Source organism: Streptomyces mutomycini (assembly GCF_001700505.1).
In the GTDB taxonomy this organism is placed as follows: Bacteria; Actinomycetota; Actinomycetes; order Streptomycetales; family Streptomycetaceae; genus Streptomyces; species Streptomyces mutomycini.
Genome location: NZ_MAPV01000033.1, coordinates 1 through 44,307, shown reverse-complemented (window position 1 = coordinate 44,307; position 44,307 = coordinate 1). Strand labels below are relative to the sequence as shown.

At 70.8% G+C, this 44,307-nt stretch carries 40 protein-coding genes; 23 read left to right on the top strand and 17 right to left on the bottom strand.

The window, feature by feature from the left end:
- Positions 1–72 precede the first annotated feature (72 nt).
- Both BFF76_RS32860 and BFF76_RS05265 read right to left on the bottom strand, forming a co-directional pair.
- Positions 73–231, bottom strand: a complete 159-nt coding sequence (locus BFF76_RS32860; RefSeq protein ID WP_167359471.1) for a hypothetical protein — start codon at positions 229–231, stop codon at positions 73–75.
- 39 nt (positions 232–270) lie between these two features.
- On the bottom strand, positions 271–1,374 hold the full coding sequence (locus BFF76_RS05265; RefSeq protein WP_065847421.1) for a hypothetical protein: 1,104 nt from the start codon (positions 1,372–1,374) through the stop codon (positions 271–273).
- A 79-nt stretch (positions 1,375–1,453) separates the two neighbouring features.
- Here BFF76_RS05265 and BFF76_RS05260 point away from each other — a divergent pair, with 79 nt between their 5' ends.
- A complete protein-coding gene (locus tag BFF76_RS05260; protein WP_053930355.1) occupies positions 1,454–2,602 on the top strand; it encodes a cystathionine gamma-synthase in 1,149 nt (382 codons plus the stop codon).
- 72 nt (positions 2,603–2,674) lie between these two features.
- On the opposite strand, the gene BFF76_RS05255 is transcribed toward BFF76_RS05260, so the two are convergent.
- Both BFF76_RS05255 and BFF76_RS05250 read right to left on the bottom strand, forming a co-directional pair.
- Positions 2,675–2,866, bottom strand: a complete 192-nt coding sequence (locus BFF76_RS05255; RefSeq protein WP_031092876.1) for a DUF1059 domain-containing protein — start codon at positions 2,864–2,866, stop codon at positions 2,675–2,677.
- Between the two features lie 80 nt (positions 2,867–2,946).
- Positions 2,947–3,477, bottom strand: coding sequence for a MarR family winged helix-turn-helix transcriptional regulator (locus BFF76_RS05250; protein ID WP_031092878.1), 531 nt, complete (start codon positions 3,475–3,477; stop codon positions 2,947–2,949).
- A gap of 157 nt (positions 3,478–3,634) precedes the next feature.
- Between BFF76_RS05250 and ilvA the strand changes: the two genes are divergently transcribed.
- From ilvA to BFF76_RS05235, 3 genes are all read left to right on the top strand, one after another.
- On the top strand, positions 3,635–4,864 hold the full coding sequence (gene ilvA / locus BFF76_RS05245; protein ID WP_031092880.1) for a threonine ammonia-lyase: 1,230 nt from the start codon (positions 3,635–3,637) through the stop codon (positions 4,862–4,864).
- A gap of 145 nt (positions 4,865–5,009) precedes the next feature.
- Positions 5,010–6,014, top strand: coding sequence for a daunorubicin resistance protein DrrA family ABC transporter ATP-binding protein (locus tag BFF76_RS05240; protein ID WP_031092881.1), 1,005 nt, complete (start codon positions 5,010–5,012; stop codon positions 6,012–6,014).
- Complete coding sequence (locus BFF76_RS05235; RefSeq protein ID WP_031092882.1) at positions 6,011–6,868, top strand: ABC transporter permease; 858 nt, start codon at positions 6,011–6,013, stop codon at positions 6,866–6,868. The genes BFF76_RS05240 and BFF76_RS05235 overlap by 4 nt, the downstream gene beginning before the upstream one ends.
- A gap of 63 nt (positions 6,869–6,931) precedes the next feature.
- Here the strand turns inward: BFF76_RS05235 and greA are convergent, their stop codons facing one another.
- Together greA and BFF76_RS05225 are read right to left on the bottom strand one after the other, a co-directional pair.
- Positions 6,932–7,429, bottom strand: coding sequence for a transcription elongation factor GreA (gene greA, locus BFF76_RS05230; RefSeq protein ID WP_031092885.1), 498 nt, complete (start codon positions 7,427–7,429; stop codon positions 6,932–6,934).
- Between the two features lie 191 nt (positions 7,430–7,620).
- Positions 7,621–8,025 (bottom strand): DUF4307 domain-containing protein, encoded by a 405-nt coding sequence (locus BFF76_RS05225; protein WP_031092887.1) that lies wholly within the window; start codon positions 8,023–8,025, stop codon positions 7,621–7,623.
- A 97-nt stretch (positions 8,026–8,122) separates the two neighbouring features.
- On the opposite strand from BFF76_RS05225, the gene mca reads away from it, so the two are divergent.
- On the top strand, positions 8,123–9,004 hold the full coding sequence (mca, locus tag BFF76_RS05220; protein WP_031092889.1) for a mycothiol conjugate amidase Mca: 882 nt from the start codon (positions 8,123–8,125) through the stop codon (positions 9,002–9,004).
- 1 nt (position 9,005) lies between these two features.
- Positions 9,006–9,284 carry a hypothetical protein gene (locus BFF76_RS05215; RefSeq protein WP_065847417.1) on the top strand — a complete coding sequence of 93 codons (279 nt, stop codon included), beginning with the start codon at positions 9,006–9,008 and terminating at the stop codon, positions 9,282–9,284.
- Between the two features lie 49 nt (positions 9,285–9,333).
- Here the strand turns inward: BFF76_RS05215 and BFF76_RS05210 are convergent, their stop codons facing one another.
- Complete coding sequence (locus BFF76_RS05210) at positions 9,334–12,561, bottom strand: ATP-binding protein (protein WP_065847415.1); 3,228 nt, start codon at positions 12,559–12,561, stop codon at positions 9,334–9,336.
- A gap of 323 nt (positions 12,562–12,884) precedes the next feature.
- On the opposite strand from BFF76_RS05210, the gene BFF76_RS05205 reads away from it, so the two are divergent.
- From BFF76_RS05205 to BFF76_RS05190, 4 genes are all read left to right on the top strand, one after another.
- Positions 12,885–14,036 (top strand): RsbRD N-terminal domain-containing protein, encoded by a 1,152-nt coding sequence (locus BFF76_RS05205; RefSeq protein ID WP_065847413.1) that lies wholly within the window; start codon positions 12,885–12,887, stop codon positions 14,034–14,036.
- Positions 14,037–14,195: 159 nt separating this feature from the next.
- Positions 14,196–15,800 carry a class I adenylate-forming enzyme family protein gene (locus tag BFF76_RS05200; RefSeq protein ID WP_199918782.1) on the top strand — a complete coding sequence of 535 codons (1,605 nt, stop codon included), beginning with the start codon at positions 14,196–14,198 and terminating at the stop codon, positions 15,798–15,800.
- A 40-nt stretch (positions 15,801–15,840) separates the two neighbouring features.
- Positions 15,841–17,205 carry an MFS transporter gene (locus BFF76_RS05195; protein WP_065847411.1) on the top strand — a complete coding sequence of 455 codons (1,365 nt, stop codon included), beginning with the start codon at positions 15,841–15,843 and terminating at the stop codon, positions 17,203–17,205.
- Positions 17,202–18,395 (top strand): thiolase domain-containing protein, encoded by a 1,194-nt coding sequence (locus BFF76_RS05190; RefSeq protein WP_065847409.1) that lies wholly within the window; start codon positions 17,202–17,204, stop codon positions 18,393–18,395. The genes BFF76_RS05195 and BFF76_RS05190 overlap by 4 nt, the downstream gene beginning before the upstream one ends.
- On the opposite strand, the gene BFF76_RS34640 is transcribed toward BFF76_RS05190, so the two are convergent.
- A complete protein-coding gene (locus tag BFF76_RS34640; RefSeq protein ID WP_381822026.1) occupies positions 18,280–18,714 on the bottom strand; it encodes a DUF7008 domain-containing protein in 435 nt (144 codons plus the stop codon). The genes BFF76_RS05190 and BFF76_RS34640 overlap by 116 nt on opposite strands.
- A gap of 40 nt (positions 18,715–18,754) precedes the next feature.
- Positions 18,755–19,321 carry a Uma2 family endonuclease gene (locus BFF76_RS05185; protein ID WP_031092910.1) on the bottom strand — a complete coding sequence of 189 codons (567 nt, stop codon included), beginning with the start codon at positions 19,319–19,321 and terminating at the stop codon, positions 18,755–18,757.
- Between the two features lie 169 nt (positions 19,322–19,490).
- On the opposite strand from BFF76_RS05185, the gene BFF76_RS05180 reads away from it, so the two are divergent.
- Entirely contained in the window at positions 19,491–21,518 is a 2,028-nt protein-coding gene (locus BFF76_RS05180) for a thioredoxin domain-containing protein (RefSeq protein WP_031092911.1), read from the top strand.
- Between the two features lie 69 nt (positions 21,519–21,587).
- On the opposite strand, the gene trhA is transcribed toward BFF76_RS05180, so the two are convergent.
- Entirely contained in the window at positions 21,588–22,271 is a 684-nt protein-coding gene (trhA, locus tag BFF76_RS05175; RefSeq protein ID WP_031092913.1) for a PAQR family membrane homeostasis protein TrhA, read from the bottom strand.
- Positions 22,272–22,478: 207 nt separating this feature from the next.
- On the opposite strand from trhA, the gene BFF76_RS05170 reads away from it, so the two are divergent.
- The gene (locus BFF76_RS05170) at positions 22,479–24,305 is read left to right on the top strand and encodes a phosphoenolpyruvate carboxykinase (GTP) (RefSeq protein ID WP_031092916.1); all 1,827 of its coding nucleotides are present in this window, start codon (positions 22,479–22,481) and stop codon (positions 24,303–24,305) included.
- A 294-nt stretch (positions 24,306–24,599) separates the two neighbouring features.
- Here the strand turns inward: BFF76_RS05170 and BFF76_RS05165 are convergent, their stop codons facing one another.
- From BFF76_RS05165 to BFF76_RS05150, 4 genes are all read right to left on the bottom strand, one after another.
- Positions 24,600–24,998, bottom strand: a complete 399-nt coding sequence (locus BFF76_RS05165) for an SCO4983 family protein (protein WP_031092918.1) — start codon at positions 24,996–24,998, stop codon at positions 24,600–24,602.
- Between the two features lie 83 nt (positions 24,999–25,081).
- Entirely contained in the window at positions 25,082–26,293 is a 1,212-nt protein-coding gene (locus tag BFF76_RS05160; RefSeq protein WP_031092920.1) for a pyridoxal phosphate-dependent aminotransferase, read from the bottom strand.
- 284 nt (positions 26,294–26,577) lie between these two features.
- Positions 26,578–27,390: an arylamine N-acetyltransferase family protein gene (locus BFF76_RS05155; protein WP_031092922.1), complete on the bottom strand. Its 813-nt coding sequence runs from the start codon at positions 27,388–27,390 to the stop codon at positions 26,578–26,580.
- Between the two features lie 117 nt (positions 27,391–27,507).
- Positions 27,508–28,404, bottom strand: a complete 897-nt coding sequence (locus BFF76_RS05150) for an NAD(P)-dependent oxidoreductase (RefSeq protein ID WP_053930415.1) — start codon at positions 28,402–28,404, stop codon at positions 27,508–27,510.
- 96 nt (positions 28,405–28,500) lie between these two features.
- Here BFF76_RS05150 and BFF76_RS05145 point away from each other — a divergent pair, with 96 nt between their 5' ends.
- Entirely contained in the window at positions 28,501–28,854 is a 354-nt protein-coding gene (locus tag BFF76_RS05145) for a winged helix-turn-helix transcriptional regulator (RefSeq protein WP_051834572.1), read from the top strand.
- Positions 28,855–29,169: 315 nt separating this feature from the next.
- A complete protein-coding gene (locus tag BFF76_RS05140; protein WP_031092928.1) occupies positions 29,170–30,009 on the top strand; it encodes a S1 family peptidase in 840 nt (279 codons plus the stop codon).
- Between the two features lie 18 nt (positions 30,010–30,027).
- Here the strand turns inward: BFF76_RS05140 and BFF76_RS05135 are convergent, their stop codons facing one another.
- Both BFF76_RS05135 and BFF76_RS05130 read right to left on the bottom strand, forming a co-directional pair.
- On the bottom strand, positions 30,028–31,650 hold the full coding sequence (locus BFF76_RS05135; protein ID WP_031092929.1) for an N-acyl-D-amino-acid deacylase family protein: 1,623 nt from the start codon (positions 31,648–31,650) through the stop codon (positions 30,028–30,030).
- Between the two features lie 49 nt (positions 31,651–31,699).
- Positions 31,700–33,025, bottom strand: a complete 1,326-nt coding sequence (locus BFF76_RS05130; RefSeq protein WP_053930363.1) for an alanine racemase — start codon at positions 33,023–33,025, stop codon at positions 31,700–31,702.
- Positions 33,026–33,163: 138 nt separating this feature from the next.
- Here BFF76_RS05130 and BFF76_RS05125 point away from each other — a divergent pair, with 138 nt between their 5' ends.
- The 5 genes from BFF76_RS05125 (at position 33,164) to BFF76_RS05105 (ending at position 38,488) form a co-directional block, all read left to right on the top strand.
- The gene (locus tag BFF76_RS05125) at positions 33,164–34,222 is read left to right on the top strand and encodes a sugar kinase (RefSeq protein WP_065847407.1); all 1,059 of its coding nucleotides are present in this window, start codon (positions 33,164–33,166) and stop codon (positions 34,220–34,222) included.
- A complete protein-coding gene (locus tag BFF76_RS05120) occupies positions 34,219–34,977 on the top strand; it encodes an IclR family transcriptional regulator (protein ID WP_031092935.1) in 759 nt (252 codons plus the stop codon). The genes BFF76_RS05125 and BFF76_RS05120 overlap by 4 nt, the downstream gene beginning before the upstream one ends.
- Positions 34,978–34,983: 6 nt before the next feature.
- Positions 34,984–35,394: a RidA family protein gene (locus tag BFF76_RS05115; RefSeq protein WP_031092937.1), complete on the top strand. Its 411-nt coding sequence runs from the start codon at positions 34,984–34,986 to the stop codon at positions 35,392–35,394.
- 160 nt (positions 35,395–35,554) lie between these two features.
- Positions 35,555–37,027 (top strand): GntP family permease, encoded by a 1,473-nt coding sequence (locus BFF76_RS05110; RefSeq protein ID WP_065847406.1) that lies wholly within the window; start codon positions 35,555–35,557, stop codon positions 37,025–37,027.
- A 120-nt stretch (positions 37,028–37,147) separates the two neighbouring features.
- Positions 37,148–38,488, top strand: a complete 1,341-nt coding sequence (locus BFF76_RS05105; RefSeq protein ID WP_065847404.1) for an Nramp family divalent metal transporter — start codon at positions 37,148–37,150, stop codon at positions 38,486–38,488.
- Between the two features lie 85 nt (positions 38,489–38,573).
- Here BFF76_RS05105 and BFF76_RS05100 read toward each other — a convergent pair whose 3' ends face one another.
- Positions 38,574–40,307 (bottom strand): chitinase, encoded by a 1,734-nt coding sequence (locus BFF76_RS05100; protein ID WP_065847402.1) that lies wholly within the window; start codon positions 40,305–40,307, stop codon positions 38,574–38,576.
- 560 nt (positions 40,308–40,867) lie between these two features.
- Here BFF76_RS05100 and BFF76_RS05095 point away from each other — a divergent pair.
- From BFF76_RS05095 to BFF76_RS05080, 4 genes are all read left to right on the top strand, one after another.
- Positions 40,868–41,734: a hypothetical protein gene (locus BFF76_RS05095; protein WP_208604816.1), complete on the top strand. Its 867-nt coding sequence runs from the start codon at positions 40,868–40,870 to the stop codon at positions 41,732–41,734.
- 84 nt (positions 41,735–41,818) lie between these two features.
- The gene (gene cpaB, locus BFF76_RS05090; RefSeq protein WP_031092945.1) at positions 41,819–42,523 is read left to right on the top strand and encodes a Flp pilus assembly protein CpaB; all 705 of its coding nucleotides are present in this window, start codon (positions 41,819–41,821) and stop codon (positions 42,521–42,523) included.
- A 7-nt stretch (positions 42,524–42,530) separates the two neighbouring features.
- A complete protein-coding gene (locus BFF76_RS05085; RefSeq protein WP_031092947.1) occupies positions 42,531–43,805 on the top strand; it encodes a CpaE/TadZ family protein in 1,275 nt (424 codons plus the stop codon).
- On the top strand, positions 43,802–44,218 hold the full coding sequence (locus BFF76_RS05080; protein WP_065847400.1) for a TadE/TadG family type IV pilus assembly protein: 417 nt from the start codon (positions 43,802–43,804) through the stop codon (positions 44,216–44,218). Before BFF76_RS05085 ends, BFF76_RS05080 begins: the two co-directional genes overlap by 4 nt.
- The last annotated feature ends 89 nt before the right edge of the window (positions 44,219–44,307 follow it).

Below are 44,307 nucleotides of genomic sequence, written 5' to 3'. Positions count from 1 at the left end.
CATGCGGGGGCTCCTCCGGGGGTCGGGGTTCGCTCCGTACAACGCCGCGGGGGCGCCGTGGATTCCGGGGTGTCAGGCCGCGGGGGCCGGGGGCTCGCGGCGCTCGTCGCCCTCACGGTCCCGGCCCGCGGGCGACTCGTAGGAGGCCATGTACGCGGCCGTCTTCCTGCGCGCCCGCAGCCAGAACCAGACCGCGAGGGCTATCAGGATCAGCGGAATCAGTCGTGCCATGGTGTGCCGGTCCAATCCGGGAGGGGCGGGTGTGCCGGTTCAGTGGAGCAGGGTCGCGGGGCTGCCGCCGTTCGACTCGTAGCCGGCGACGGCCAGTGCCCGGTACACCGTGTACTCGGCGGCCGGGTCCGGGTTCTGGGTCCAGGGCAGCGCGCCCACGTGGCCGTCGATGTGGACGAGCTGGTGCATCGCCTCCGACCAGCGTTCCATGCGGACGAGGAAGAGGACCAGCAGGTGCCTGACGTGGGCGAGCACCGGGTCGTCCGCGCGGGCCGCGTGCACCGCGAACATCGCACCCTCGACCGCCTTCGTCACGACGACGCCCCGGTAGAAGCCCTGCACCAGATTGACCTCGGGCAGGTGCTCGTACACCGCGAACAGGGGCAGCGCCGCGAGCAGCGAGCCCTGCGGGGCACGGGCAGCGGCCGTCGTCGCGAATCGCTCGGCCTCCACGCGGGAGCCGTGCCACTTCTCGCACCAGAAGTGCAGGGCCGCGATGTGCGCGCCCATGTGCGCCGGGGCACGGTCGATGATCTTCGCCCAGAGCTGGTCGAACTGCTCGTGGGAATAGCCCAGTCCACGGGCGACGGCCAGCTCCACGATGTACGGGACGGGGTCGCCCGGAGCGAGCAGGGCCGCCTCGCCGCAGACCGTGCGTGCCTCCTCCAGGATGATCCGGAAGTCGTCGGTGCCCACGGTGCCGGTCCGCCACGCCTGCTGCACCAGGAACTCCGCGTGCACCGCCGCCGCACCCGCGTCCTTCGGGGCCTCGGCCCGCCACGTCCTCAGCCACGCCCCGCCGGCACCGGGCCGCTGCGCCAGCTCCAGGGAGGCCGCACCGGCGAACGCCTGCACCCGCTGCCAGCGGATCTCGCTCTCCTTGGGCGTGCCCGCGAGCAGCTGGGAGGCGGCCTTCCAGCTCTGGGTGCCCTGGACGATGTCGAGGACGTCGAGCAGGTCCTGGTCGGGGCCCGGCATCCGGACGTCGAGCTCCTCCTGCCGCGCGAAACCGTATGTGTCCGGGTCCGCGGCGTCGGGCGAACCGGGCGCGACCTGGCGGATACCGCCACGGCGTCGCGCCATGACCGGTCCCACGACGGCGACCAGCATGCACAGGGCGAGCAGGAACCACAGAATCTCCATGCGGTCCATTGTCCCTGGACGGGTATCCGGGCGGCGAGTGGCCTGTGACACCCCTCCCGACGAACTACGCTCGGGCCCCATGAGCGACCAGCAGCACAGCTTCGAGACCCTTGCGATCCACGCCGGCAACACGGCGGATCCCCTCACCGGCGCCGTGGTCCCGCCGATCTACCAGGTGTCCACGTACAAGCAGGACGGCGTCGGCGGCCTGCGCGGCGGCTACGAGTACAGCCGAAGCGCCAACCCCACCCGCACCGCACTGGAGGAGAACCTGGCGGCACTGGAGGGCGGGCGCCGCGGACTCGCCTTCGCGTCCGGCCTCGCCGCCGAGGACTGCCTCCTGCGTACGCTGCTGACCCCCGGCGACCACGTGGTCATCCCGAACGACGCCTACGGAGGCACGTTCCGGCTGTTCGCGAAGGTCGCCTCGCGCTGGGGCGTGGAGTTCTCGGTCGCCGACACCTCGGACGTGAACGCGGTGCGGGCCGCGCTCACCCCGCGTACCAGGGCGATCTGGGTGGAGACCCCGTCGAACCCGCTGCTCGGCATCACCGACATCGCGGCCGTCGCCGGAGTGGCCCGGCAGGCGGGCGTGCGGCTGGTCGTCGACAACACCTTCGCCAGCCCCTACCTCCAGCAGCCCCTCTCCCTCGGCGCGGACGTCGTGGTGCACTCCACCACGAAGTACATGGGCGGCCACTCGGACGTCGTCGGCGGCGCGCTCGTCGTCAGCGACCCGGAACTGGCCGAGGAACTGGCGTTCCACCAGAACGCGATGGGCGCGGTGGCCGGGCCCTTCGACGCGTGGCTGGTGCTGCGCGGCATCAAGACCCTCGCGGTCCGCATGGACCGCCACGACGAGAACGCCACCAAGGTCGCCGACCTGCTGACGCGGCACCCCAAGGTGACCCAGGTCCTCTACCCGGGGCTGCCGGAGCACCCGGGCCACGAGGTCGCCGCCAAGCAGATGAAGGCGTTCGGCGGCATGGTGTCGTTCCGGGTCACGGGCGGTGAGGAGGCGGCCGTCGAGGTGTGCAACCGCGCGAAGCTCTTCACGCTCGGTGAGTCCCTCGGCGGCGTCGAGTCGCTCCTGGAGCACCCGGGCCGTATGACGCACGCCTCCGCGGCGGGCTCCCCGCTGGAGGTGCCGGCCGACCTCGTCCGGCTGTCCGTCGGCATCGAGAACGCCGACGACCTGCTGGCCGACCTGACGCAGGCACTCGGCTGACACGACGCCGCTGACACACCGCCGCCCGGCGGCCGGCTTCCGTTCCGGCCCGCCGGGCGGTGCGTGATGCGGTCAGGCAGCGACCTTCTCGTCCTCCAGTGACGCCCGGATCTGTTCACGCATCTCCGGGCTGTCGGTGTGCTCGTGGACCGAGACCGCGTGTTCGGCGGCGGCCCGGACGACTTCGTCCTCCTCACCGGAAATGGTGAGTGAGCAGTTCGAGACGCTCGGATACCTGCGGCAGTCGGCGATCTTCCGTGTCATGACGGCCTCCTCGACTGGCGAGTGCACGCCCTTCCAGGGTAGATCCGAACGCCGGGACGTACAGGCCGGGACGGACCCGGTCAGCTCTCCTGCGTCGCCTGGCCCGCCCACTGCCGGGCCGCCAGCGAGCCGTTGAACCGGGTCAGCAGGGCGCAGAAGGTGTCGCGCTCCTCCTCGGTCCACCCGTCGGTCACCCGGTGCATCAGCTCACGGCGCGAGGCGCGGACCTCATCGAGGCGGGCCTGGCCGCGCGGCGACAGCTGCAGCACGACGGCGCGCCCGTCCTCCGGGTGCGAGGTGCGCTTGACCAGACCGGTGTCGACGAGCGGCGCGACCTGCCGGGTCACCGTCGAGGAGTCGATGCCCATGCCCGCGGCCAGGGCCTTGACGCCCATGGGGCCTTCCACGTCGAGCCGGTTGAGCAGCAGATAGGCCGCCCGGTCCATCGAGTTGCGGACCTGGCCGACACCGCCGAGGCGGGTCTGCTCGGCACGGCGGGCGAAGACTGCCACCTGGTGCTGGAGTGCGTCGAGCAGGTGGTCCGTTCCCGGATGTCCGGGGGCCGTGCCCCCGGAAGGAGACGCGGCAGTCGTCATGTCCTGAGGGGGCATGGCCGGGGGCTCTCTTCGTACGGTGTCGGATAGGTGGGGGACAGAGTACGCGGCCACGGGGCAACGTGTACCAGCGCTGCACAAACCTGCGGACACCACCGCAGGCCGCCATGAGATGCGACGGCCCCGACCGCTATGAGCTGCAAGACTTGCCGACATGACCTTCCGTACGTCAGGCCCCTTTCCTCCTGTGATCCTCGACGACGTCCGGGGAGCGCAGAAGATGCTGTCCGGGGTGGCCAGAACGACCGCGATGGAGGGCAGCCGACACCTCGGCTCCCTGGTCGGTGCGCCGGTCCACTTCAAGTGCGAGAACCTCCAGCGCACCGGTTCGTTCAAACTTCGCGGCGCGTACGTACGGATCGCCGGCCTCACCCCCGTCGAACGGGCCGGAGGGGTGGTGGCCGCGAGTGCCGGAAACCATGCGCAGGGTGTCGCACTCGCGTCTTCGCTGCTCGGCGTACGTTCTACGGTCTTCATGCCCGTCGGCGCCCCCCTGCCGAAGGTCGCGGCGACCCGGGAGTACGGGGCGGAGGTCAGGCTCCAGGGACAGGTCGTCGACGAGACGCTCGCCGCCGCCCAGGAGTACGCCGAGGAGACCGGCGCCGTCTTCATCCACCCCTTCGACCACCCCGACATCATCGCGGGGCAGGGCACCGTGGGCCTGGAGATCCTCGAACAGTGCCCGGAGGTCCGCACGATCGTCGTCGGCATCGGCGGGGGCGGTCTCGCCGCGGGCATCGCCGTCGCGGTGAAGGCGCTGCGGCCCGACGTCAGGATCGTAGGAGTCCAGGCGACGGGCGCGGCCGCCTTCCCGCCCTCGCTGTCCGCAGGGCATCCCGTGGCGCTCGACCCGGTGCAGACCATGGCCGACGGGATCAAGGTGGGCCGGCCCGGCGACCTCACCTTCCCGCTGGTCCAGGAGCTGGTGGACGAGGTCCGCACGGTCTCCGAGGACGAGCTCGCCAGTGCGCTGCTGCTGTGCCTGGAGCGGGCGAAGATGGTCGTCGAGCCGGCCGGGGCGAGCCCGGTGGCGGCGCTGCTGAGCGATCCGGAGGCGTTTCGCGGGCCCGTCGTCGCCGTGCTGTCCGGCGGCAACGTGGACCCCCTGCTGATGCAGCGCGTGCTGACGCACGGCATGGTCGCGGCAGGCCGCTACCTGAGCCTGCGGCTCCGGCTCAGCGACCGGCCGGGAGCGCTGGCGGCGATGCTCGCCACCCTCTCCGTCGCCGACGCCAACGTGCTCGACATCAGCCACGTCCGGACCGACCCCCGGCTCGGCCTCACCGAGGCGGAGGTGGAACTCCAGCTGGAGACCAAGGGGCCCGCGCACTGCGAGGAGGTCGCCGCCGCACTGCGTGCCGCGGGCTACCTGGTCCGGTCCTGAGCGCCTTGGCGCGAAAACCCGTTGAGGGTCGCGATGTATCGCGTTACCGTGCATCGCCGAACACTCCGGTGTTCCCGCCCGCGAGGGCCCGGGAACCCTACGATCCGCTCAGGAACGCAACGGAAGACCACAGGGGGAAGCCCGTATGCCAGGCGCCATCTACGCCGAAGGCCTGGTGAAGACCTTCGGCGATGTACGAGCACTGGGCGGCGTCGATCTCGACGTGCCCGAAGGCACCGTCCTCGGCCTGCTGGGGCCCAACGGGGCCGGCAAGACGACAGCCGTACGTGTCCTGACCACCCTGCTCCGGCCGGACAGTGGGCGGGCCGTCGTCGCGGGCATCGACGTCCTGAGGAATCCCGACGAGGTACGCCGCTCGATCGGCCTCTCCGGCCAGTTCGCGGCCGTCGACGAATACCTCACGGGCCGCGAGAACCTCCAGATGGTCGGGCAGCTCTACCAGATGAGCTCGCGCGACGCGAAGAAGCGGGCCGTGGAGCTCCTGGAGAAGTTCAACCTCGCCGACGCGGCCGACCGCACCGCCAAGACGTACTCCGGAGGCATGCGCCGCCGCCTCGACCTGGCGGCGGCGCTCGTCGTCTCCCCGCCGGTGATGTTCATGGACGAGCCCACCACCGGGCTCGACCCGCGCAACCGGCAGCAGCTGTGGGAGGTCATCGAGGAGCTCGTCGCGGGCGGCACGACGCTCCTGCTGACCACGCAGTACCTGGAGGAGGCCGACCGCCTCGCCCACGACATCTGCGTCATCGACCACGGCAAGGTCATCGCCCGCGGCACCTCCGACGCGCTCAAGGCCCGCACCGGCGGGGAGCGCGTCGAGGTCGTCGTCCACCAGCCCGACCAGATCGAGCCCGCCCGCTCGGTGCTCGCCACGTACGGCAAGGGCGAGATCTCCGTCGCCCAGCACACCCGCAAGCTGACCGTCCCGGTCACCGGCGGGGCCAAGCTGCTCGCCGAGGTCATCCGCGACCTCGACACCCACGGCGTCGAGATCGACGACATCGGTCTGCGCCGCCCCACCCTCGACGACGTCTTCATCTCCCTCACCGGCCACGCCGCCGAGCTGGAGAAGAACGGCGGGAACGCATCGACCGAGGCCGCACAGGGCCGGAAGGAGGGCGTGCAGTGAGCGCCGTCACGGACACGCCGAAACCCGTAGCCCTCAAGTCCCGGGGGGCGATCGGCCGGTCGGTGGCCGACTCCCTGGTCGTCGCACGGCGCAACCTGATCCGCATGGCCAGGATTCCCGAGATGGTGATCTTCGGCCTTGTCCAGCCCATCATGTTCGTCGTGCTGTTCACCTATGTGTTCGGCGGCTCCATCAAGGTGGGCAGCTCCCTCTCGTCCACGGCCTACAAGGAATTCCTGATGGCCGGGATCTTCGCCCAGACAGTCACCTTCGCCACCGCGGGTGCGGGAGCGGGCATCGCGGACGACATGCACAAGGGGCTGATCGACCGCTTCAGATCACTGCCGATGGCCCGGGGCGCCGTCCTCACCGGACGCACCATCGCCGACCTCGTGCAGACCGCGCTGACCCTCGTCGTGCTCGCCGGCGTCGCCCTGATCATCGGATGGCGGACCCACGAGAACATCGGCAAGGTGCTGCTCGGCTTCCTGCTGCTGCTCCTGCTCGGCTACGCGTTCTCCTGGATCGGGGCGCTGATCGGCCTCGTCGTGCGCACCCCTGAGGCGGCCACCTCCGGCGGGCTGATCTGGCTCTTCCCCCTGACGTTCATCTCGAACGCCTTCGTGGACGCCAACCAGATGCCGACCGTCCTGCGTCACATCGCGGAGTGGAACCCCTTCAGCGCCACCGTGGCGGCCTGCCGCGAGCTGTTCGGCAATGTTCCGCCGGGCTTCGTCACCTCGGACGCCTGGCCGATGCAGCATCCGATCCTCGCCTCGGTGATCTGGTCGGTCGTGATCATCGTGGTCTTCCGCACGCTCGCGGTCCGCAGATACCGCTCGGCCACCGCCTGACCCCCACGCATACGAAGGAGCCCCGGCCGCACGTGCGGCCGGGGCTCTCTGCGTGCTGGGGGATCAGCCCTGGTACGGCTTCGCCGAGACGATCTTCACCGTGGCCTTCTTGCCGTTCGGCAGCTCGTACTCCGCCTCGTCGCCCACCCGCTTGCCGTTCACGCCCGTGCCGAGCGGGGACTGGGGGGAGTAGGTCTCGATGTCCGTGCTCGCGTACTCGCGTGAGGCGAGCAGGAAGGTGACCGTGTCGTCCGGGTCGCCGTCGAAGGCGATGGTCACGACCATGCCGGGCTCGACCACGCCGTCGTCGGCCGGGGCCTCGCCGACCTTCGCGTGCTCCAGGAGCTGGGTCAGCTGACGGACCCGGAGCTCCATCTTGCCCTGCTCCTCCTTGGCCGCGTGGTAGCCGCCGTTCTCACGGAGGTCACCCTCCTCGCGGGCCGCCGCGATCTTGACGGAGATCTCCGTGCGCGCGGGACCAGACAGGTACTCCAGCTCCGCCTTCAGCTGGTTGTACGCCTCCGGCGTGAGCCAGGTGACGTTATCGCTGGTCTGGGTCACAGGGTGCTCCTCGTCGGTGCTGGGAATACAAAGCAACGCCCTACCCCAAGCATGCGCTGCCACGGGTGGGCGAAACCACGAGCCTAACAATTCCGCGCGAAAAGGGGGAGAAGGTAAAACATCACAGGCACATTCGCGCAGGTCGGGCCAGGAGCGCGGGCATCAGCGGCGGCGCGCGCCCTGCGGTGCGGTCAGCCGCCGGCGGTGCACGCCGTCAGCTCCACAGCCGTCGCCCTGGAGGTGGTGCGCAGGGAGACGACCTCGTCGATCCGCTCGGTACGCCCGTCGAACCGGAAGTCCGCCCGGCCGACCTCCCCGCCGTCCTCGCTCAGGGCGCGGAGCGTGCAGTGCCCGTCGGCGTCCCGGTCCTTGCGGACCTCGAGGTGGGCCTCCGCGCGGCTGTCGGAGACGATTTTCGACTTGATGAGCTCGGCGCTCACGTCCTGGCCGGCCACGTAGTCGTAACCGAACCAGCCGATCATGGCGAGGAAGGCCGCTCCCAGCACCGAACCGATGATCTTCAGCTTGCGGTCCGCGCGTTGGTCCTGCGACCGGCCGTAGCGCCCCTCGGGCAAGGCCTCGCGCACCGCTGCCATGATCGTTCCTCCCGTGCCGGGGATCGAGGAATTTTCCACCCCCCGGTTCAGTCACTATAGAAGCCGACCGCCACGACCAATCACTGAGGACCGAGTCTTGACCGAGCAGCTGAGACTGATGGCCGTACACGCCCACCCCGACGACGAGTCGAGCAAGGGCGCGGCCACCATGGCCAAGTACGTGTCCGAGGGGGTGGACGTCCTGGTCGTCACCTGCACAGGGGGCGAGCGGGGATCCATTCTCAACCCGAAGCTCCAGGGCGACGCGTACATCGAGGCGAACATCCACGAGGTGCGCAAGAAGGAGATGGACGAGGCCCGGGAGATCCTGGGCGTCGAGCAGGCGTGGCTCGGCTTCGTCGACTCGGGTCTGCCCGAGGGCGACCCGCTGCCTCCGCTGCCCGAGGGCTGCTTCGCACTGGAGGACGACGAGACGGCGGCGGGGCGTCTCGTCGCGAAGATCCGTGAGTTCCGGCCGCAGGTGATCACGACCTACGACGAGAACGGCGGCTATCCGCACCCCGACCACATCAAGACCCACACGATCTCGATGATCGCGTTCGAGGGCGCCGCGGACACCGAGAGGTTCCCCGAGGCGGAGTTCGGCCCGGCATGGCAGCCGCAGAAGCTCTACTACAACCAGGGCTTCAACAAGCCGCGCACGGTCGCCCTGCACGAGGCTCTCCTCGCCCGCGGGCTGGAGTCCCCGTACGGCGAATGGCTGGAGCGCTGGAAGGAGTTCGAGCGCGCCGAACGCACGCTGACCACGCATGTCCCGTGCGACGACTTCTTCGAGATCCGCGACAAGGCGCTGATCGCGCACGCGACGCAGATCGATCCGGACGGCGGCTGGTTCCGCGTCCCGATGGACGTCCAGCGCGAGGTCTGGCCGACCGAGGAGTACGAGCTGGCCAAGTCCCTGGTCGCCACATCCCTCCCCGAGAGCGACCTCTTCGCGGGCATCCGCGACAATGCCTGATATGTACGCGACCCAGGCACTGACGCAGCTCGTCCCGTTCGCCGCCGATGAGCTCGACAAGAACAAGGTGACTCCCGGCGTCCTCGGCTTCCTCGTCTTCGCGGCGCTCGCCGTGGGGGTGTGGTTCCTGATGAAGTCGATGAACCGGCACATGGGCAGGGTCGACTTCGAGGAGGCCCCGGACCCGGCGGCGGAGCCCGCGGGCTCCGCAGGGAAGCCGGAGGCGGCCGTCTCCGGCTCCGGCGCACCGGCGAAGGCGGCGGCCCCGGAGAAGGGCTGACGCGGCGGGGCGGGGGCGGCCCGGCCGGCCCCGCCCTGCGACGCTCCCCTCAGGGCCGCACGCCCACCGGCACCCCCATGACCTCGCGGGCGTGCCGGGACGGCGTCAGTCCGAGGCGCCAGGCCTGCCAGCCGTCGTCCAGGTCCACCCCGCGGTTCAGGACCACCCGGTAGGCCTGCGCGCAGTCCTCCAGCTTCGCGTCCCGCAGCGGGTGCGCGGCCTCCAGCAGGTCCGCGAGCTCCTGCTGTGCCACCGCCGTGCCCACCTCGCTGCCGCCCGGTGAGGCGTACGGCAGCAGTGTGCACCGCAGGAACGCCGCCCAGTCGCCGCCCCTGACGTCGCCGTACGAGGCGAACAGGGTGATCGCCTCGCCGCAGAGCTCCAGCGCCTGCGCCGCGCGGTTGTTCCCGCCGTCGACCAGCGCCAGCTCCAGGCACGTCCAGGCCTCGCCGTGGGCCACCCCGATCCGCCGGAAGTCCGCCCGGGCGTCCACCAGGAGCTGCCGGGCGAAACCGGAGTTGCGCAGGTTGCCCGTCTGCGCCGCCCGCTGGTCGCGGGTGACGCGCCCCGAGTGGTGGCGGGCGCACGCCAGCCCGTACACGTCCCGCATCCGGGAGAACATCGTGCGGGCCCGCTCCAGCTCGCGTACCGCCTGATCGGTGTCGCCGTCCTCCTCCAGCGCCTGCCCCAGGTAGTAGCGCGTCCAGGCCTCGCCCCGCGCGTCCTCGTTGCCCCGGTGCCGGTCGAGGGCCCCGCGCAGCTGCTCCACCGCCGCCGTGCTGCCGCCGTCCCCGTCCATCAGCCGGGCGCGGGCCAGCTGGGTCAGGGCCCAGGCCTCCCCGCGCTCGTCCCGGGTGCGGCCGTACAGGTCCAGCGCGGTGGACAGCTCCTCCTCGGCCCTGGCGACCTCGCCGAGGCGCAGGCAGACCTGGCCGAGCTGGAAGTGCGTCCAGGCCTCGCCGTGCAGCGACTCGCCCTCCCGGTGCAGGGCCAGCGCGGTGTCCAGCAGGGTCAGGGCCTCGGCCGGGTTGGCCCGGTCGCGTTCGACGGCGGCCAGGGCGTGCAGGGACCAGGCCCGGTCCTCGGCCTGCTCCGGCGAGGCCTGCAGGCCGAGCGCCTCCCGCAGCCGTGCCGAGGCCTCCGTCAGATTGCCCTGGTGGTGGAGGGTGATGCCGAGCGAGCAGAGCGCGAGGGCGGCTCCCGCGTCGTTGTTCGCCTCGCGGTAGAGGCCGACGACGGAGGACAGCGTGGTGCGCGCCTTGTCGAGCTCGCCGAGCTGCCGGGCCGCGATACCCGTACGCCACTGGACCGACCGCTCCAGGAGCCCCTGGTCGACGGCCTGCGTCAGCTCACTGATCTCACCCAGCCGGTAGAGGTCGCCGCGCAGCAGGCAGTAGTCGCACAGGGCGCCCAGCAGATGAAGCACCGCCCGCTGGTCGACGCCCTCGGCGTGCCGCAGCGCCGAGGTGATGAAGCTCGACTCGTCGTCCAGCCAGCGCAGGGCGGCGTCCAGCGAGCTGAAGCCGTGCGAGCCGAACTGTCCGGCTCGGGTGGACATCTTGCCGTCCACCATGCGGATCACGGCGTCGGCGAGCTCCGCGTAGTTCTGGATGAGGCGTTCCTGCGCGGCCGTGCGGTCGGCCGCCGGTTCCTCGTCGGCCAGCCGGGCCAGGGCGAAGTCCCGTACGAGGTCGTGCAGCCGGTAGCGCGCGCCGCGCACATGGACCAGGAGTCCGGCCCGGGCCAGGGACTCCAGCAGGCGGGCCGCCTCCTGTTCCTCGGAGGACAGCAGCGATGCCGCCGCGGCGGCACCGAGGCTGGCGCGTCCGGCCAGCGCGAGCCGCCGCAGCAGCCGGCGGGCCGCCTCGGGCTGGTCGGTGTAGCGCAGCCACAGGGCCCGCTCGACGGGCGCGACCGGACCGTACGCCCCGAGGGCCTCGGCGAGCTCTGCCCGCGTACGCGCCCCGAGGGCGGAACCCGCGACGCGCAGGGCGAGCGGCAGCCCGCCGCACAGCTCGACGACGGTGTCGGTCGAGGGGTAGTCGTACGGACCGGCTTCCTCGTCGAGGGCCGACTCGCGCAGCAACTCCTCGGCGCCCGCCGCGTCCAGGCCGCCGACGGGCAGGTGGTGCACCCGCGCGGGGATGTCGGCGGGCAGTTCGAGGGGCTCGCGTGCGGTGACGAGGACCAGGCTGTCGGAGCGCTCGGGCAGGAGGGTCCGCACCTGGGCGGCGTCGGTGGCGTCGTCCAGGACGATCGCGACGGGTGTTCCCGTCAGATGCTGGTGGTAGAGCTCACTCAGGCGCCGTACCTGCTGGTCGGCGGAGGACCTCTCCCGGAAGAGCAGTTGTTCGCGCGGGGCCCCCAGCCGGTTCAGCAGGTGCAGCAGGGCGTCCCGGGTCGGCAGGGGTGCCTCGCCCGCCACATCCCCGCGCAGATCGACCACGCAGGCCCCGCGGAACTGGTCCTTGAGCGAGTGCGCGGCGCGTGCGGCGAGAGTGGTACGGCCGGAGCCCGGGGTGCCGTGCAGGACGACGACGGTCGGCCTGGTCTCGGTCGCGGCGCGGGCGGCGTGCACCCACTGGGCGATCTGTGCGAGTTCACCGCGGCGGCCCGCGAACGGGCCGTCCACGGCGGGCAGATGACCGAAGGACTGTTCGAGGAGTGAGCGGGTGCGTGCGGCCGCGCTGCGGTCGCCGCCGCGCAGTTGCGCCACCACGGACGCCCCGGCCTTCTTCTTCGGAGGGCGGGCCGAGGCGGTCAGCATCCGCTGCTGGTCGAGGAACGGGCGGATGCCCCGTACCTCCAGGGCCGTCAGCCACTCCAGGCGGAGCTGTTCGGGGCCGCCGGGCTGATTCCGTTCACCCGCCCTGCGATGCGCCGCCGGCCAGTGCGAGGCGGTGACCCGGGCCATCGTCGCGGTCGTGCCCGCGACGGCGACGACCGCACCCGCACCCAGGGCTAGACCGGTCGCGGTGCCGAGCGCCAGATCCGCCCCGAAGGCCGCCGCTGCGGCAACTCCCGTCACCAGCAGCGGTGTTCCCAGCGTCGCTCTGCTGAACCGCGCCGACAGCGGCTGCTGGCCCGCCCCCGCAGCGTCCAACGCCTGCGTGTAGGCGGCGTACTCGTCGGCCGCGCCCGCCGCCATGGTGTCGAACGCGCCCCGGGCGCGCGCCAGCAGTGCGCCGGAGTCGGTCCGTCCTCCCGTCCGCCGCGCCTCTTCCTCCACGGCGCGTACCAACAGCCGTTCGGCTTCCGCCCGATGGCTGTCCCGCATGCGTCCCCCTAGGTTCCGGTGCCTTCGAATCCTCCGGCCGTCACAAGCCTCCAGTGTCCTGCGTACGGGGCTTCGGCGCGAGAGGGTGCCGGACACGGCACAGCGAAGAGCACCTGCCTGCCCGGCTGTTTCGAATGCGCCACCGAAGGTCCTCCCCTGGCGCGCCGGACCCACTGAACCTTCGTCAGTAACGGATCACGACGTTGCGTGATTCGTCAAATGACGCGGTCGTACTTCATGGAGGAAGCTTTATGTGGTGGAGGGTTGAGATTGGACTTCCTCACAACGTCGCTATCCCGGGCTGCCCTGGCTAGTGTGATGTGGTGCCGAGCGACGAAACCCCTGATCTGATCGTCGAGGTCACCGAGCAGCTCAAGGCCGAACACGCTGAGCTCGGCCGGCAGGCTGCCGCGGCGATCTTTTCGACGTTGCCGAGCTACACGGGCGTCGACGAGACGTCGGTGCGCGCCTCGGTCGGGAGGAACACCGCCCGCGCCATCGCCACGCTGGTCTCGCACAGCGCCCCCGAACCGGGAACCAGCGCCGAGGCAGCGATGACGACCAGTGAGCGGCTGCAGCAGGGAGTCCCGATCGAGGACATCATCCGCGGGTACCGGATCTCCCTGCGGGTGATCCACCATCGGTTCATCGAGCTCGCCAGCGCGAAGGCGATGCCGGCAGACCGGATCCTGGAGTACTCGAACCTGCTGTGGGAGGTCGGCGACTGGTTCACCGCCGGCGCCGCTGCCGAATACCGTGACCACGAGGTCCGCTCGGCGGTTCGGGATTCGATGCGGCAGGTCGAGCTGTTCCGCGAATTGCTCGCCGGCGGGCTGAGCGAGCCGCAGATCCGGGCGGCGGCGGCCTCGCTGGCGCTCGATCCTTCGGCGCGCTACGCCGTGTTCCGGATGCACAGCCAAGCAACGACCGTCGACGCCGTTCGGGCCCGGATGGATGCGCTGACGCCGCGGCCGGAGCTCGTGACCGTGTCCGGGCGCAGTGGCTGGATCGGCCTCACGTCGGCGCCGGACACCCTGGTCGAGCTGCCGCACCTGGTGGCCGTCGGCCCCGCCGTCCCGCTGGATGAGCTGGCGTCGTCGGAGCGGATCGCCACCCGGATCCTCGACCTGGTCGTCGACGAGGCGCCCCGCGCGTACGCGCTGGAGGACGTGACCTGGCGGCTGGCCACGGTTGGCGAGCCGGCGGTCACGGCCCTTCTGGAGTCCCGGTACGTCGCGCAGGCGATGGAACTGGGCGAGTTCGGTGAGCTGATGCTCTCCACCGTCCGGGCTTTCCTCGCAGCTGATCTCAACATCATGCGGGCATCCGAGGCGCTGGCGGTGCACCCGAACACCACGCGCTACCGGCTGGCGCGCTACGAGGAGCTCGTCGGCGTGCGGCTCACCGCCACGAACACGGTCATCGAGCTCGCCTGGGTCCTGGATCCCCTGGTGCGCGGGGAGAGTGCCGGCTGATTTCGTTGGTGAATTCTCCAACGAGCGGGACGCGAGGTTAGCTGTCGGTCCGTAGGAATCACGACGTGGTGACTGCCACGCTACGGGTCATTCGCGTGACCGGTGACACATCTGGAGGTCCGGTCCCCCGCTGCCCACGACCCGTGCTGGAGATCTCCCGTGACAAGCAACACCGACGTCGCCCAGGACATCGACCTGGGGGAGGGCCGCGCCTTTGCCGACATCTGGTGCGACCGGGTGGAGGCCACCCCGGGCGCCACGTTCCTGGTCTTCCGGGACGACGCGGGCAACGTCCGCTCCTGGACCTACGAGCAGTTCGACGCCACGGTAGGGCACGCGATGCAGGTAATGCTCGCCCGCGGTGTCACACCGGGCTCACCGGTCCACCTCGTGCTGCGCAACAGCCCGGCCTTCCTGGCCTTCTGGCTGGCCTGCGCCCGGCTGGGCGCCTGGATGGTGCCGGTCGACCCGGCCTCCAGCGAGCGTGAACTGCACCGGCAGCTCGAGCGGGTCGGTCCACGCCTCGGGGTGTGCGCGAAGGCGCGGCGAAAGCCCTACGCCGCAGCAGCCGAGAGGTTCGGGCTCGACCAGGTGCTCGAACTCGACGAGACCGCAGTGGACGTCGACCTGCTCGCCTCGGAAGCCGCCGCTTTGCCGGCGCTCCCGCTGCTGGAACGCCCGAGGCCGGAGGACCGGATCGCGACGATGTTCACCTCCGGCACCACGTCCCAGCCGAAGGGCGTCGTGCTCACCCAGGCCAACTACGCGACGCTTGCACGGGTCATGTCGGCAGTGGCGAACCTGGAGGCCCGGCACCGCTGGTTCGTGACGTTGCCGCTCTTCCACGGCAACGCCCAGTACTACTGCTTCACCCCGGCGATCGCCGTCGGTGCGAGCGTGGCTCTGACCGCATCCTTCAGCGCCAGTGGATGGGTGAGCAGCGCCCACGACCTGCGGGCCACCCATGCCAGCCTCTTCGCCGCCCCGATCCGGATGATCCTCGCCCGCACCCCCGAGGACGCTCCCCGGCTCGCGCTCGAGCACGTGTGGTTCGCGCAGAGCCTGGGCCAGGAACACCACCGCCGGTTCGCCGAGATCACCGGTGTCACGCCACGTCAGCTGTACGGCATGACGGAGACGCTCGCCATCGTGACCGCAGACGTCTCCGAGCCGCCGGCGCACGATGTCATCGGCCGGCCGGTACTCGACCGACGCGTACGGCTGGTCGACCTGAGCACCGGGGACGAGGCTGAGACCGGGAAGCCCGGCATGATCCAGGTCGCCGGCCGCCGCGGCATCGACCTGTTCCGCGAGTACCTCGACGCCCCGGAGACCACCGGACGCTCTTTCAGCGAACCGATCGACGCCGACGGCACGGTCTGGTTCGCCACCGGTGATCTCGCTACTCGCGACAAGACCGGCACGCTGCGCTTCGTCGGTCGCGCCGATGACGTGATCAAGGTGTCCGGCGAAAACGTCAGCCTCACCGAGGTCGAGGCTGTCCTCGCCCAGGCGCCAGGCGTGCTCGAAGCCGCCGTCGTGGCGAAGCCGGACCCGGTCCGCGATGTCGTCCCCATCGCCTACCTGGTGCCGCGGGACGCGGCCGAGCCGCCGAGCACCGACGACCTGCACGCCTGGGCCGAGCGCGAGCTCGCACCCGCGGCGCGGCCGCGGGAGTGGCACCTGATCGACGAACTCCCACGCACCAGCGTCGGCAAGGTGCGGCGCTTCGCCGTCACCGACCAGGCCACGTCCCAGCACTGAAGCCCAACCGACCTCCACCGTCCAACCAGCGAGGACCACCATGTCCGACACCCTCATCACCGTCGATCCGCGTCGGCGCCGCCGGGCCTTCCTCGGGGCCGTCACCGGCCACCTCATCGAGTGGTACGACTACGGCGTCTACGGCTTCGTCGCCATCTACATCGGACAGCTGTTCTTCCCAGCCGACAACGAAGCGAGCCAGCTGATGAGCAGCTTCGCCGTCTTCGCGCTGAGCTTCTTCATCCGGCCACTGGGTGGGCTCTTCTTCGGCCCGATGGCTGATCGCATCGGCCGCAAACAGACACTCCTCGTCGTCATGCTGCTGATGTTCACCTCGACGTTCGCCATCGGCCTGCTGCCGACGCACGCGGCAATCGGCATCACCGCACCGTTGCTGCTGGTGCTCACCCGGTGCCTGCAGGGCTTCTCGGCCGGCGGTGAGATCGGTACGACCACCGCGTTCATCGCCGAGTACGCAGGCCCTGGACGTCGCGGCTACTCGACGAGCTGGCTGATGGTCACCGCCGTGCTCGGTCTGCTCCTCGGCGGCGTCGTGGCGAACGGCCTGATCGTGCTGCTGGGAGATGAGGCGATGCTGGCGTGGGGCTGGCGAATCCCCTTCCTGGTCGCCGGGCCGCTCGGTCTGGTCGCGCTCTACATCCGGCTGAAGCTCGAGGACAGCCCCGAGTTCCAGGCACTGGCCGAGCGCGGCGAGAAGTCCGAGGCACCTATACGGGATGCCTGGCCATGGAAGCGGGCGATCGCGTTGATCTTCTGCATCATCACCCTGCACGCCTCGTTCTTCTACCTGGTCGTCACCTACGCCTCCACCTACATGTCGACCGAGCTGGGCTTCAGCAACAACGCCAAGTTCCTGCTGGTCACGATCGCCATGGCCGTGACCGCTGCGGTGATGCCGTTCGGCGGCATGTTCACCGACCGGTTCGGTCGGAAGTACTTCCTGCTCGTGGTCGGCCTGGCCAGCACCGGCGCGGTGATCTGGCTGTTCGAGGCCGCGCCGGGCGCGACCCCGGCGAGCTTCGCCGCACCGTTGCTGACGGTGGCGATCTGCCTGGGGCTGTACGCGTCCTCGACGTACGGCACCATGTGCGACCTGTTCCCGACCCGGGTGCGATCGACTGGCATCTCGCTGGCCTACAACGTTCCGGTGGCCCTGTTCGGAGGCAGTGCGCCGCTGATCTCGGCCTGGCTCATCGGGCGGACCGGGGACATCGCGTCGCCGTGGTACTTCTACGTCGCCACCTGTGTCCTCTCGCTGGTCGCGCTGGTCGTGCTCAAGCAGTCCGACTTCGACCGGGCGAACCAGCACAGCGCGACCCCGCCGGTGCCCCGCACCGACGCGGCGCCCTCCAACACGGGTCCGGTGGGGGAGGTGACGGCGTGACCCGCGGCCACTCCACTCCCGATGTCGTCATCGCCGGGTGGGGCCACCCCCCGTTCGGCAAGCACGAGGGCACGCTCGAGACCCTGCTCGTGACCGCTGTCCGCGACGCACTGGCGCACGCCGGCATCAAGGCCTCCGACGTCGACGAGATCGTGCTCGGCAACTTCAACGCCGGGATGAACGCCCTGGCATTCCCGTCCTCGCTCGTCCTGCAGGCCGACGACGCGCTGCACGGGCTTCCGGTCACCAGGGTCGAAAACGCCTGTGCCTCCGGCTCGGCGGCGGTGCACACCGGGATCCGGTCGATCCTCGCCGGCACCTCCGAGACGGTGCTGGTCGTCGGCGCAGAGAAGATGACCGAGCGCGACAGCGCCACCGTCGGGCAGGCTCTGCTCGGAGCCGACTACGAGGCGGCGGGACAGGTCAGCACCAGCGGCTTCGCCGGGCTCTTCGCCAGGGTGGCCGACGCCTATGCCGAGCGGCACGGCGACCCGTCAGAGGCGATGGCCCGGATCGCGGCCAAGAGCCACGCCCAAGCCGCCAAGAACCCTCTCGCCCACCTGCGCAAGCCACTGGACTTCGAGTTCTGCCATACCGTCTCAGAGAAGAACCCGCTGGTGGCGGGCCGGCTCCGACGCACCGATTGTTCCCCGGTCTCAGACGGCGCGGCCGCGCTCGTCCTCACCCGGGGCGGGCGCATGTCGTCCGCAGCTGCCACCCGCGGCGTCGCCATCGCGGCGATCGCCCACGCCAACGACTACCTGCCAGGTCGCCGTCGCGACCCGCTGGAGTTCCACGGCACCGCGGCAGCTTGGCGAGCCGCCATGGACGCAGCCGACGTCGGCCTGACCGACCTGTCGTTCGTCGAGTTGCACGACTGTTTCACCATCGCCGAGCTCAACCTCTATGAAGTCCTCGGCATCGCCCCTGAGGGCAAGGGCGCGTCGGCGATCGAGAGCGGCCTGGTCATGCCGAGCGGCAACATGCCGGTCAATGTCTCGGGCGGGCTGAAGAGCAAGGGGCACCCAGTCGGTGCGACCGGCGTGTCCCAGCACGTGCTTGCCGGCATGCAACTCACCGGCACCGCCGGTGAACTCCAGCTGCCGCGAGCCGACCGAGCAGCCGTCCACAACATGGGCGGGCTCGCCGTGGCGAACTATGTGAGCGTGCTCGAGGCCCGGCGGACATGAACCCCCGGGATCGCAGCCGAGTCGGGTGGATGGGGTGGAGTACCTTGTGCCTCGCCGTCGCAACGGCTGCCGACACCGGAGCGGGCCGTGCTTCTCGTGGAACTCGACGGGCACCTGCACGTGCGCTGCGGCCGGACCTCGGACTGCCGCGGCCGGGGCGCCAGGCGCGCAGGTCGTCGTCGGTGAGCCGGTGCTTGCCCTGCTCCATCTGGCGTTCGCCCTCGAAGAACTTGGCGGGAGCCGGGGCCGGGGTGAAGAGCGGATCGGGCTGGTCGTGCCACTGCTTCAGCCACGGCTGGAGTTCGAGCAGCCCGGCCAGAAGCGGGGTGCCGCTTACATGGCCCGGGGGAGGCAGGTCCTCAGAGGGCTCCCAGGTCGACGGTGACGGAGAAGGGCGCGGCAGCCTTGATCACGCCGGTGAACACCTCGCCGTCCCTGTAGGCCCTGGTGGCGGGGTCGAGGACGTAGGTGTAGACGATCGGTACACCGGTGGCGGCCTGTTCGATACGCCAGTAGAAGGGGATGCCCGCCTTGGCGTACTGGTCCACCTTCACAATGCGGTCGGTGGTCTCCGAGCCGGGTGACACGACCTCGGCCACCAGGATCAGGTGTTCGGGGCGGGTGGGCGTGAGATCGATGGTGTCGGCCCGGTAGACGACCACATCCGGCCGACGGTTGGTGAGCGGAACGTCCTGCAGACGGACGTCGAAGTCCGTGTCGGCGTTCCAGTCCGGGCCCGCGGCGGCGTCCAGGGCGTTGGCCAGGATCCGGGCCAGTCGGTTGTGCCGCTTGGACGCGCTCGGGCTCACGACCACCATTCCGTCCACGATCTCGATCCCGGCGCACTGCTCGTCGGACCAGGAGTCGTACTGCTCCGCGCTGATCTGCGTGTGCATCCACGCGGGCGCCACCATCTCGGCGGTCATGGTGTACCTCCTTCGAGGGGCCCCGACAGTTCAAGCGCTGCTGGGCTCAGCGTACTGGCGGGCGCCTCCCCGTGTCAGGAGCAGTTCCTGCCGGGGCGACCGGCCGCCCCGAGCCGGCCCGGCTGTGCCGTGGGCCGGTCCCCTCGTCGTCGTGAGCGAGGATGGCTGCATGCCTAACCGACTGGCCAACGAGACGTCCCCCTACCTCCTCCAGCACGCCGACAACCCCGTCGACTGGTGGCCGTGGTCGCCCGAGGCGTTCGAGGAGGCCCGCCGGCGCGGGGTCCCGGTGCTGCTCAGCGTCGGGTACGCCAGCTGCCACTGGTGCCATGTGATGGCCCACGAGTCGTTCGAGGACGCGTCCGTCGCCGACTACCTCAACGCCCACTTCGTGCCCGTGAAGGTCGACCGCGAGGAGCGGCCCGACGTCGACGCCGTGTACATGGAGGCCGTGCAGGCCGCGACCGGCCAGGGCGGCTGGCCGATGACCGTCTTCCTGACCGCCGACGCCGAGCCCTTCTACTTCGGTACGTACTTCCCGCCCGAGGCCCGTCACGGCATGCCCTCCTTCCACCAGGTCCTCGAAGGGGTCGTGGCCGCCTGGTCCGACCGGCGCGAGGAGGTCGCGGAGGTCGCCGGGCGCATCGTCCGTGACCTCGCGGGCCGCTCCCTGGCCGCCGGTGAGGGTGGCCTGCCGGGCGAACCCGAGCTGGCGCAGGCGCTGCTGCGGCTCACCCGCGACTACGACGAGAAGCACGGCGGTTTCGGCGGCGCCCCCAAGTTCCCGCCGTCCATGGTCATCGAGTTCCTGCTGCGCCACCACGCCCGCACAGGCGCCGAGGGCGCCCTGCAGATGGCCGCCGACAGCTGCGCGGCCATGGCGCGCGGCGGGATCTACGACCAGCTCGGCGGCGGCTTCGCCCGCTACGCGGTGGACCGGGAGTGGGTGGTTCCGCACTTCGAGAAGATGCTCTACGACAACGCGCTGCTGTGCCGCGTCTACGCCCATCTGTGGCGGGCCACCGGCTCGGACCTGGCCCGCCGGGTGGCCCTGGAGACCGCCGACTTCATGGTGCGCGAGCTGCGGACCACCGAGGGCGGGTTCGCCTCCGCGCTGGACGCCGACAGCGAGGACGCACAGGGACGCCACGTCGAGGGAGCCTTCTACGTCTGGACTCCCGCCCAGCTGCGTGAGGTGCTGGGCGAACAGGACGCGGCGTTCGCCGCCGAGTACTTCGGGGTGACCGAGGAGGGCACCTTCGAGGAGGGCTCCTCCGTCCTGCGGCTCGTGGGGGCCGGGGACGCGGAGCACGACGACCCCGCGCGGGTCACCGACGTGAGGGCCCGGCTGCTCGCTGCGCGCGAGCTGCGGGTGCGGCCCGAGCGCGACGACAAGATCGTCGCAGCCTGGAACGGGCTGGCGATCGCCGCGCTCGCCGAGACGGGGGCGTACTTCGACCGACCGGACCTGGTCGAGCGGGCCACCGAGGCCGCCGACCTGCTGGTGCGGGTGCACATGGGCGACGTCGCCAGGCTCTGCCGCACGTCGAAGGACGGCCGCGCGGGGGACAACTCCGGGGTCCTGGAGGACTACGGCGACGTGGCCGAGGGGTTCCTCGCGCTCGCCTCCGTCACCGGCGAGGGCGTCTGGCTGGAATTCGCGGGCTTCCTGCTGGACATCGTGCTGGAGCGGTTCATCGGCGAGGGCGGGCAGATGTTCGATACCGCCGACGACGCGGAGCGGCTGATCCGGCGCCCCCAGGACCCCACCGACAGCGCCACCCCGGCCGGCTGGACCGCCGCCGCAGGTGCGCTGCTCTCCTACGCCGCGCACACCGGCTCCGAGGCGCACCGCACGGCGGCCGAGGGCGCCCTCGGGATCGTCGGGGCGCTCGGCCCGAAGGCACCCCGGTTCATCGGCTGGGGGCTGGCCGTCGCCGAAGCGCTGCTGGACGGCCCGCGGGAGGTCGCGGTGGCCGGGCCGGTCGGCGGGGAGCTGCACCGGACGGCGCTGCTGGGACGGGCGCCGGGTGCGGTCGTCGCCGCGGGTGAGGGACCGGACGCGGGGAGCGAGTTCCCGCTGCTGGTGGACCGGCCGCCGGTGGGCGGCGAGCCGGCCGCGTACGTCTGCCGGCACTTCGTGTGCGACGCGCCGACGACGGACACGGGGGAGCTGACGGAGAAGCTGGGCGGCTGACATACGTACGGCGAAGGGCCCTGCCGGTGCGTGAGCGCTGCCGGCCGGGCCCTTCGGCGTACGGGAGGGTCACTGCTGGTAGGCGACCAGAGAGATGCTGATGTAGTGCGCGATGAACGCCGCCAGTGTCAGGGAGTGGAACACCTCGTGGAAGCCGAACCAGCGCGGTGACGGGTTCGGGCGCTTGAGGCCGTAGATGACACCCCCCGCGCTGTACAGCAGCCCCCCGACGATGACGAGGACCAGCACCGCGACGCCGCCGGTGCGCATGAAGTCCGGCAGGAAGAACACCGCGGCCCAGCCCATGGCGATGTAGCACGGGGTGTAGAGCCAGCGCGGGGCGCCGACCCAGAACACCCGGAAGGCTATGCCGGCCGCCGCGGCGCCCCAGATCGCCCACAGGAGCGGGCGGCTGGTGGATGCCGGCAGCAGCAGGAGAGTCAGCGGCGTGTAGGTGCCCGCGATGATCAGGAAGATGTTGGCGTGGTCGAGCCTGCGCAGCACCGCTTCGCCGCGCGGGCCCCAGGTGCCCCGGTGGTAGACGCCGCTCACACCGAACAGCAGGCAGGCGCTCAGTACGTAGACGGCGCAGGCGACCCGCGCGCGCGTGCCGTCGGCCAGCGCGATCAGCACGATCCCGGCGATGACCACCGCGGGGAACATTCCGGCGTGCAGCCATCCGCGCATCCGTGGTTTGACCGGTACGGGGTCGGTGAGCTCGACGGGACCGGACTCGGCGGCGGCAGAAGTCATATCCGCATGCTACCTACGCTTCCGTAGGTAACTGATTTGAGTGGCGATGCTCACGTGTGCGGCCCCCTGGACATATGGGCGCGTTGGTCGGATGATCAAATGAGTGCGGTCGGCACCGGATGAGCGCCAGGGGAATTCGAAGGGGTCAGCATCCGGGTCGCAGCCCCCACGGGGCCTGACAACACCCCCTCTCTACAAGGAGCGATCGTGGCGCGAGACATCGCGGCTCCCTTCTCTGTCCCCACTCGACACCAGGAGCTCGTCTCCTGGGTGGACGAGATCGCCGCCCTCACCCAGCCGGACCGCGTGGTCTGGTGCGACGGGTCCGAGGCCGAGTACGAGCGCCTGTGCGGGGAGCTCGTCGCCAAGGGCACCTTCACGAAGCTCGACCCGGTCAAGCGCCCGAACTCGTACTACGCCGCCTCCGACCCCAGTGACGTCGCACGCGTCGAGACCCGGACGTTCATCTGCTCCGAGAAGGAGGAGGACGCCGGTCCGACGAACCACTGGAAGGCGCCCGCCGAGATGCGGGACGTCTTCGTGGGCGACCAGGGCATCTTCCGCGGCTCCATGCGCGGCCGCACGATGTACGTCGTGCCGTTCTGCATGGGCCCCGTCGGCTCGCCGCTCTCCGCGATCGGTGTCGAGATCACCGACTCCGCCTACGTCGCCGTCTCCATGCGCACCATGACGCGCATGGGCCAGGAGGTCCTGGACGAGCTCGGCACCGACGGCTTCTTCGTCAAGGCCGTCCACACTCTCGGCGCCCCCCTGGCGGAGGGCCAGGAGGACGTGCCGTGGCCCTGCAACTCCACCAAGTACATCTCGCACTTCCCCGAGGACCGCGAGATCTGGTCCTACGGCTCGGGCTACGGCGGCAACGCCCTGCTCGGCAAGAAGTGCTACGCGCTGCGCATCGCCTCCGTCATGGCGCGGGACGAGGGCTGGCTCGCCGAGCACATGCTGATCCTCAAGCTCACCCCGCCGCGCGGGGAGAGCAAGTACGTCGCCGCCGCCTTCCCGAGCGCCTGCGGCAAGACCAATCTGGCCATGCTGGAGCCCACGATCTCCGGCTGGACCGTCGAGACCATCGGCGACGACATCGCCTGGATGCGGTTCGGTGAGGACGGCCGGCTGTACGCGATCAATCCCGAGGCCGGCTTCTTCGGTGTGGCGCCCGGCACCGGCGAGCACACCAACGCCAACGCCATGAAGACGATGTGGGGCAACTCCGTCTTCACCAACGTCGCGCTCACCGACGACGGCGACGTGTGGTGGGAGGGCATGACCGAGGAGCCCCCCGCGCACCTCACGGACTGGAAGGGCAACGACTGGACCCCCGAGTCCGGCACGCCCGCCGCCCACCCGAACGCCCGCTTCACCGTCCCGGCCGGGCAGTGCCCGATCATCGCGCCCGAGTGGGAGGACCCGAAGGGCGTGCCGATCTCGGCGATCCTGTTCGGCGGCCGCCGCGCCTCGGCGGTCCCGCTGGTCACCGAGTCGTTCAACTGGCAGCACGGCGTCTTCCTCGGGGCCAACGTCGCCTCCGAGAAGACCGCCGCCGCCGAGGGCAAGGTCGGCGAGCTGCGCCGCGACCCGTTCGCCATGCTGCCGTTCTGCGGCTACAACATGGGCGACTACATGAAGCACTGGGTCGAGGTCGGCGCCGACAAGGCGGACCAGTCGAAGCTCCCGAAGATCTACTACGTGAACTGGTTCCGCAAGAACCGGGCGGGCAAGTTCGTGTGGCCCGGCTTCGGTGAGAACAGCCGCGTCCTCAAGTGGATCGTCGAGCGGCTCGAGGGCAGGGCCGAGGGCGTCGAGACCCCGATCGGCATCCTGCCGGCCAAGGGGTCCCTGGACACCGAGGGCCTGGAACTCTCCGAGTCCGACCTCGACTTCCTGCTCGACGTCGACAAGGAGGTCTGGCGCGAGGAGGCCGCGCTGATCCCCGAGCACTTCGACACCTTCGGCGACCACACGCCCAAGGAGCTGTGGGACGAGTACCACGCGCTGGTCCGGCGCCTGGGCTGACCCCCTGTTGGACTCCGCGGCCGGGTCTCTGTGACATCCGCCCTGACCTGTGGGGTCGACGGCCCGCCGCGGCCACGGCACCCGGAGCCCCCTCATGGTTCCGGGTGCCGCTTCTCTCCAGGAGACCTTCTCCGGCGGGACGCCGTCCCGTGACCGGGGGAACGTCCGCGCCACGACGACAACGTGGTCACACGACCTTCACTTCCGCCGGTCCGCGTCCGTGCCGCCCGCCGTGTCCGCGCGGCGGGTGTGGCACCCGGTCCACACGTCTTCGCGACACGTGGACCGGGGCCGTCAGGGGGTGCCGACCAGGACGGTCGGGGTGGTGGGTGCGGACAGGGCCGCGGCGTGCGCGTCCATGGCCTCGGCCGCCAGGATCGCGGCGGCGGTGTCGGCGCGGGACGCGGCCACCACGAGCGCCCGGCCCGCGAGGGCGTGGGCGCGGCGGTGCAGAGCGGCCGGGGGCGCGTCGCTCCGCCCGGCGTGCCGGGCGGGCGGGGCGCCCCGGAGCCGGGCCACCTGCCGGGCGATGCGGTCGCCCATGGCGGCGAGTCCCAGCTCGTCGGTGACGGCGAGCAGGGCCGCGAGATGCCCGGAGAGCTGGATGTCCAGCTCGTCCTCGCGGCTGCGGTGCGGGAAATCGGCGTTGTCGGCCGATGTGTGGACCGACTTGGTGCGGATCGGCTCGTACATGGATGGCCTCCTGGTGATGCGGTAAAGCCATCCTATCTTGGATTGAGTCTAAAGTTGTGTCGGATCTGGAGGCTCTGGTTCGCTCAGGGCTGGCTGTAGCCGTCCAGGAAGTTTCCGATACGCGTCACCGCGTCGGTCAGCTCCTTGGCCGGCGGCAGTGTGACCACCCGGAAATGGTCCGGTTCCGGCCAGTTGAAGCCCGTGCCCTGCACCACCATGATCTTCTCCGCGCGCAGCAGGTCGAGGACCATCTGCCGGTCGTCCTTGATCTTGAAGACCTTCGGATCGAGCCTCGGGAAGAGATAGAGCGCGCCCTTCGGCTTCACGCAGGTCACCCCGGGGATCTGCGTCAGCAGGTCGTACGCCGTGTCCCGCTGCTCCAGGATCCGCCCGCCCGGCAGTACCAGCTCGTTGATCGACTGCCGCCCGCCGAGCGCGGTGGCCACCGCGTGCTGCGCGGGCATGTTGGCGCACAGGCGCATGTTGGCCAGGACCGTCAGGCCCTCGATGTACGAGGAGGCGTGCGCCTTCGGGCCGCAGACCGCCATCCAGCCCGAGCGGTAACCCGCGATCCGGTAGTTCTTGGAGAGCCCGTTGAAGGTGAGCACCATCAGGTCGGGGGCGATCGCCGCGGTGGGGGTGTGCGTCGCGCCGTCGTAGAGGATCCGGTCGTAGATCTCGTCCGAGCAGACGACCAGGTTGTGGCGCCTGGCGATCTCCGTGAGCCCGCGCAGCATCTCGTCGTCGTAGACCGCGCCGGTCGGGTTGTTCGGGTTGATGATCACGAGCGCCTTCGTGCGGTCGGTGATCTTCCGCTCGATGTCGGCGAGGTCGGGCATCCAGTCGGCCTGCTCGTCGCAGCGGTAGTGCACGGCCGTGCCGCCGGCCAGCGAGACCGAGGCCGTCCACAGCGGATAGTCCGGAGCGGGGACGAGTACCTCGTCGCCGTCGTCGAGCAGCGCCTGCATCGACATCTGGATCAGCTCGGAGACGCCGTTGCCCAGGTAGACGTCCTCGACACCGAGGTCGATCCCCTTGGTCTGGTAGTGCTGCATCACCGCGCGGCGCGCGGACAGCAGGCCCTTCGCGTCGCCGTAGCCGTGCGCGCCCGAGAGGTTGCGCAGGATGTCCTCGAGGATCTCCGGCGGGCACTCGAAGCCGAACGCCGCGGGGTTGCCCGTGTTGAGTTTGAGGATGCGATGACCTGCGGCTTCGAGCCGCGTCGCCTCCTCGAGCACGGGGCCGCGGATTTCGTAACAGACGCCGGAGAGCTTCGTGGACTGGATGACCTGCATGTCAGCGAGCTTACGACCGCGTTTCGCACGGTGCTCCCGGTTCGCGCACCGGTTGCTCCCTCCGGGGGCGTACGGCGGTGCGCCGGGTCTTCCATCGGCATGCAGCCCCGGCCGCGAACCGTGGGAACGGCCGGTCGGGGCGGCGTCGCGGCTTGGAATGCGGGCATGGGGCGCGGGACCGGGTGAGATGCGCCACGCGGGGGCGCGAGCCCTGTCCGGTGCGCCCCCGGCCCCGCCCGCACAAGTCGGCTCCTGCCGGCGCACGGACGGGGCGCGCGGCCTGGTCAGCCGGGCAGGACGGTCCCCTCGGGGATGCGTACGCCGAAGTCCTCGGCCAGCACCCGCAGCACCTCGGCGGAGTCGGCCAGCTCCCGCTCCGTGACCGTGCCGTCGTCGGCGGTCTCCACCAGGGTCCGTCCGGACAGCGCCCGGTGAAGCCCCGGCAGGGTGCGCTGGGCGTACACCGCCTGCCGGAACGGCGAGCGCGGGTTCGTCGCGATGTGCCAGTTGATGACCTCGTAGTCCGGGGCCTCGAAGGGCTCCAGGGTGAATTCGTACTGCGGCTCCCAGTAGCCCCCCTTCTCCGTCTGCAGCTCCCACATCTCCAGCGGTCCGTCGTGCGGGGCGTGCACCAGCCGGTGGTGGCGCGGCGTGTCGAGCAGCTCGGCGTCCACCACCAGCGGGATCGGCTCCAGCAGTGCGCCGTGCGAGCCGAAGCCGACATCGGCCAGCCAGGAGGCGGACTCCCCCTCCACGTCCACCTGCATCAGCATGTGCGTGCGGGGCCGGACGTCACCGGGCGCGGCGCCCACCACCACCCGTGCGGTCAGCAGTGTCACCCGGAAGCCGAGCTGCGTCAGGACGGCGGCCAGCAGGGTGTTGTGCTCGTAGCAGTACCCGCCGCGTTCGCTGCGGACGAGCTTCTCCTCCAGGTCCGGGAGCTCGAGGGACGGGGCGCTGCCGAGGACGGGCTCCAGATTCTCGAACGGGATGCCCAGCATGTGGGCGCGGTGCACGGACCGCAGCACCTCCACGGTGGGGCGGCGCTCCCCGGACCAGCCGATGCGGGCGAAGTAGGCGTCGAGGTCGAGTGTCATGCTTCGACAGTACGCAGACGGGCCCCGCGGAGCCGAGCCCGTCCCCACCCCGTTCCGCGACGGCGGGGGTGCGGGCACCTGCGAGCGACGGCGTACGCGGGGCCGGGGCCGCCGCGCTCAGCGGGTGAGCAGGTCGACCACGCGGGCGGTGTCCTCGTGGTCGTGGCCCCCTTCCTCCAGCAGCCGCTCCATCAGCTGCAGATAAGGGGTCAGCAGTGCGGTGTCGACGCCCTGTTCCTCCGCCGTCCGCACCAGCGTGGCACTGCCCGCGACCTGCATGGCCAGGTTGGAGACCACCCCTGTCGTGTGGTCGCCGCTGTTCAGCCGCGCCGCGGTCGTGTGCGCGGCCGGGACCATGGCGGTGAGCCAGTCGACGAGGAGCGGCACGAACTCCTCGGGGTCGATGTCCTCGCGGCGGATGAGTGCGAAGGCATGGGTGATGCCGGAGAACGCCCCGTACATGGCGCTCAGCAGCGCCACGTCGTGCAGCGCGGCGAAGCCGGGGTCCTCCCCGACGTACCGGGTGCCGGCGGGCACGGCCAGTGTGTCCCGGTGGTCCTCGAAGGCGCCGGACGAGCCGCTGTAGAAGACGTATCCGCCGGATTCCGGTACGCCGATCATCGGTGGTACGGCCATGATCCCGCCGTCCAGGAACCGGGCGCCCCGGGCCTGCGCCCAGGCGGCGCGGTCCCGCGCCCGGAGGGGGGTGCCGGTGGTGAGGTTGACCAGGTCCCTGCCCGTCAGGTCGGCCTCGGCCAGGGCCTCGTCCACGGAGTCGTCGTCGAGCAGGCAGAGCACGACGAGCCGGCCGGCGGCCACCGCCTCGGCTGCCGTGGCCGCCACGGCCGCACCCCGGGCGGCGAGGGGCCCGGCACGCCGGGGGTTCCGGTTCCACACGGTCACGGGATGCCCGGCGGTGAGCCAGGCGTCGGCGAGCGCGGTGCCCATGGCACCGAGCCCGAGAAGTGTGACGGGTTTCTTCTGCGCGGCTTCCCGCACGGTGTCATCGGTCATGACCACGAGGGTTGCCGCAGGCCGCGGCGTGATCAAGTACCCACCTGGAAGTGGGTGGTTACGCTGTGGTGAGTGACCAGCTGGGAGGCACAGGGCATGGGGACCGTTCGGCGGCCTGGTTCGTACACCTGCGGGATCGACGCGGCGATGGACGTGATCGGCGGGAAGTGGAAGGTGCTGATCCTCTGGGCGCTGAACGAGCGGACGCTCCGCTTCGGCGAGTTGCGCAGGCAGGTGCCGGGGGTGACCGAGAAGGTGCTCGCGTCGCATCTGCGCGAGCTGGAGGGGGACGGCATCGTGCACCGTGAGGAGCATGCCGAGGTGCCGCCCCGTGTGGAGTACTCGCTGACGCCACGGGGCGTGGCACTCAACGACGCGCTGGAGCCCCTGGGGGCGTGGGGGCGGGAGAACGTCCTGCGGGACACGGCTGCGGGGGCGGCGTCCGGCTGAGTGTCCGGCAGCCCGCCTCCGGTTCACATGTGCACGCCGGTCACCGGTTCACATGTGCACGCCGGTCACCGGCGAGCTGCCCACGGTGCGTCAGCTCCGCCGACCGGCCCTGGTGCCGGCCGGCGGGCTCCTCGGCCTGCCCGTGACCGGGAGTGCGGGGAGGGTCCGCACGGCCTCGCGGACGGCGGGCCCGTGCGCCGAATCGCCCGGCGGCTTGATTTCACCCCTTGTCGGACTGATCGCTGTGCGACAACATGCGCATGTCAAAAACCGGAAGAACTCCGGTGACAGACGCATCTGGAGGGGACCTCCCACATGAACAAGCCTCTCGTCGGCGCACTTCTTTCCGTCCTGCTCCTCGGGGCGGGCGTCGCACCCGCGGCCGCGGCCACGAACCCGGACACGGCCGAAGTCCGCGCCAAGGCGGTCACCTTCGCCGGCACGGTCGCGCTCAGCAACTGCTCCGGCTCGGTCGTCCGGGCGCCCTCGTCGCAGCCGGGCGACCCCGCGCTCGTGCTGTCCAACGGCCACTGCCTGGAGACCGGCTTCCCCGACCCGGGCGAGGTCGTGCTCAACAAGGCGTCGACCCGCAGCTTCACCCTGCTGAACGCCGCCGGCAGCGGTGTCGGCACCCTGCGGGCGTCCAAGATCGCCTACGGGACGATGACGGACACCGACCTCTCGCTCTACCAGCTGACCCGCACCTACGCCCAGATCGAGAGCTCCTACGGCATCAAGGCCCTGGAACTCGACTCCGCGCGCCCGACGCAGGGCAGGGCGATCACGGTCGCCTCCGGGTACTGGAAGCGCACCTACAGCTGCGCCGTGGACGGCTTCGCGTACCGCCTCAAGGAGGGGGCCTGGACCTGGAAGGACTCGGTCCGCTACACCTCCGCCTGCCAGACCATCGGCGGTACGTCCGGGTCCCCGGTGATCGACGACGCGACGGGCAAGGTGGTGGCCGTCAACAACACCGGTAACGAGGACGGGCAGCGGTGCACGGACAACAACCCGTGCGAGGTGGCCGAGGACGGCACCGTGACCGTTCGCAAGGGCATCAACTACGCCCAGCAGACGTACAACATGGTGCCGTGCATCGGCACCGGCAACCAGATCGACCTGAACCGGGCCGGTTGCACCCTGCCCAAGCCGTGAGGCCGGTGGCCGGCCGGGTCAGGCCGCCGGCCGGCCACCGCCCCGCACCGCCCGGCCCGCCAGCGTGGAGGTCCGCCTGCCCTCTTCGATGACGAAGCGGCCGTCGATCAGGACGTGCGGGATGCCCACCGGGAGCGTGCGCGGCTCCTCGAACGTCGATCCGGCCGCCACCGTGGCCGGATCGAAGAGGACCAGGTCCGCGCGGTAGCCCTCGCGTACGAGTCCGCGGTCCGGCAGGCGCAGACGGGCGGCCGGGCGGGAAGTGAGGTGGGCGACGCACTCCTCCAGGGACAGGATGCCCAGCTCCCGCACGTAGCGGCCCAGGTACTGGGGGAACGTGCCGTAGGCGCGGGGGTGCGGCTTGTCGCCCCGCAGGATGCCGTCGCTGCCCCCGGTGTGCACCCGGTGGCGCATGATCTGCCGGACGTTCTCCTCGTGGCCGACGTGCTGGAGGATCGTCGTGCCGAGGCGGTCCTCGACGAGCACCCGGCGGGCCGTCACCCAGGGCTCCTCGCCGCGCAGCCGGGCCGACTCGGCCACCGTACGGCCGACGTATTCGGACAGGGCGGGTGAACCGACGCCGGAGATCTCGATGCTGTCCCACTCGATCGGGACGCCGTGGCAGCCGTCGGAGCCCAGGACCTCCAGGTGATGGCGTATCCGCTCCGCCGTCGCCTCGTCCGCGAGCCGGGTCAGGAGCGACTCCGGCCCGCCCTCGCCCGACCAGCTCGGCAGCATCGCCACGAGGGTCGTGCAGCCGGGCGTGTAGGGATAGGTGTCGAGGGAGATGTCCGCGCCGGCCGCGAGGGCGTCGTCCAAAAGGGAGAGGAGCTCCGGGGCCCTGCCCTTGTTCACGCCGAAGTTCATCGTGGCGTGGGCGAGATGGAGGGCGCAGCCGGCGTCGCGGGTGAGCCGCACCATCTCCTCGTACGCCTGGAGCGCTCCCGCGCCGTACGAGCGGTGGTGGGGGCAGTAGTAGCCGTCGTGCGCCGCCACCACCCGGCACAGCTCGGTGAGTTCGGCGTCCTTCGCGTACATCCCGGGGGTGTAGGTCAGTCCCGAGGACATGCCTACCGCGCCCTCGGCCATGCCCTGGGCGACGAGCTCCTTCATGTGCTCCAGCTCGGCGGCGGTGGCGGGGCGGTCGTCCCAGCCCACCGCGAGCATCCGGACCGTGCCCTGCGGGATGAGGTAGGCGGCGTTGACGGCGATGCCCCGGCCGCCGAAGTTCCGGTCGAGGCGGTCGAGATAGCCGCCGACGGTGCGCCAGTCGAAGTCGATGTCACTGCCGTCGCCGTTCCAGCCGGCGATGGAGCGGCGGACCTCGGCGAGGGTGCGGTCGTCGGCGGGGGCGTACGACAGGCCGTCCTGGCCGAGGACTTCGAGGGTGACGCCCTGGGCGGCCTTCGCGCTGTGGTCCGGGTCGCGCAGCAGGGCGAGGTCGCTGTGCGCGTGCATGTCGATGAAGCCCGGGGAGAGCGCGAGGCCGCCGGCGTCCAGGGTGCGGGCGGCGGTGGGGCGGGGGCCGTCGCCCTCGCGGCGGATCTCGGAGATCCGGCCGTCCGTGATGCCCACGTCGGCGCGGTAGGAGGGGCCGCCGGTGCCGTCGACGACGCGGGCGTCGCGGATGACCAGGTCCATGAGATGTGGCCTTTCGGGGTGGGGGAGGGCTCCGCCGCTCCCGCCGCGGTCAGAAGAAGGTGCGGATGTAGTCGGTGACCGTGCCGTCCGCCTCGACCAGCGGGATGAGCTGCCACTTGTCGAAGGAGGTGCAGGGGTGCGAGAGACCCATGCCGATCCAGTCGCCGACCTCCAGCTCCGCGCCCGCGTCCGTACGCACCCAGCCGTGCTGGTCGGACAGCCCGCTGACGGTGACACCGGTGGCCGGCCGCACCGAGCCGTCGCGTCCGGAGCGGACGACCTGCGCCTCGGGGAGGTCCAGGTCGTAGGCGGCGTCGCGCTTGCCCGCGTTGACGAAGGCCTGCTCGGGGGTGGGGCGGGAGACGACCTGCGCCCAGAGCCGGAAGGCGGGCTGCAGCGTGCCCTCCTCGGGGATCCGGTTGAAGGGGGTGAGGTGGCGGTAGTGGCCGTCGTCGTGGCTCACGTACGCCCCGGAGCGCAGCAGCCTGAGGACGGGCCGGCTCAGCGCGGGGACGTCGGCGAAGACGTCGGCGACCGCGTCGAACCACGCGCTGCCGCCCGCACTGACCAGGATCTCCTCGCCGTCGGTGAGGGCGCTGAAGCGGCCGGCCGCGTCGAAGCCGGCGGCCAGCGCGACGAGCCGGCGCAGCCACTCCCGTACCCGCTCGGGGGAGGCGTCCGGCACCTCGCCCTCGTAACCGGCGACGCCCACCAGGCGCAGGGTGGACGCGGCGGCCACCGCGTCGGCGACCGCCGCGCAGTCGGCCTCCGTGCGGGCGCCGGTGCGGGCGCCCTGGCCGGCTCCCAGCTCCACCACGACGTCGACCGGGCGCACGGCACCGGCCGCGCGCAGGGCCTCGTCCATCAGCTCGACGCCGCGCACGGAGTCGACGTAGCAGGCGAACGTGAACTCCGGGTCGGCGTCCAGCTCGCCGGCCAGCCAGCGCAGCGCCACCGCGTCGACGAGCTCGTTGGCCAGGAAGATCCGCCGGATTCCGTAGGCGCGGTAGACCCGGGCCTGGTGGGGGACGGCGGCGGTGATGCCCCACGCGCCGTACTCCAGCTGACGGGCGAACAGCTGCGGGGACATCGACGTCTTGCCGTGCGGCGCGAAGGCCAGGCCGTGCCGCTCCGCGTACGTCTCGAGCAGGGCGAGGTTGGCCTCGACCGACTCCGCCGACAGGGCCAGTACGGGGGTGGTGAAGCCGCCCGTGAAGAGGTTGCGGCGCTCGGCCGCGAGGGCGCCGACGGTCATCCCCTCCGCGTCGGGCGGCAGCGCCTTGAAGCGGTGGTCGACCACTTCACCGGCGAGTGCCGTCACGGATTCACCGGCGAGTGCCGGCACGGACTGTTCGGCGTGCTGCTGGGCGGCCAAGGGATCCTCCTCGGAAACGTCATCGTTGCATTCTCTGCAACGACCATTGCGCATATCGCTTAACGCTGTCTAACATCCTGGCCGATGCCGGGTCAATGGTGAGCACCGGCGCCCACGGCCGACCATGAGGAGCCCAGAGTGTCCGGATCCGCAGCCAGGACAGCCACCGCGGACGTCGTCTGCCTCGGCGAGTCCATGGTGACGTTCCTGCCCTCGCAGCCGGGCCGCCTCGCCGACGTCCCCTCCTTCGGCCGGGGCATCGGCGGCGCCGAGTCCAACGTCGCCTGCGCGCTCGCCGCCGCGGGCCACCGGGCGAAGTGGGTGGGCAGGGTCGGCGCCGACGGCTTCGGTGACCACCTCGTCGACACGATCACCGGCTACGGGGTCGACACCTCGGCCGTGCGCCGCGACCCGGACCGCCCCACCGGCATCTACTTCCGCACCGCGACGGACCGGGCCACCGACACGCACGAGGTGGCGTACTACCGGGCCGGTTCCGCGGCCTCCGCGATGTCCCCGGACAACGTCCCGTACGAGGATCTCCTCCCCGCCCGCGTCCTGCACCTCTCCGGAATCACCGCCGCGCTCTCCGCCGACTGCCTGGCACTCCTCCACGACCTCACCGCGCCGCGCGACGCCCGCCCGCTGATCTCCTTCGACGTCAACCACCGCCCCGGCCTCTGGCGGGACGGCGCGGCCGGCCCCGAGGTGCTCCTCGACCTCGCCCGCCGCTGCGACCTCGTCTTCGTCGGCGAGGACGAGGCGGAGGAGGCATGGGGCGTCCGCGGCGCGGAAGCGATCCGCGCGGCCCTTCCGGAGCCCGGCGTCCTGGTCGTGAAGCGGGGCGCACAGGGCGTCACCGTCTTCTCGCGGACGGGCGACAGCCCGGAGAGTGACACCGTCACCGGCGTCCCCTCCCTGCGCGTCGACGTCGTGGCCGCCGTCGGCGCGGGCGACGCCTTCGCCGCGGGATTCCTCTCCGCCACCCTGCGCGACCTGCCCGTACGCGACCGCGCCCGGCACGGCCACCTCATGGCCGCCGCCGTCCTCACCGTCCCCGGCGACCTCACCGGCCCCCCGCCCCGCGCGTACGCCGACCGGCTCGCCGCCCTGGAGGACGACGCCTGGGGCACACTTCGTCTCGGCCCCGGCTGGACACTCGCCGCCGGGGCGAACGAGGAGGTACGAGTCACATGAGCCAGACCGTCGACCGCGCGCTGAGCATCCTGCCGCTGCTCGCCCAGGGCCCCGCCGACCTCGGCCAGGTCGCCGAGCGGCTCGGCGTCCACAAGTCCACGGCGCTGCGCCTGCTCCGTACGCTCCACGAGCACGGCCTCGTCTACCGCCAGGAGGACCAGCGCTACCGCCTCGGCGCGCGGCTCTTCGCCCTCGCGCAGGAAGCCGTCGAGAACCTCGACGTGCGCGAGATCGCCCACAGCCACCTCGTCGCACTCAACGAGCAGTGCGGGCACACCGTCCACCTCGCGGTGTACGAGGAGAACGAGGTCCTCTATATCGACAAGGTCGAGAGCCGCTACCCCGTGCGCATGTACTCACGGATCGGCAAACCCGTCGCGATCACCGTCGCCGCGGTCGCCAAGCTGCTCCTCGCCGACCTCACCGAGCCCGAACGGCGCGCGATCGCCGAACGGCTCGACTACCCCATGTACACGTCCCGTTCGGTCCCGAACGCAGGCGCCTTCCTCAAGGAGCTCGCCGTCGTACGCGAACAGGGATGGGCCACCGACCTCGGCGGCCACGAGGAGTCCATCAACTGCGTCGGCGCCCCCATCCGGGGCGCGGACGGGCGGGTCGTCGCCGCCATGTCGGTGTCCGCACCGAACGTTGTCGTCACCGCCGAGGAACTCCTCACCCTGCTCCCGCTGGTGCGCCGCACCGCGGACACCATCAGCCGGGAGTACTCCGGCACCACCCCCACCAAGAAAGCCTGAACCACCATGACCGAGAAGACCGCCCTCACCCCCAGCACCCACACCACGCCTCCCGCGAAGTTCTCGCACGGCGTGAAGAAGGGGAACATCCTCCAGGTCGCCGGTCAGGTCGGCTTCCTGCCCGCCGTGGAGGGACAGGCCCCCACCCCGGCCGGCCCGACGCTGCGCGAGCAGACCCTGCAGACCTTCGCCAACGTCAAGGCGATCCTGGAGGAGGGCGGCGCGAGCTGGGACGACGTCATGATGATGCGCGTCTACCTCACGGACGTCGACCACTTCGCCGAGATGAACGCGATCTACAACGAGTACTTCGAGGAGCAGGGCCTCAAGGCTCCCGCCTCCGCCCGTACGACGGTGTACGTCGGCCTGCCCGAGGGGCTCCTCATCGAGATCGACGCCCTCGCCGTCCTCGGCTGACCATCTGATCCGCCGGCCCGGTCGTCCCGGATCCCCGTACAGCCGGCTTCCTGAACCGCTCGCCCCACGGCACGGCGCCCCGTCCCCCACCCGCACACGGGCGCCGTGCCGCGCTCCCCCCTGCCCCGAAGGACCCTGTCACCACCGGAGTTGACCGCTCATGCTGCTCGCCGCCGCCCCCGCGCCCGAAGTGCCACCCCACACCGGTGGACTGCTCCTCCTGATCGGAGGGACCCCCGGTCTGCTGACCGTCGCCGCCCTGGGGATCGCACTCCTGCTCTACCTGATCATCAAGGTCAGGCTGCAGCCGTTCGTCGCGCTGCTCGCCGTGTCCATAGCCGTCGGCCTGGGTGCCGGTCTCTCCGTCACCGAACTCTTCGGCACGGTCCAGAAGTCCGCCGCGGTCTCCGTCATCGAGTCCGGCATGGGCGGCATCCTCGGACACGTCGCGATCATCATCGGCCTCGGCACGATGCTCGGCGCCATCCTGGAGGTGTCCGGCGGCGCGGAGGTCCTGAGCGGCCGCCTGCTGAATCTCTTCGGCGAGAAGCGCGCCCCGCTCGCCATGGGCCTCACCGGCCTCATCTTCGGCATCCCGGTCTTCTTCGACGTCGGCATCTTCGTCCTCGCACCGATCGTGTACGCCGCCGCGAAGCGCTCCGGCAAGTCCGTCGTCCTGTACGCGATGCCGCTGCTGGCCGGTCTCTCCATGACCCACGCGTTCCTGCCGCCGCACCCCGGACCGGTCGCCGCGGCGGGCCTCTTCAACGTCTCCCTAGGCTGGGTCATCCTGATGGGCGCCCTCGTCGGCATCCCGTCCGTCCTCGCCGCCTGGGGCTACGCCGCCTGGATCGGCAAGCGCATCTTCGTCGACGTACCGCAGGACATGGTCGAGGCGGCCGAGGAGTCCAAGGCCGCCGTCGTCGTCGAACAGAGCGCGGCCGGTGTCACCCCGCCGGAGAAGCCCGTCCCGCTCGGCACCGTGCTCGCGATCATCGGCACCCCGCTGGTGCTCATCCTGGCCGCGACGTTCTCCTCCATCGCACTCGACCCGTCCACCCTGCGCTCGGTCGTCGAGTTCTTCGGCAACCCCTTCGTCGCGCTGACGATCGCCCTGTTCCTCGCCTACTACCTGCTGGGCATCAGGCGCGGCTGGTCCCGCAAGTCCCTCGAGTCCGTCTCGACGTCCTCGCTCAAGCCCGTCGGCAACATCCTGCTGGTCGTCGGCGCGGGCGGGATCTTCGGAGCCGTACTCAAGGGAAGCGGCATCGCCGACGCGCTCGCCGACACCTTCAACGACGTCGGCCTGCCGGTCATCCTGCTGGCCTGGCTGATCTCCGTCGTCCTGCGGGTCGCGCAGGGCTCGGCGACGGTCGCGATCGTCACCACCGCCGGCATCGTCGTCCCGCTCGTCGAGGGCCAGGACATGTCGCAGGCCCACCTCGCGCTGATCATCATGGCGATCTCGGCGGGCTCCATCTTCGCCTCGCACGTCAACGACGGCGGATTCTGGATGGTCTCGAAGTACTTCGGCATCTCCGAGCGGGACACCCTGAAGACCTGGACGGTCCTGGAAACGGTCCTCTCGGTCGCAGGCTTCGTGGTCGCGGCGGCGCTGAGCCTGGTGATCTAGGGCCGGTCGATCCGAACGAGAGGCCCTGGGAGCCGCTCCCCGGCGCGCACGCCCCGTGACGGCGAACGGGGCGTGCGCGCACCCTTGTGCGAATCCGTTCTTTACGCTTCGTTGATCGGCATGGCGGAGACAAGCGGAACTACAGAGTCAGGGCCCGGGGCAGGAACCGGGGCGGCAGCCGGGGAGACGGCCTCCGGGCCCCGGAAGTCCAGTTGGAAGTACATCGGACCCGGCATCGTCGTCGCGGCCACCGGAGTCGGAGCCGGGGACCTGGTCGCGACGCTCATCGCGGGAAGCAAATTCGGCTACACCCTGATGTGGGCAGCCGTCATCGGCTGCCTCGTCAAGATCGCCCTCGCGGAGGCGGTGGGCCGCTGGCACCTCGCCACGGGCCGTACCCTCTTCGACGGCTGGCGCACCCTCGGCGGCTGGACCACCGGCTACTTCGCGGTGTACGTGGTCGTCTGGGGCTTCGTGTACGGCGCCACGGCCATGTCCTCCAGCGCCCTGCCCATCGTGGCGCTCTTCCCCGACGGACCGGGTCTGAAGACCTGGGCGATCATCACCGGGCTGATCGGCCTGGTCTTCGTCTGGTTCAACCAGTACGCCGTCTTCGAGAAGGTCATGACGGTCCTGATCGGCGTGATGTTCGTCGTCGTGGTCTACGTCGCCATCCGGGTGGTACCGGACTTCGGCGCCTCCTTCGCGGGGCTGCTCCCCGTACTCCCCGACGGCTCGCTGGTCTACACCCTCGGGCTGATCGGCGGGGTCGGCGGCACCATCACCATGGCGGCGTACGGGTACTGGGTGAACGCCAAGGGCTGGTCCGACTCCGCCTGGATGAAGGTGATGCGGATCGACAACAGGGTCGCCTACATCACCACCGGCATCTTCGTCGTCGCGATGCTCATCGTCGGCGCCGAGCTGCTGCACTCCTCGCAGATCGCGCTCACACAGGGCGACCGTGGACTGATCGACCTCGGCAAGGTCCTGGAGGACCGCTTCGGCGCGGGCACCGCGAAGCTGTTCCTGGTCGGTTTCTTCGCGACGTCGTTCTCGTCGCTCATCGGTGTGTGGCACGGCGTGAGCCTGATGTTCGCCGACTTCGTGGAGCGGATCCGGGCCGGCCGCGGCGACGCGGGCGCGGCCGTCGACAAGGCGGGCGGCGGGACGGTCGGCCGGCAGGAGCGGTCCGTCCCCTTCCGCGCGTACCTTCTCTGGCTGACGTTCCCCCCGATGACGCTGCTGTGGCTGGACGAGCCCTTCGGGCTGGTCATCGGCTACGGGGTCCTGGGCGCGTTCTTCATGCCGTTCCTGGCCCTGACCCTGATCTGGCTGCTCAACTCGTCCCGTACGCCAAGGGAGTGGCGCAACGGCTGGCTCAGCAACGGGATGCTGGGCGCGGCGGGACTGCTGTTCGTCGTGCTGTGCGTCCAGCAGGTGCGCGACCTGCCCTGGTGACGGTGGCGTAGACGTCCGCGACGACGCGGCAGCGCCGCCGGGGGAGCGGCGGCGCTGCTGGTACGTTGCCCGGCGGACCGGCGGGTTACGGCAGACCGTGCACGTGCGGGCCGACCGCGTTGGACCAGGCGTTGCCCGCGGTCGCGTCCCAGTTGGTGGACCAGGTCATCGCGCCGCGCAGGTCCGGGTAGGTCCTGGAGGGCTTGAAGGAACCGCAGCCCGTGCCCTTGGCCAGGCAGTCCAGGGCCGCGTTCACGACGGACGGGGCGACGTAGCCGCTGCCCGCGCCGCGGGTCGAGGCGGGAACGCCGAGGCCGACCTGGGAGGGGGCGAGGCCGCCTTCCAGCTGGATGCAGGCGAGCGCGGTGAGGAAGTCCACCGAGCCCTGCGAGTAGACCTTGCCGTCGCAGCCCAGCATCGAACCGCTGTTGTAGTACTGCATGTTGACGACCGTCAGGATGTCCTTGATGTTGAGCGCCGTCTTGAAGTACTCACCGGACGTCGACTGCATGTCGATCGTCTGCGGCGCCATCGTGATGACGAGGCCGGAGCCTGCCTTCGACGACAGGGAGCGCAGGGCCTTCGTCATGTAGGTGGAGTTGAGGCCGTTCTCAAGGTCGATGTCGACGCCGTTGAAGCCGTACTCCTGGATGAGCGCGTACACCGAGTCGGCGAACGCGGTGGCGGAGGCGTCGCTGTTGACCGCGACGGTCCCCTTCTCGCCGCCGATGGAGATGATGACGTTCTTGCCGGCGGCCTGCTTGGCCTTGATGTCGGCCTTGAACTGCGCGACGGTGTAGCCGTTCAGCCCCGCCGAGTCCAGGTTGAAGGCGACGGCACCGGGCGTGGCCGTGGCGTCCGCGAAGGAGACGGCGATGATGTCGTAGTTCGCGGGGACGTCGCTGAGCTTCTGCACGGCGGCGCCGTTGTTGAAGTTCTGCCAGTAGCCGGTCACCGCGTGCTTGGGCACCGAGGTCACCGGACCGGGGCCCGGGTCGGTGGCCTTGGCCGTACGGCCGCTCACGGTGGCCGACCTGACGGACTCACCGGCCGCGTTGGTGGCGCTCACGGAGAACTGGTACGCCGTGTCGGCGGCCAGCCCGGTCACCGTCGCGGAGGTGCCGGTGGAGGTGGTCGCCTTCGTGCCGCCCCGGTAGACCGTGTAGCCGGTGGCGCCGGAGACCGCGTTCCAGGACAGGGCCACGGAGGAGGACGTCGTCGTGCCGACGGTCAGGCCTGCGGGGGCCCCGGGGATCGCCGGCTCGGGGTCGGTGCCACCGCCGCCGTCGGGGCCGGTCACCTGGACGTCGTCGGCGACGTAGGGGGCCTGGCCGTACCAGCCATGGGTGTAGACGGTCACGGAGGAGGTGGATGGGCCCGTGGTGAAGCTGGTCCGCAGCTGCGTCCAGCTGCTGGAGCCGGGCGTCCAGGTGGAGACGTCCGTCGTGCCCGTGCCGCTCGCTCCGAGGTAGGCGTAGCCGCCCTGCACCCAGGAGCTGAGCGTGTAGGTGGAGCCGGGCTTCACAGCCACGGTCTGCGTGCACTTGGCGTTGTCCTGCCCGGCCGGGGTGGCCTTGAGCGCGGATGTGCCGCCGTGCACGGGGGACGAGACCGTGGTGCCGCTGCCGCCGGAACAGGTCCAGTTGGCGAGCCCGGACTCGAATCCGGCGTTCCTGGCCACGTTGACGTCGGCCGCCTGTGCGGACCCGGCGAGCCCGGTGACGGCCAGTGCTCCGGCCGCGACGACGGCGACGGCCCCGCCGAGGAGCGGCCGGACCCGGCGTCTTCTGTGCCTGCTGCTGCCTGCGGAGCGTTCCACTTGCTGCCTCCGGTGGGGGAGTTGGGGGTGCTGGCGGGGAACGGTGGCCACCGTTGGGCGATAAACTGGTCCAGACCAATCAAGTTGTCAAGACCTCTGGCGATCCGGATGTGCGCGGCGAGGGTGACCGGGGTGCCGGGCGCTGTTGTCGCTCACCTTCGGGTGACCGCTCGCGGGCACCCGGGGAACACCCGTGCGGGTGACGCGGCCGGGGCGCCGGGACCGTGACGGAGTGGATATCGCGGAGAGCCTGGGAATACGGGTGGTGTCCGCTCCGACCTGCGCGGATGAATTCCCTGGGATTCCAAACCCGAGGGGACGGGGTAACTCTGCGCAGTGGTGCCGGAGTTAACGGCTCTGCTTTTCGTCCGATTTCGTACGGAGGCGCTGCGAACGCGAGTGCCGTACGACTTCGTGCTGGGTTCCGATAACTGTTCTCTGCCTGGTATGACGTGGTTAAAGTGCTGGGGAAGAAGCACGGAGCAGGAGCGATTGCGGCCGGAGTCACCCATGACGACGGCCGGTGCCGAACGGGGAAGAGCGTGCCGACCGCAATAGCAGTGACCAGTGCTGATCTGGTGCTACCGCCGACCGATCAGCAGACACCCACAGCGGCCCTCCTGCAGGCACCCGAAGCCCAGCCCCTCGACCTCGCGATCGGCGACATGAACCTGCTCCTGGAGCAGCACGGCCATGTGGTCGCCGTCTACCCCACGGGCATCAGTCCCGCCCACGAACGCAGGCTGTACGCCATCCGGTCCGTCCTGGAGAGCGACCGCATCGCCCTGCTCAAGGTGGACCTGCCGCCGCTGGGCGTGGCCGTACTGGTGCGCCAGCTGCGCCAGTTGTCCATCTGCGACTTCAGCCCGGGAGTGGTCGCCTCGGCCGCGCGGCTGCTCACCCACTACATCCACGCCGGAGCCCTGCTGAACTCGGTGGCCAGACTCGACCGGGTCCCCGTGAGCCTCAGGACGCACGCCAGGTCATGGGTGCCCGGCTCGATGTTCGCCGTACTCACCGGCCCGAGCCCCCAGCTGATCAGGATCGGCCCGGACGTCGAACCGCCGGCCGGACCTCCTTTCGCCACACAGCTGCTGGTCGCCAGGGGGCAGCTGGCCTCCGAGTGGGTCCAGCAGACCCTCGCCCCGGCCTGGGGGGTGCAGGCCGTCCAGGAATGCGCGCTGCCCTCCGCTTCGCCCCGCTGGTGGGGCACGGGGAAGGTGGTCGAATTCGCTTCCTTCCTCCCGGACATCTCCGTGGTCTACCAGCTCGTCTCCTCCGTGCGCCGGGAGAGGTGCCACTGGTGCGGAATGGAGCTCATCGGTGACCGCTGCGGGTTCTGTTCGTCCCCGCTGGCACCGGCCGAGAACCGCGCGCACCCCCCGCGCGCCCTGACCCGGGGCGCGCACGCTCCACCGAACTCCTAGGGCGCCCAGGGCTCTGGGCCGACACCGCGCACCGCTCACCGTCCCCTGCTCCCCGCATCCGAACCGAACGAGGTTGTCCGGCCCATGAACTCCCGCCAGCGCCGCGGCGTGATACTCCTGCTCCTGTCGGTCCTGTGCGCCTTCGGCGCCTTCGCCGGGGTGCTCTCGGTGATCAGCGACGTCAACTCGAAGGTCGGGCCCGAGGTCGACGCCTACCGGCTCAAGTCGAACGTGGCCCCCTACAAGGCGCTCACGGCCGATCAGTTCGAGAAGGTCTCCATGCCCGAACGCTGGCTGTCGGACAACGCCGTCACGGACATCGACGAGGTCGACGGCAAGATCGCCGTGACCCAGTTGCGCAAGGGCTCCCTGATGCAGTCCGACATGATGGTGCAGAGTCCGGAACTGCGCCCCGGCGAGCAGGAGATCGCCATCATGATCGACGCCGCGACGGGAGTGGCCGGCAAGATCCGGCCGAACGACAGGGTGAACATCTACGCCACCTTCGAGGGCGAGCGGGACGGCGAGGCGTCCCAGTCCAAGGTGATCGTCTCCAACGCCAAGGTGCTCGACGTCGGTGAGCTGACCCCACTGGAGCCCAGCAGGGACGACAGGAACCAGGCGTCCGAGGCCGTGCCGATCACCTTCGCGCTCAACACCATCGACACCCAGCGCGTGGCCTACGCCGAGTCCTTCGCCCAGCACGTACGGCTCGCACTGATCGCTCCCGGCAGCGACGGCACCATCCGTCCGGGCGACCGGACCTACACGCTCGACAAGGACAAGTGAGGATGGGATGACCACCAGAATCCTCCCGGCGGTCGGCGACGCCGACGCGGCAAGGTCCGTGACCACCCTGCTGAGCCAGCTCCCCGACGCGGAGCCGGCCGCGCCGGTCGGTGACTCGACGCAGCTCATCGACACCCTCGCCCGGCTGGCCGGCGAGGCCGTCGAGGAACTGCCCGAAGTCGTGCTGGTGCATGAGCTGATCGGTCCGGTGCCCGCCCTGGAACTGATCCGGGAGGTCTCCCTCCGCTTCCCCGCCGTAGGGGTCGTGCTGATCACCACCGACGCGAGTCCCGGACTCTTCGCGGCGTCCATGGACGCGGGAGCCCGGGGCCTGGTCACCCTCCCCCTGAGCTACGAGGAACTCGCCAACCGCGTGCAGGCCGCAGCGCAGTGGTCCACGGGCGTACGACGTCATCTCGGGTCCGGCGGTGATGTGTTCACCGGGCCCGGCGGTACGGTCGTCACGGTCACCGGGGCCAAGGGCGGGGTCGGGACGACCGTCACGGCCGTACAGCTGGCCCTGGCCGCACAGGCCTCGGGGCACACGGCCGCGCTCGTCGACCTGGATCTGCAGACCGGCGACATCGCCGCCTATCTCGACGTGCAGTTCCGGCGTTCCGTCGTCGACCTGGCCGCCATCACCGACATATCCCCGCGGGTCCTCTCCGACGCGGTCTTCTCGCACGACACGGGCCTGGCACTGCTGCTGGCACCCGGGGAGGGCGAACGCGGGGAAGAGGTCAGCGACCGCTCGGCCCGCCAGATCGTCAGCGCCCTGCGCTCGCGCTACGAGGTCGTCGTCATCGACTGCGGCAGCCAGATGAGCGGGGCCAACGCCGCGGCGATCGAGATGGCCGACACCGCTGTGCTGGTGACGACACCGGACGTCGTCGCGGTGCGGGGAGCCAAGCGCATCGTGCGGATGTGGGACCGGCTCCAGATCCGCAAGGCCGAGGAGACGGTCACCCTCGTCAACCGCTTCAACCGCAACACGGAGATCCAGCCCGGCCTGATCCAGCGGATCACCGGGACCCGGATGGCGGGCACGGCGGTACCGGCGAACTTCAAGGAGCTCCAGGGGGCGGTGGACTCCGGCCGGATGCACGAACTGGACGCACGCTCCAGCGTGAAACAGGCCCTCTGGGCCCTGGCGGGAGAGCTCGGACTCGTGAAGCCTTCGCCGGGAGCGGAGTCGCGCGGGGGCACACTGCGCGGCGACAGGGGCGCGGTCGGAGGCCGCAGGCGCAGGGGCGGCACGACCGGCGGGGGAGGCCGGCAGTGAAGGGGCACGGGGGAGAGCCGGGCCGGATACGGGCGCGGCTGCGCGACGAACGCGGCCAGCTGAGCGTCGAGTTCACGGGGATGGTGCCGATCATCCTGGTGACGCTGGTGCTGCTCTGGCAGGCCGTGCTGGTGGGCTACACGTTCACCCTGGCGAGCGGCGCGGCGGACGAAGGCGTACGCAAAGCGGTCGCCGCGGACGCCGGAGACCGGCAGAGCCGGTGCGAGGCGGCGGTGAACGAACGGCTCCCCGGGGCCTGGGAGGGGCCCGCGGAGATCGACTGCGGCGGAGGAGGCGACAGCGACATGGTCACGACCACCGTCACGCTGAAGGCCCCGGTCCTGTTCCCGGGCTTCGCCGACCTCCCCGTTCACGTCAGGGCGACGGCCGGCGCGGCCGCGGAAGGGAAGTGACGTGCGCATGGAACCCGTACGAGCCTTACGCGCGGCCGGACCGGGACAGGCGCCGGGCCGAGGGCAGGGGGAGGCACCGGGGCCTGTCC

What these genes read in the sequence shown, in the direction of transcription:
- BFF76_RS05260 (WP_053930355.1), top strand. Translation starts at nt 1,454, where the DNA reads ATGAGCGACCAGCAGCACAGCTTCGAGACCCTTGCGATCCACGCCGGC.
- BFF76_RS05150 (WP_053930415.1), bottom strand. Translation starts at nt 28,404, where the DNA reads ATGACCGATGACACCGTGCGGGAAGCCGCGCAGAAGAAACCCGTCACA.
- ilvA (WP_031092880.1), top strand. Translation starts at nt 3,635, where the DNA reads ATGACCTTCCGTACGTCAGGCCCCTTTCCTCCTGTGATCCTCGACGAC.
- BFF76_RS05145 (WP_051834572.1), top strand. Translation starts at nt 28,501, where the DNA reads ATGGGGACCGTTCGGCGGCCTGGTTCGTACACCTGCGGGATCGACGCG.
- BFF76_RS05215 (WP_065847417.1), top strand. Translation starts at nt 9,006, where the DNA reads ATGTACGCGACCCAGGCACTGACGCAGCTCGTCCCGTTCGCCGCCGAT.
- BFF76_RS05160 (WP_031092920.1), bottom strand. Translation starts at nt 26,293, where the DNA reads ATGCAGGTCATCCAGTCCACGAAGCTCTCCGGCGTCTGTTACGAAATC.
- BFF76_RS05210 (WP_065847415.1), bottom strand. Translation starts at nt 12,561, where the DNA reads ATGCGGGACAGCCATCGGGCGGAAGCCGAACGGCTGTTGGTACGCGCC.
- BFF76_RS05225 (WP_031092887.1), bottom strand. Translation starts at nt 8,025, where the DNA reads ATGGCAGCGGTGCGCGAGGCCTTGCCCGAGGGGCGCTACGGCCGGTCG.
- BFF76_RS05135 (WP_031092929.1), bottom strand. Translation starts at nt 31,650, where the DNA reads ATGGACCTGGTCATCCGCGACGCCCGCGTCGTCGACGGCACCGGCGGC.
- BFF76_RS05195 (WP_065847411.1), top strand. Translation starts at nt 15,841, where the DNA reads ATGTCCGACACCCTCATCACCGTCGATCCGCGTCGGCGCCGCCGGGCC.
- BFF76_RS05105 (WP_065847404.1), top strand. Translation starts at nt 37,148, where the DNA reads ATGGCGGAGACAAGCGGAACTACAGAGTCAGGGCCCGGGGCAGGAACC.
- BFF76_RS05180 (WP_031092911.1), top strand. Translation starts at nt 19,491, where the DNA reads ATGCCTAACCGACTGGCCAACGAGACGTCCCCCTACCTCCTCCAGCAC.
- trhA (WP_031092913.1), bottom strand. Translation starts at nt 22,271, where the DNA reads ATGACTTCTGCCGCCGCCGAGTCCGGTCCCGTCGAGCTCACCGACCCC.
- BFF76_RS32860 (WP_167359471.1), bottom strand. Translation starts at nt 231, where the DNA reads ATGGCACGACTGATTCCGCTGATCCTGATAGCCCTCGCGGTCTGGTTC.
- BFF76_RS05085 (WP_031092947.1), top strand. Translation starts at nt 42,531, where the DNA reads ATGACCACCAGAATCCTCCCGGCGGTCGGCGACGCCGACGCGGCAAGG.
- BFF76_RS05115 (WP_031092937.1), top strand. Translation starts at nt 34,984, where the DNA reads ATGACCGAGAAGACCGCCCTCACCCCCAGCACCCACACCACGCCTCCC.
- BFF76_RS05240 (WP_031092881.1), top strand. Translation starts at nt 5,010, where the DNA reads ATGCCAGGCGCCATCTACGCCGAAGGCCTGGTGAAGACCTTCGGCGAT.
- BFF76_RS05165 (WP_031092918.1), bottom strand. Translation starts at nt 24,998, where the DNA reads ATGTACGAGCCGATCCGCACCAAGTCGGTCCACACATCGGCCGACAAC.
- BFF76_RS05250 (WP_031092878.1), bottom strand. Translation starts at nt 3,477, where the DNA reads ATGCCCCCTCAGGACATGACGACTGCCGCGTCTCCTTCCGGGGGCACG.
- BFF76_RS05185 (WP_031092910.1), bottom strand. Translation starts at nt 19,321, where the DNA reads ATGACCGCCGAGATGGTGGCGCCCGCGTGGATGCACACGCAGATCAGC.
- BFF76_RS05155 (WP_031092922.1), bottom strand. Translation starts at nt 27,390, where the DNA reads ATGACACTCGACCTCGACGCCTACTTCGCCCGCATCGGCTGGTCCGGG.
- BFF76_RS05120 (WP_031092935.1), top strand. Translation starts at nt 34,219, where the DNA reads ATGAGCCAGACCGTCGACCGCGCGCTGAGCATCCTGCCGCTGCTCGCC.
- BFF76_RS05265 (WP_065847421.1), bottom strand. Translation starts at nt 1,374, where the DNA reads ATGGAGATTCTGTGGTTCCTGCTCGCCCTGTGCATGCTGGTCGCCGTC.
- cpaB (WP_031092945.1), top strand. Translation starts at nt 41,819, where the DNA reads ATGAACTCCCGCCAGCGCCGCGGCGTGATACTCCTGCTCCTGTCGGTC.
- BFF76_RS05255 (WP_031092876.1), bottom strand. Translation starts at nt 2,866, where the DNA reads ATGACACGGAAGATCGCCGACTGCCGCAGGTATCCGAGCGTCTCGAAC.
- BFF76_RS05110 (WP_065847406.1), top strand. Translation starts at nt 35,555, where the DNA reads ATGCTGCTCGCCGCCGCCCCCGCGCCCGAAGTGCCACCCCACACCGGT.
- BFF76_RS05140 (WP_031092928.1), top strand. Translation starts at nt 29,170, where the DNA reads ATGAACAAGCCTCTCGTCGGCGCACTTCTTTCCGTCCTGCTCCTCGGG.